At 65.1% G+C, this 56,563-nt stretch carries 47 protein-coding genes and 1 pseudogene (1 of these 48 cut by a window edge); 24 read left to right on the forward strand and 24 right to left on the reverse strand.

The genetic code is table 11. The annotated features are described in order from the left end of the window. Positions 1-170: 170 nt before the first annotated feature. From ACQGNJ_RS01370 to ACQGNJ_RS01380, 3 genes and pseudogenes are all read right to left on the reverse strand, one after another. Positions 171-461: pseudogene (locus tag ACQGNJ_RS01370) on the reverse strand (AHH domain-containing protein); the annotation flags it as partial. A gap of 24 nt (positions 462-485) precedes the next feature. After that, a complete protein-coding gene (locus tag ACQGNJ_RS01375) occupies positions 486-1,220 on the reverse strand; it encodes a transposase (protein WP_426687435.1) in 735 nt (244 codons plus the stop codon). 340 nt (positions 1,221-1,560) lie between these two features. Continuing rightward, on the reverse strand, positions 1,561-2,346 hold the full coding sequence (locus tag ACQGNJ_RS01380; protein ID WP_426687436.1) for a DUF4019 domain-containing protein: 786 nt from the start codon (positions 2,344-2,346) through the stop codon (positions 1,561-1,563). A 683-nt stretch (positions 2,347-3,029) separates the two neighbouring features. On the opposite strand from ACQGNJ_RS01380, the gene ACQGNJ_RS01385 reads away from it, so the two are divergent. The 5 genes from ACQGNJ_RS01385 to ACQGNJ_RS01405 are packed head-to-tail and all read left to right on the forward strand — an operon-like array spanning position 3,030 to position 9,929. Then, positions 3,030-5,156 (forward strand): PgaA family protein, encoded by a 2,127-nt coding sequence (locus ACQGNJ_RS01385; protein WP_426687437.1) that lies wholly within the window; start codon positions 3,030-3,032, stop codon positions 5,154-5,156. After that, positions 5,156-7,267: a poly-beta-1,6-N-acetyl-D-glucosamine N-deacetylase PgaB gene (pgaB, locus tag ACQGNJ_RS01390; RefSeq protein WP_426687438.1), complete on the forward strand. Its 2,112-nt coding sequence runs from the start codon at positions 5,156-5,158 to the stop codon at positions 7,265-7,267. The genes ACQGNJ_RS01385 and pgaB overlap by 1 nt, the downstream gene beginning before the upstream one ends. An 8-nt stretch (positions 7,268-7,275) precedes the next feature. After that, positions 7,276-8,568 (forward strand): poly-beta-1,6-N-acetyl-D-glucosamine synthase, encoded by a 1,293-nt coding sequence (pgaC, locus tag ACQGNJ_RS01395; RefSeq protein WP_426687439.1) that lies wholly within the window; start codon positions 7,276-7,278, stop codon positions 8,566-8,568. Further along, positions 8,565-9,044, forward strand: coding sequence for a poly-beta-1,6-N-acetyl-D-glucosamine biosynthesis protein PgaD (pgaD, locus tag ACQGNJ_RS01400; RefSeq protein ID WP_426687440.1), 480 nt, complete (start codon positions 8,565-8,567; stop codon positions 9,042-9,044). Before pgaC ends, pgaD begins: the two co-directional genes overlap by 4 nt. A gap of 12 nt (positions 9,045-9,056) precedes the next feature. Then, on the forward strand, positions 9,057-9,929 hold the full coding sequence (locus ACQGNJ_RS01405) for a hypothetical protein (protein WP_426687441.1): 873 nt from the start codon (positions 9,057-9,059) through the stop codon (positions 9,927-9,929). 596 nt (positions 9,930-10,525) lie between these two features. Here the strand turns inward: ACQGNJ_RS01405 and ACQGNJ_RS01410 are convergent. Next, complete coding sequence (locus ACQGNJ_RS01410; protein WP_426687442.1) at positions 10,526-11,995, reverse strand: cytochrome-c peroxidase; 1,470 nt, start codon at positions 11,993-11,995, stop codon at positions 10,526-10,528. A 129-nt stretch (positions 11,996-12,124) separates the two neighbouring features. Then, on the reverse strand, positions 12,125-13,882 hold the full coding sequence (locus ACQGNJ_RS01415) for a phospholipase C (RefSeq protein ID WP_426687443.1): 1,758 nt from the start codon (positions 13,880-13,882) through the stop codon (positions 12,125-12,127). A 198-nt stretch (positions 13,883-14,080) separates the two neighbouring features. On the opposite strand from ACQGNJ_RS01415, the gene ACQGNJ_RS01420 reads away from it, so the two are divergent. Next, complete coding sequence (locus ACQGNJ_RS01420) at positions 14,081-14,590, forward strand: transposase (protein WP_426687512.1); 510 nt, start codon at positions 14,081-14,083, stop codon at positions 14,588-14,590. A gap of 17 nt (positions 14,591-14,607) precedes the next feature. Here the strand turns inward: ACQGNJ_RS01420 and ACQGNJ_RS01425 are convergent, their stop codons facing one another. Then, positions 14,608-15,249 carry a hypothetical protein gene (locus ACQGNJ_RS01425; RefSeq protein WP_426687444.1) on the reverse strand — a complete coding sequence of 214 codons (642 nt, stop codon included), beginning with the start codon at positions 15,247-15,249 and terminating at the stop codon, positions 14,608-14,610. 457 nt (positions 15,250-15,706) lie between these two features. Between ACQGNJ_RS01425 and ACQGNJ_RS01430 the strand changes: the two genes are divergently transcribed. Beyond that, positions 15,707-17,350 (forward strand): PAS domain-containing protein, encoded by a 1,644-nt coding sequence (locus tag ACQGNJ_RS01430; protein ID WP_426687445.1) that lies wholly within the window; start codon positions 15,707-15,709, stop codon positions 17,348-17,350. 30 nt (positions 17,351-17,380) lie between these two features. Here ACQGNJ_RS01430 and ACQGNJ_RS01435 read toward each other — a convergent pair whose 3' ends face one another. After that, complete coding sequence (locus ACQGNJ_RS01435; RefSeq protein ID WP_426687446.1) at positions 17,381-17,764, reverse strand: YidH family protein; 384 nt, start codon at positions 17,762-17,764, stop codon at positions 17,381-17,383. Between the two features lie 132 nt (positions 17,765-17,896). Between ACQGNJ_RS01435 and ACQGNJ_RS01440 the strand changes: the two genes are divergently transcribed. Continuing rightward, positions 17,897-19,327 (forward strand): serine hydrolase domain-containing protein, encoded by a 1,431-nt coding sequence (locus ACQGNJ_RS01440; RefSeq protein WP_426687447.1) that lies wholly within the window; start codon positions 17,897-17,899, stop codon positions 19,325-19,327. Positions 19,328-19,575: 248 nt separating this feature from the next. On the opposite strand, the gene ACQGNJ_RS01445 is transcribed toward ACQGNJ_RS01440, so the two are convergent. After that, positions 19,576-20,523, reverse strand: a complete 948-nt coding sequence (locus ACQGNJ_RS01445; protein ID WP_426687448.1) for a LysR family transcriptional regulator — start codon at positions 20,521-20,523, stop codon at positions 19,576-19,578. 104 nt (positions 20,524-20,627) lie between these two features. On the opposite strand from ACQGNJ_RS01445, the gene ACQGNJ_RS01450 reads away from it, so the two are divergent. The 4 genes from ACQGNJ_RS01450 to ACQGNJ_RS01465 all read left to right on the forward strand — a co-directional run bounded on the left by ACQGNJ_RS01450 (position 20,628) and on the right by ACQGNJ_RS01465 (position 23,903). Further along, entirely contained in the window at positions 20,628-21,362 is a 735-nt protein-coding gene (locus tag ACQGNJ_RS01450; RefSeq protein ID WP_426687513.1) for an SDR family NAD(P)-dependent oxidoreductase, read from the forward strand. Between the two features lie 76 nt (positions 21,363-21,438). Further along, positions 21,439-22,041 (forward strand): NADPH-dependent F420 reductase, encoded by a 603-nt coding sequence (locus tag ACQGNJ_RS01455; protein ID WP_426687449.1) that lies wholly within the window; start codon positions 21,439-21,441, stop codon positions 22,039-22,041. Between the two features lie 91 nt (positions 22,042-22,132). Next, complete coding sequence (locus ACQGNJ_RS01460; RefSeq protein WP_426687450.1) at positions 22,133-22,891, forward strand: oxidoreductase; 759 nt, start codon at positions 22,133-22,135, stop codon at positions 22,889-22,891. Between the two features lie 343 nt (positions 22,892-23,234). Continuing rightward, positions 23,235-23,903 carry an NAD(P)H-binding protein gene (locus tag ACQGNJ_RS01465; RefSeq protein WP_426687451.1) on the forward strand — a complete coding sequence of 223 codons (669 nt, stop codon included), beginning with the start codon at positions 23,235-23,237 and terminating at the stop codon, positions 23,901-23,903. A gap of 41 nt (positions 23,904-23,944) precedes the next feature. Here the strand turns inward: ACQGNJ_RS01465 and ACQGNJ_RS01470 are convergent, their stop codons facing one another. Further along, positions 23,945-24,790: a CPBP family intramembrane glutamic endopeptidase gene (locus ACQGNJ_RS01470; RefSeq protein WP_426687452.1), complete on the reverse strand. Its 846-nt coding sequence runs from the start codon at positions 24,788-24,790 to the stop codon at positions 23,945-23,947. A 292-nt stretch (positions 24,791-25,082) separates the two neighbouring features. Between ACQGNJ_RS01470 and ACQGNJ_RS01475 the strand changes: the two genes are divergently transcribed. Further along, a complete protein-coding gene (locus tag ACQGNJ_RS01475; protein ID WP_426687453.1) occupies positions 25,083-25,307 on the forward strand; it encodes a hypothetical protein in 225 nt (74 codons plus the stop codon). 84 nt (positions 25,308-25,391) lie between these two features. Continuing rightward, positions 25,392-25,757 carry a DUF6164 family protein gene (locus ACQGNJ_RS01480; RefSeq protein ID WP_426687454.1) on the forward strand — a complete coding sequence of 122 codons (366 nt, stop codon included), beginning with the start codon at positions 25,392-25,394 and terminating at the stop codon, positions 25,755-25,757. A 124-nt stretch (positions 25,758-25,881) separates the two neighbouring features. Here the strand turns inward: ACQGNJ_RS01480 and ACQGNJ_RS01485 are convergent, their stop codons facing one another. From ACQGNJ_RS01485 to ACQGNJ_RS01495, 3 genes are all read right to left on the reverse strand, one after another. Continuing rightward, on the reverse strand, positions 25,882-26,946 hold the full coding sequence (locus ACQGNJ_RS01485; RefSeq protein ID WP_426687455.1) for a GGDEF domain-containing protein: 1,065 nt from the start codon (positions 26,944-26,946) through the stop codon (positions 25,882-25,884). Between the two features lie 243 nt (positions 26,947-27,189). Continuing rightward, positions 27,190-27,444 carry a YciI family protein gene (locus tag ACQGNJ_RS01490; RefSeq protein ID WP_426687456.1) on the reverse strand — a complete coding sequence of 85 codons (255 nt, stop codon included), beginning with the start codon at positions 27,442-27,444 and terminating at the stop codon, positions 27,190-27,192. 198 nt (positions 27,445-27,642) lie between these two features. Further along, positions 27,643-28,524 carry a hypothetical protein gene (locus ACQGNJ_RS01495; protein WP_426687457.1) on the reverse strand — a complete coding sequence of 294 codons (882 nt, stop codon included), beginning with the start codon at positions 28,522-28,524 and terminating at the stop codon, positions 27,643-27,645. Between the two features lie 542 nt (positions 28,525-29,066). Between ACQGNJ_RS01495 and ACQGNJ_RS01500 the strand changes: the two genes are divergently transcribed. Beyond that, the gene (locus ACQGNJ_RS01500) at positions 29,067-29,786 is read left to right on the forward strand and encodes a spermine/spermidine synthase domain-containing protein (RefSeq protein ID WP_426687458.1); all 720 of its coding nucleotides are present in this window, start codon (positions 29,067-29,069) and stop codon (positions 29,784-29,786) included. 22 nt (positions 29,787-29,808) lie between these two features. Here ACQGNJ_RS01500 and ACQGNJ_RS01505 read toward each other — a convergent pair whose 3' ends face one another. The 3 genes from ACQGNJ_RS01505 to ACQGNJ_RS01515 form a co-directional block, all read right to left on the reverse strand. Continuing rightward, a complete protein-coding gene (locus ACQGNJ_RS01505; protein ID WP_426687459.1) occupies positions 29,809-30,504 on the reverse strand; it encodes a VIT1/CCC1 transporter family protein in 696 nt (231 codons plus the stop codon). Between the two features lie 52 nt (positions 30,505-30,556). After that, positions 30,557-31,099 carry a cytochrome b gene (locus tag ACQGNJ_RS01510; RefSeq protein WP_426687460.1) on the reverse strand — a complete coding sequence of 181 codons (543 nt, stop codon included), beginning with the start codon at positions 31,097-31,099 and terminating at the stop codon, positions 30,557-30,559. 195 nt (positions 31,100-31,294) lie between these two features. Then, positions 31,295-32,050 carry a M90 family metallopeptidase gene (locus tag ACQGNJ_RS01515; protein WP_426687461.1) on the reverse strand — a complete coding sequence of 252 codons (756 nt, stop codon included), beginning with the start codon at positions 32,048-32,050 and terminating at the stop codon, positions 31,295-31,297. Between ACQGNJ_RS01515 and ACQGNJ_RS01520 the strand changes: the two genes are divergently transcribed. Continuing rightward, the gene (locus ACQGNJ_RS01520) at positions 32,010-33,188 is read left to right on the forward strand and encodes a putative bifunctional lysylphosphatidylglycerol flippase/synthetase (protein ID WP_426687462.1); all 1,179 of its coding nucleotides are present in this window, start codon (positions 32,010-32,012) and stop codon (positions 33,186-33,188) included. The two genes, ACQGNJ_RS01515 and ACQGNJ_RS01520, sit on opposite strands and share 41 nt — an antisense overlap. A gap of 1 nt (position 33,189) precedes the next feature. Here ACQGNJ_RS01520 and ACQGNJ_RS01525 read toward each other — a convergent pair whose 3' ends face one another. The 4 genes from ACQGNJ_RS01525 to olsF form a co-directional block, all read right to left on the reverse strand. Next, positions 33,190-34,284 (reverse strand): hypothetical protein, encoded by a 1,095-nt coding sequence (locus ACQGNJ_RS01525; RefSeq protein ID WP_426687463.1) that lies wholly within the window; start codon positions 34,282-34,284, stop codon positions 33,190-33,192. Next, positions 34,277-34,867 (reverse strand): DUF1989 domain-containing protein, encoded by a 591-nt coding sequence (locus tag ACQGNJ_RS01530; protein WP_426687464.1) that lies wholly within the window; start codon positions 34,865-34,867, stop codon positions 34,277-34,279. Before ACQGNJ_RS01530 ends, ACQGNJ_RS01525 begins: the two co-directional genes overlap by 8 nt. Beyond that, complete coding sequence (gene gntA / locus ACQGNJ_RS01535) at positions 34,864-35,538, reverse strand: guanitoxin biosynthesis heme-dependent pre-guanitoxin N-hydroxylase GntA (RefSeq protein ID WP_426687465.1); 675 nt, start codon at positions 35,536-35,538, stop codon at positions 34,864-34,866. Before gntA ends, ACQGNJ_RS01530 begins: the two co-directional genes overlap by 4 nt. Before the next feature lie 157 nt (positions 35,539-35,695). Further along, the gene (olsF, locus tag ACQGNJ_RS01540) at positions 35,696-37,522 is read right to left on the reverse strand and encodes a bifunctional ornithine lipid synthase OlsF (protein ID WP_426687466.1); all 1,827 of its coding nucleotides are present in this window, start codon (positions 37,520-37,522) and stop codon (positions 35,696-35,698) included. A 311-nt stretch (positions 37,523-37,833) separates the two neighbouring features. Between olsF and ACQGNJ_RS01545 the strand changes: the two genes are divergently transcribed. From ACQGNJ_RS01545 to ACQGNJ_RS01575, 7 genes are all read left to right on the forward strand, one after another. After that, positions 37,834-38,301: a helix-turn-helix transcriptional regulator gene (locus ACQGNJ_RS01545; protein ID WP_426687467.1), complete on the forward strand. Its 468-nt coding sequence runs from the start codon at positions 37,834-37,836 to the stop codon at positions 38,299-38,301. A gap of 29 nt (positions 38,302-38,330) precedes the next feature. Beyond that, positions 38,331-38,741 carry a VOC family protein gene (locus tag ACQGNJ_RS01550; RefSeq protein WP_426687468.1) on the forward strand — a complete coding sequence of 137 codons (411 nt, stop codon included), beginning with the start codon at positions 38,331-38,333 and terminating at the stop codon, positions 38,739-38,741. Between the two features lie 295 nt (positions 38,742-39,036). Further along, complete coding sequence (locus ACQGNJ_RS01555; RefSeq protein ID WP_426687469.1) at positions 39,037-41,946, forward strand: ligand-binding sensor domain-containing diguanylate cyclase; 2,910 nt, start codon at positions 39,037-39,039, stop codon at positions 41,944-41,946. A 341-nt stretch (positions 41,947-42,287) separates the two neighbouring features. Beyond that, positions 42,288-43,142, forward strand: coding sequence for an endonuclease/exonuclease/phosphatase family protein (locus ACQGNJ_RS01560; RefSeq protein ID WP_426687470.1), 855 nt, complete (start codon positions 42,288-42,290; stop codon positions 43,140-43,142). A gap of 253 nt (positions 43,143-43,395) precedes the next feature. Beyond that, the gene (locus ACQGNJ_RS01565) at positions 43,396-46,350 is read left to right on the forward strand and encodes a TonB-dependent receptor (protein ID WP_426687471.1); all 2,955 of its coding nucleotides are present in this window, start codon (positions 43,396-43,398) and stop codon (positions 46,348-46,350) included. Positions 46,351-46,502: 152 nt separating this feature from the next. Beyond that, positions 46,503-49,019, forward strand: coding sequence for a glycoside hydrolase family 3 protein (locus ACQGNJ_RS01570; RefSeq protein ID WP_426687472.1), 2,517 nt, complete (start codon positions 46,503-46,505; stop codon positions 49,017-49,019). Positions 49,020-49,073: 54 nt separating this feature from the next. Next, positions 49,074-50,627 carry a glycoside hydrolase family 30 protein gene (locus ACQGNJ_RS01575; protein ID WP_426687473.1) on the forward strand — a complete coding sequence of 518 codons (1,554 nt, stop codon included), beginning with the start codon at positions 49,074-49,076 and terminating at the stop codon, positions 50,625-50,627. Here ACQGNJ_RS01575 and ACQGNJ_RS01580 read toward each other — a convergent pair. Beyond that, positions 50,624-51,313 carry a glycosyltransferase family 2 protein gene (locus tag ACQGNJ_RS01580; protein ID WP_426687474.1) on the reverse strand — a complete coding sequence of 230 codons (690 nt, stop codon included), beginning with the start codon at positions 51,311-51,313 and terminating at the stop codon, positions 50,624-50,626. The genes ACQGNJ_RS01575 and ACQGNJ_RS01580 overlap by 4 nt on opposite strands. 317 nt (positions 51,314-51,630) lie before the next feature. Further along, positions 51,631-52,533, reverse strand: coding sequence for a LysR family transcriptional regulator (locus ACQGNJ_RS01585; RefSeq protein WP_426687475.1), 903 nt, complete (start codon positions 52,531-52,533; stop codon positions 51,631-51,633). A gap of 132 nt (positions 52,534-52,665) precedes the next feature. Between ACQGNJ_RS01585 and ACQGNJ_RS01590 the strand changes: the two genes are divergently transcribed. Then, positions 52,666-53,496, forward strand: coding sequence for a hypothetical protein (locus tag ACQGNJ_RS01590; RefSeq protein ID WP_426687476.1), 831 nt, complete (start codon positions 52,666-52,668; stop codon positions 53,494-53,496). Between the two features lie 97 nt (positions 53,497-53,593). Here ACQGNJ_RS01590 and ACQGNJ_RS01595 read toward each other — a convergent pair whose 3' ends face one another. The 3 genes in view from ACQGNJ_RS01595 to ACQGNJ_RS01605 are tightly spaced (at most 48 nt apart) and all read right to left on the reverse strand, a layout consistent with a single transcriptional unit that may run on beyond the window. Continuing rightward, positions 53,594-54,199, reverse strand: coding sequence for a hypothetical protein (locus tag ACQGNJ_RS01595; protein WP_426687477.1), 606 nt, complete (start codon positions 54,197-54,199; stop codon positions 53,594-53,596). Next, positions 54,196-55,482 (reverse strand): lipase family protein, encoded by a 1,287-nt coding sequence (locus ACQGNJ_RS01600; RefSeq protein ID WP_426687478.1) that lies wholly within the window; start codon positions 55,480-55,482, stop codon positions 54,196-54,198. Before ACQGNJ_RS01600 ends, ACQGNJ_RS01595 begins: the two co-directional genes overlap by 4 nt. A 48-nt stretch (positions 55,483-55,530) precedes the next feature. Further along, a protein-coding gene (locus tag ACQGNJ_RS01605) for a hypothetical protein (RefSeq protein ID WP_426687479.1) crosses the window boundary here: on the reverse strand, positions 55,531-56,563 show its 3' portion. 104 nt of this gene lie beyond the right edge of the window; the window shows 1,033 of its 1,137 coding nt (coding positions 105-1,137); its start codon lies beyond the right edge, outside the window; the stop codon is at positions 55,531-55,533.

A 56,563-nucleotide genomic window follows, 5' to 3' on the forward strand; every position in this document is an offset into this window, starting at 1 on the left:
GCGGCGCTTCTCCACATGAAATGCGACCCGGGGCCGGTCGAGCCATTGCTTGGGTGCGCCCGCAGCGTCGAATACGTCCTCTTCGAGGTCGTCGCGATCGATAGGCACCAACATGGCGAAGTCGTTGGGCGCCGCGCACCTCAGTTCCCAGATGGTCATCCGTTGTCCTCTCAGCGTGGGAAGGTGTCGACGAGCAGCTGTTGGCTGATGGAGCGAAGGCGCTGTCTACCTGCCGCCGGATCGTTGGCATCCACGCCGCGCAGCCTTGCGTAGACGGCGGCGTGATACACGGGAGTATGCAACTTGCTCCCGTGGTGTGGCGCTTGAGGGTGGGTGGACAACGGCCGGGACTTGTAGCGCGGCAGAAACACTCCATTGTCGGCATCGTTGATAGCAATGAGCCAGCCAAAAAGGCGCCGACGCGAGAGTGCAGCGCGATCGTCATTGAGCGCGACAATGTGGTGAAGAACAAAACGGGGTCAGGTTCACTTACGCTCGTTTGAATTGCTGTGAGGCGGGCGATGTGCGGGTCTGACACCGGCGAAGCGTCGGGCTTTTGCTTCAACCATCGCGCGGAAGTCATCGCGGCCCAAAGCCCGTTGTTGCTGGAGGTAGGTTCGGATGGCTGTCAGGTCGTCGTCGGACAGGGTTTCGTGGAGTAGCTGGCGGTACGCCTCGGCGCGCGCTTCAGGTGTATCCGCCAGCGTGGTGTATTCCGAATGCGGCGTGAGAATGGCCTCCTGGCGAATGCCACAATGGCTTGCGCAGCTCGACCACGGGAATGTCGTCGCGTCATCGGTCATGCGCGCGCGGATGGGGTTGAGTTCGATGTAGCGATGGCAGTGCAGCACATAGCTTTCACTGTCGACCAGGCTGGCCTTGTAGCGGCCTTCCCACAATGTTCCGGTGCGCCGATGGCGAGCATTGAACTGGCCGACGTAGCCGCGTCCGAGCTTTTGCATGAGGCGAGCAACGGCCCCTATCTCTGGCGGCGTGGTCAGCAGGTGGACATGATTGTCCATGAGCACGTAGGCGTGCAGTTTGCAGCCGGTGTCGAGCAACGCTTCGCGCAGTAGCGTCAGGTAACGTCGCCGATCGGCATCATCCAGAAAGCATGGCAGACGGTTATTGCCGCGCTGGACGACATGTTGAGGAATACCGGGCAAGTCGAGTCGTGGTTGTCTGGCCATTGCCTGAGGATCGCGGTGGGCGCGGCTCACCGATAGCATCGACGGTCACGGTACCTTGTCGGTTTCAGCCCCCCGCGCTTGTCGGAAGTGAACCTGACCCCGTTCGGTTCCCCAGCGAAACTCCCGTCGTTGGCGCAGTAGTCACTTCGCAAGATATCCGCGAATGCGGGTGGCCACGTCCTGGTTCGCCGGGTTGTAGACGGCCATCGCCAACTCCGGCCTGCCGTCAACCGAGAAGGCCGAAAATTCCAGTTCCAGCAGACCCAGCTTGGCGTGGTGGATGCGCTTCCAAAAAAGGTGTCAGGGACAATTTCCGACACCTTTTTTGCGTCTGGCAGAACGATCAACTCTCCCTGACATCATTGTTTGGTCAATGTTTGCAGCCCAACTGGGCTCGCACGTTGGCCATGCGTTCCGGGGGGATGGCGGCCGCTTCGGACGGGGATAGTTTTCCTTCATCCTCGCGGACCATGGCGAAACTACCGTCGGGTCGCCGGAGCCAGACTACGTAGCCGCAATAGAAGGCGGAGCTTGCGTAGTTGGCGGCATAGTCGGCGGTCGCGTACCAGCCTGGCGGTGCCTCTGGCGGGTGGTCGTACCAACTGATGCTGATGACCTCGCGGCTTTGGACGGGACCTGCGGCTGCGTTGAACGTGCGTCGCGAGTCCTGCCACCGAGAGTTGGCCATCATGTCCCGCGTCGGCTCTGCCACCATCGCCAGCGCACGCTTGAAGTCGCCTCGATCCTTGTCCTGCAGGTAGGCGAGGGTGCGCGCCCGGACGGTCTCCTGGTCGGCCGCGGTGGGTCGCCAACCTGCGTTCTGTCGGGGCCGATTCTGGTCCGTCGATTCAGAGTCGCCGCAGATGACCTGCTGGACGATGGTGACCTGCGGCTCTGCTTCGCTGCCGCCTGGGCTCACGGGCGACGACGACGAAAACGTGTAATGGCCCAGCGAGTACGACTGCTTGCCGCAGCGTTTCGCCGCCTCTGGCGCCAGTAGTCGCTGAGCAGCCTTCGCATCGGTGGTGCCAACGAATGTGGCGCTGAGCTCGTAATGGCCTGCGGACCGTAGCTGCACTCGGATGGCCTGACCGGAACTGCCAAATGCAAGTGCGGGCAACGCGAGAAGGACACTGAGGCAGAGACGGGCAAGCATTGCGAGTTCCTTTCGGGCATGCACCAATGCGCGAGCCATTGGCAGGCTAACACTTTGCCAGTTGAACAAAGGGTCAGGGTGAGCTGGCTCCGCTCCAGCCTCGGGTAATCCGGCGGGTCTCGGGTGGCTTTTTCCGGCTGACGCGAACCCGGCCGCTGCCCGCGCATGTTCTTGGCCACCGCATGGACGCGCTTCCTTGGCGCAAGCGCATTCCCGTTGCCGATGCCTGCGGACAGCGAGCCGGTCGCGAGCCTCCATCGGCAACGGCGACCATCTCCCTTGCAGCGGATCTTCACCACCATGCGACCGTATCGGTGCCGATCTGCCGATGACGCGGTTCCGGCGGGCACGATGGTGGTCAGCACTACGGAAAGCTTCACAAATCATGTGACACAGTTCACGGAATTGAAGTCCTGAAGTCTCCGTTGAACGCATCGCTGGCCAGGTCATGGCGATGGGGAGGTTCGGGCACTGCACGCTTGATCCAGCGTTTCTCGCTTCGCGTTTCCCCCACCCACAGCAAATGGCCTCGAACGGGGCCGCAAGCGCCTTCGGCGCTTGGGCGATCGTGCGCCATGACATTGGCCCGGCCAGCGGAAGCTGCCCGGCCTCCACTCCTGCCAGAAGATCACATGCGACCGAATCGATACCCTGAAAACATGCCGTCCTGCAGGAACCCGTCCGTGCGGGCGGCCGGACGCGCGACGTGGGTCGCCGGCACCATGGCGGCACTCACCGCGACCGCGGCATTGGCGGGTTCGCCGACCGGGCACTTCGTCATGCCGCCACCCGATGCTCCGGCATCGGCGTACGGCGTCGGCATGCGCAGCAGCCACGGCCACGTCAACGCCGACGACCTGGCCGGACTGGCCGAGCGCCTGCGCGAGCAGGGCAATCTCACGGCGGCACTGGAGCTGAGCCTGCGGGTGCGCGCCTTTGCGCCAGACAACGTGCAGGCGATCCAGACCGAGGTATCCACGCTGTCCAACCTGACGCAGGCCCATCGTGCTTATGCGCTGGCCATGCAGAACGCCGCGTTGTTCAAGAGCGAGGACCTGCAGCGCTTGCGTGCGGACCGAACCGCCGACGATATCCGACAGGCGCTGGCAACCCGCGATCGGCTGGAGCAGCGCTTTCTGTATGCCGATCGAAACCAGCCCCTGAAAACGGTATTGGCCCAGCTGGATGCGGATCTGGCGAGCTTCCCGCGGGGCAGCCCGGCGTACTTGCGCACGCAGGGCAATCGCGTGCAGGTGCTGCAGGCGCTGGGGCGCCATCAGGCCGCCGTGGATGCCTGGCATGACTTGCAGCTTTTCCCCGCGCCGGTGCCGCGGCACGTGTTGCGCGCTGCGGCGGGCGCGGAGAACTCGCTGCACCATCCGCTGGCGGCGGCCCGGCTCTATCGGGGCATCGTCCGCGCCGATCCGGGCAGCGACGTGGAAATTTTCATCGAGCTCTACTACGCACTGATCGATGGCGAGGATTACGCCGCCGCCGGCACGGTGTTGAACGACATCCATCGGGTGACCCCGGTGTGGATCTATCCGGCCGGAGCGCGCGCCGAGCGGCAACCCAACTGGGAGCGCATCGACGTGGACCAGACATGGGCGATGGACGCAGCGTACCGGCAGCAGCCCGCGACGGCTCAGGCCAGGGCGAAGAACCTGGCCGACCGGGCGCCATCCAACGCCGGGCTGCTGAACACCTACGCCACCATGCTGCGCTGGCGCGGTTGGCCACAGGCGTCGCGGCGCATCACCGACCGTGCGGCAGCCTACGCGCCGCTGGCGATGGAGACGCGCCTGAACGTGGCTGACAACGCCCGCGATGCCGGCGACGTAGCGCTGTGGCGCCAAACCATCGTGCCGCTGGCGGCGCTGTTTCCGGACAATGCGCAAATCGTCGAAAGCAACGCCGAGCTTGGCGATCGGGACCACGCCTCCATCAGCAGCGATTTCACCACCGGCCGCAGCCGCGGTGGCAACCAGATACAGGGCAATCGCGACCGGCAGTTGCTCACCCAGGTCAATTCGCCCTGGAGTGCGGACGGCTGGCGTGCCTTTGCCGGCCAGGACTATCGCTGGTCGGACTACCCCGAAGGCAGCGGCAGCTACAACCGCGTGGGCATCGGTGCCGAACGCCGCTGGGATCGCAAGGACCTGACGGCCCAGCTGAGCAACGACCGGCTCAGCGGCCGCCACGTCGGCTTGCAGCTGGGCTGGTCGCAGTGGCTCGGTGACCACTGGTACTACCAGGCCAAAGCCGATACCTATTCGACACAGACCCCGCTGCGTGCCGAGCGCGCCGGCCTGCGCGGGCGGCTGCTGGATACGCAGGTGACCTGGCGTGCCAGCGAATCGCGCTCGGCCTATCTGGATGCCAACGTGCTGGACATCAGCGACGGCAATCGGCGGGTGTCGCTTTCAGCCGGCTTCACCCAGCGCGTCCAGGCCAGCAGCCACCATCTCACCGATCTCTCGCTGATCCTGGACAACACCCACAACAGCCGGCCGGGCGGGGATTATTTCAATCCGTCCAGCCAGCGTTCGCAAGGTCTGCAGCTGGAACACCAGTGGATCACCTGGCGTCGCTACCAGCAGTCGCTCACCCAGAGCTTCATTGTCAGCGGCTCGTCGGACTGGGAGTCGAAACACGGCAGCCGTGCCGGCTTCGGTGTCCAGTACGGCAATAGTTGGCAACTGTCGCGCACCTGGTCGCTCAACTACGGCGTGGGCTGGGGCAGCCATGTCTACGACGGCTCGCGCGAGCACCGGGTATTCGGCACCGTCGGCTTTTCGGGGGTGTTCTGATGACACGGTTGCAGGCTTTTTTCATCCTCCTGCTGGCACTGCTGTCGCCCTTGTGCGCAGCGGCTTCGGCACCGTTGCCGGCTGGTGCAACGGCGCCGGTGCTGCAGATGCCGCACGGCGATTTCGTGACGCTCAATTTCCATGCCGTGCTCAGCGAGCAGGAGCTGGCTGCCACGCCCGATTCCTACGCCATCAGCACGAAACGGCTGGCGCAGTGGTTCGACTGGATGTACCGGAACGGCTGGCATCCGGTCTCCATGAAGCGCATCGAGCAGGCACACGACGGCGGTGCGCCGCTGCCGGCCAATGCCGTCCTGCTGACTTTCGACGATGGCCTGGAGAACATCTACACCCACGTCTACCCGCTGCTGCGCGCGAACCATTACCCGGCGCTGTTCGCGCTGGAAACCGGCTGGATCGACCGCGTGCATTCGGCCAGCACGTTGCCTGGCCAGGGTGAAGCGATTTCACCGCTGCAGCAGACCGACCAGGCGCTGGCCGTGGCCTCGCCCAATCGTCGCGAGCCGGGCAAGGTGTTCTACAACGGCCAGGAACTGGCCACCTCGGGCTTCGTGTCCTGGGCGCAGGTGCGCGAGATGCATGCTTCGGGGCTGGCCGAATTCGCCACCCATACCGATGATCTGCATCACGGCATCCCCGCCAATCCGCAAGGCAACCTGGAGCCTGCGGCGATCACCCGTCTGTACGACGCGAAAACCGGCACCTACGAAACCGATGCCATGTATCGCGCCCGCATCCGCGACGATCTGCAGCGCAGCATCGTGTCCATCCAGCGCAATGCCGGGATCCGCACCACGATCGTGGTGTGGCCCTATGGGGCGATGAATCGCGAAGCGGAAGCCATTGCGCAGTCGCTGGGCTTGGTCCATTCGTTTGGCCTGCAGGATCGGCAGCTGTCTTCGCCAACCCGGATCGACAGCCTGGGCCGGTTCCTGGTCTCCGGCGATGCCGACCCGGCGACCATCGAGGCCAGGATTGCCGAAGCGGTGGTGCCGCCGGCTGAAGCGCGTCGCGCGGTGCAGGTGGATCTGGACTATGTCTACGACCCCAGCCCGGCACAGACCGAAGTGAATCTCGGCAAGTTGCTGGATCGCATCAAGGCGATGCATGTGGGTACGGTGTACCTGCAGGCATATGCCGACCCGGACGGCGACGGCACGGCATCGGCGTTGTACTTTCCCAATGACTATCTGCCCATGCGGGCGGATCTGTTCAACCGCGTGTCCTGGCAGCTGAGAACCCGCGCCGGGGTCAGGGTGTATGCGTGGCTGCCACTGCTGGCTTTCGACCCGCCCGACAAGGCGCTGGCGCGACAGCTGGCGGTCAAGGTCATGCGGGATGGAAAGGCGCTGCCCTCGACGCATGACGATCGCCGGCTCAGCCCGTTCCTGCCCCGCAGCGTGGACCTTGTCAGCGGCATTTATCGCGATCTGGCCAGGAATGCCACCGGCATCAACGGCATCCTGATCAGCGACGACGCGTATCTTGCCGCTGACGAAGACGCAAGCAGCTGCAGCGCCGAGGCGCGCTGGCCGGGCACCGGTCAGCCGCTGAAAGACTGCCGGCTGAGCGCCAGGCAGAAGACCCAGGCGTTGATCGATTTCGGCAAGGTGGCGGTGGCGCAGGTGCGCCAATACCGCAACCAGAGCAACTCGTTCGGGATCGCGCGAAACCTGTACGCCCGCGTGGTGATGGATCCAGCAGCCGAGGATCGTTTTGCTCAGGCACTGGGGCCGTTTCTGCAGAATTACGACGAAGTGGCGTTGATGGCCATGCCGTATCTGGATGGCACCCGGACGGCGCCCGACCTGTGGTTGCGCCAGCTGGCCGGCAAGGTGGGCGCCTATCCGAACGGCCTGCAAAAGACCGTGTTCGAACTGCAGCCAAGGAACTGGAACAACGGCCAGTGGATACCGGCAGGCACGCTGGAAAGCTGGATGCACGAGCTGATCGGCGTGGGCGCGCTCAACCTGGCCTATTACCCGGACGACTTTCTGCATGACCGGCCGGCATTCGGACCCACCTTCAGCGGAATCAGCCTGGAGACCTTCCCCTATGGCAACCACCCACCCAACGGGGAACCCAAGTGATGCACACCTTGGCAACACATCTGACGGCACTCGATGCACGCAACCTGATCTTCGGCTTCGCGTTCTATTACCCGCTTTTCATGGCCTGGATATGGATCATCGGCGGGCTGTGGTTCTATTTCCGGCACGAGCGGCGCGGCCAGGGTCTGGTCGAGGAACTGCCGCCGTCGAGCGATCCACCGCCGTGCAGCCTTCTCATCCCGTTCTTCAACGAGCAGGAACACGTGCGCGATACGGTGGCCTACGCGCTTGCCTCCACCTACCCGCAGTTCGAGGTCGTGGCGATCGATGACGGCAGTGCCGATCAGACCGGCGCGATCCTCGATGAGCTGGCGCGACACGATAGCCGTCTGCGCGTGGTGCACCTGGACCAGAACCAGGGCAAGGCGGTGGCGCTGCGCACCGGTGCGGCGGCGGCACGACACGAGTTTCTGCTGTGCATCGACGGCGACGCGCTGCTGCACCCGCATGCGGCGGCGTGGGCCATGCAGCATTTTGCCGACGGGCCGCGCGTGGGCGCCGTTACCGGCAATCCGCGCATTCTCAACCGCTCCACGCTGCTGGGTCGGGTCCAGGTGGGCGAGTTCTCCTGCATCATCGGATTGATCAAGCGTGCCCAGCGCACCTATGGACGCATCTTCACCGTCTCCGGCGTGATCGTTGCCTTTCGCCGCGCCGCGCTGCAGCGCATCGGCTACTGGAACGAGGACATGATTACCGAGGACATCGACGTCTCCTGGCGCCTGCAGCTGGACCACTGGGACGTGCGCTACGAGCCGCGCGCGCTTTGCTACATCTACATGCCCGAAACGCTGAAGGGCCTGTGGACCCAGCGACTGCGCTGGGCGCAGGGCGGGGTGGAAGTGCTGATGCGTTACGGGCGCAACCTGTCCACATGGCGCAACCGGCGGTTCTGGGGGGTGGCGCTGGAGTACTTCACCAGCGTGGTCTGGGCGTACGTGATGCTGCTCATCTTCGTGCTTTTCTTTGCGGGCCTGGTGGTGGACGTGCCTGCGCCATGGCGAGTCAACACATTGCTGCCGACCTGGAACGGCCTGGTGCTCGGATGCACGTGCCTCATGCAGTTTCTGGTGAGCCTGTGGGTTGACCGGCGCTACGAGCGCAAGCGCTTCTGGGGAAATTATTTCTGGGTGATCTGGTATCCGCTGCTGTACTGGATGTTGTCCATGCTGACCGTGGTGGTGGCATTGCCCAGGACCTTGCTGAGTCGACGCGGACGCCGTGCGCGCTGGACCAGTCCCGATCGCGGTCTGCGCCCTGCAGACGGGGAACTCCCATGACATCGAACAAGAGCGCCGGCCAGCGCATCCGGCTGCCGAAGATCATCTATCGCCCTGATCTGCAGAGCGTGCGGCGCAGGCATCTTTACGCGGGCATATCCGTGGTGGCGTGGCTCGTCTGGCTGTATCTGTTCGTGCCGCTGTTGACGCTTGTTGTCTGGGCTTTCGGCGTCCACCGCTTCGACGACTATCTGCTGAAAAGCCCGGCCAACTCGGCTCATGTGTTTCTGATCTATGGCGCCATCATCGTGGCCGTCGGCATCGCCTTTCTGCTCTGGGCAACCTACAACCTGCTGCGCTTTCGCGGCAAGGATCGTCGCGCCACCCCGGATGCGGTCACCGCCAGCGAGACGGCCGCGTATTTCGGTCTGCAGGCGGATCAGATCGGTGTGCTGCGAACGTTGCAGGTGGTTCGCGTGCATCATGATGAAACCGGAGCCATCATCCGGATCGACCCGCCCTCCCCAATCGCATAAGGAAACCTCCTCATGTGCGGCTACCTGCTGGATACCCCGGACACGTCGCGAAAAGTCACCAAGCTGCAGCTCGGTCCGTCGGATGCCGATACCTGGTTGAGCCTGATCGATGGCAACCGACGTGGCCCGGTGAACGTGGCGGCGGAGAGCCTGCGGATCGTCGACATGGATTACGGCGGGGAAGCGCCCTCGGGCTATCTGTCCACCTGGGGGCAGACCGGCTGCACGGTCATCGTGGCGTTCCAGAAAACCGGTTCCACCGGGCACTGGGCGTATTTCAACCACGTCAACAGCAGCATGATCGAGCAGGGTCTCGCCCATGCCAGCGACGCCATCAGCAGGCTTGCCACGCAGGACAACATCACCTTCCTGATCATGGGAGGGCCGGGCGGAACGCAAACCTACAAGAGCCTGCTGCGACGCATCTTCGCCCAAGGTGCCGGCTGGAACTTCATCGTGTTGACCAAGCCGGAAAACGGCATGGAAGAATCCGTGCTCGACATCGGGGACTGCACGCTGGCGCTCACTACGAACATGGTAAGTCGAGCCAAACACCAGCGGCGACAGTTGGCAGGATTCCAGCCGCAGCGCGTTCCCTGCGAGGCAGCGAAGCGGACGCCGCGGATCACCGGAAACCGCGCCCTCGACGCACTCCTGGTCGGCGAATCGCAGGTGATCGTCTGGATCAATCTGAGCGTCGAATGCGACCGGCCCCCGACAGGCATGCCGGATGATTATGCGGAAGGCGTGCCCTGGTTGAACAATGCAGGCAACCTGTTTGCCCTGCTCAGGTCGCTTTCGACCCAGGAGGATTTCAGCGGATTGAACGTGTCGGAAGCTGCAGGGCTGGTGCGGACTCACCTTCTTTCGCTTCCGCGCCAATGAAACGCCCAAGTCGTGTCGGGGGTGCGTTGCGGAAAGCAGTCTGTGCGCCTGCGCTCGGTTATCCAGCTTTGGCAAATCCATCCGGCGTCGCAGCGCGTCGAAGCGCGGATCGGACCTGAGGCTGGCAAGTCGTTCGTCGGTATTGAAGTATCCGGCCAGCAGATAGGAGCGTTCGGTGAAGGCCTGTTCCTGCGCGGCGAAGGCCGCCTCCTTGTCGCCCATGTCGCCCAAGGCCGGCGTGGATCACGACGACGTTGTGGGGCGCGACATAGATGGTCGTCGACACCGCGCGCAGCTTGTCGAGCACGTCCCGCGCCATATCCCGTTCGCCGGCCATGGCGTAGGCGTAGCCCAGGCCCGACCAGGGTTCGGTATTGCCTGCCAGCGTGAAACCGACACAGGCGCACTTGCAAAGGCGGCATGCGCAGCGGCGGGTGTGCATGAATAAACCTGATTAGGGAGAACAGGGGGGGAAAGGTGTCCGGGACAATTTCTGACAGCGAAGTGGTCTCGGGGATGAGGGTGAGGCGCGGGGAAGGTGCTGCGTGATCCTGTCGGGTAGGGCTCGACTTCCGTGCTTTGATTTCGCCGTCCTTCTATGGCACCCGTTGCGTTGGCCGGGAAGCGGTCGAGGTCTTTGCTTCCGTCGCGGAGTAGCCGTCGTCCAGCGTGTGCAGGAAGGTGATGATGTCGCGGATGTCCTGGTCGGTCAGCGCCGGACTGTCGCCGACGTGGCGATCGAACGGGGCATCGGTCGTGTCCAGGTTGGCGCGGTAGGCTGCAGGCAGGTCGTCGTACAGCGCCAGCGTGCCGTCGGCGTTGCGCGGATAGACCTTCTCCGGCGCCACGGCGCGCAGGTTGTAGAAGTCCAGCACCTGCTTGAGCGTGTGGTAGACGCCGTTGTGGAAGAACACCTGGCGACGATCCACGTTGCGCAAGGTCGGCGTGATGAACATGCCGCAGTACCGGGTCTGCCTGGCCAGGTCCGTGCGGAACGGGCCGCACAGGCCAAGGTCGTGGAAGTGCGGATCGCCGTTCATCGGCAGCGCGGGATTGCGTGGTACGCCCAGTGCTTCGTACTGGGTGTCGGTGAACAGCGGCGGCAGCCGGTCGGACGCGACCGTGCTCAGGTGACAGGCGGCGCAATTGCCTTTTTGCGGATCGTTGAACACGTCCAGGCCGCGCGCTTCCGCCGCGCTCAGGCGCGCTTTGCCCTGCAGCCATGCGTCGTACTTGCTGGAGAAGGGATGGAACGACACGTCCTCCGTTTCGAAGCGGCTGATCGCGAACATTGCCTCGGCGACCAATCGGTCGGGCTGCTTGAGGATGTCCTCGCCGAACAATTGCCGGAACTGTGCGTGGTACGGGCTGGCGGCCAGTTTGTTGGCGACCTGCCCGATGCTGCTGTTGGCCATCTCGACCGGATTGAGCATCGGCATCAGCGCCTGGCGCTGGAACGATGCGGCGCGGCCGTCCCAGAACAGTCCGCCCATCGGCACCATCGGCACGCTTGCCGGCGGAGCGCCGGCCGATTTCTGCGCGCGCGCCGTCTGGCCGGCGGCGCGGGCCAGGGCGTCGAGGTTGACCGGTGCTTCGACCTCGCCCGCGTCCGGCCCGATGCTGAAAGGCTGCTGCCGGTACAGATAGGCCAGTGACAGCGGCGGGCGAAAACCCCGCTGCCCCATGTGCGCGCCGCCCGGCTGCAGCGTCTGCCCATTCGGCGGGTTGTAGCCGTGCGCGGGGTCATGGCACGAGGCGCAGGATTGCCGGCCCGATGCCGACAATGCAGGATCGAAGAACATGCGCTGCCCGAGCTTCGCTACTGCGCTCAACGGGCGATCCGGCGGCACTCGCAAGTCGACCGGGTGCGGATTGATGCCACCGGCCACCGCGCCGAACGCCGCCGGCGAGGCCTGTGCCTGGTTCAGCCATGCCAGCGCGCACCCGGAGCTGGCCATGGCAGCAAGACACGCCAACCCGCCGAACCAGCGTCTGGAGGCCGGATGGAAACGGCGGACGGCGAGCGCGCCATGCACGGCGGCGTAGCTGGTTCGGAAAAAAGCCATGCTGATCGGGTCCCTGCAACGACGGCTGCTCCGCCGGGGCCAGCCCGGCGTCGCGGTGATGAGGACAACGTTCATCAGGTCGTGCACGGGCCCGCGGGACCGCGCACGACCCGACGGATCACCGCGGACTCAGTAGCGCCACGGCCTCGGCCAGTGACCGCGGCCATGACCCTGATCATGCCCATGACCCGGATGGGAGGACGACACTTCGGTGCCGGTATCCGGATCAAGGAACAGTGGCTGGGTGGCGAAGGCGCGACCGTGGCGGAAGTCGAACATGTCCATGATGCTGCCGGCACCGGCGTCGTTCGAACCTTCGCCGATGCGTTCGCCATGCAGCCAGTTGTCCTCGATGAAGCGGACCACCGAGGACTGGGTCAGTCGGTTGCTGGCCACGTAGTTGCTGCGCGCATACGGCGACAGCAGCAGGAACGGGATGCGCGTGCCCGGTCCGCAGCGGCCGTTGACCACCTTGCCGTCGACACCCTTGCCGGGCATGGCCCGCGCGCTGGTGCAGAGGCCGGCACCGTTGAGTTGGTCGGCGCTCGGATCGGACGACGCGGTGGTCGGCGCCGCATAGCGGTGGTCGTACCAGCCATCGGAGTCGTCGTAGGTGACGATGATCGCGGTGTCCTTCCACTGCGGCTGGCTTTCGATGAAGTTCACCAATTGCACCAGGTAGGCCTGCTCGTCGAGCGGGTCCGAATTGCCTGGATGCGCGTCGCCCACGGCCGGCGACTTGATGTAGCTCACGGCGGGGAAGTTGCCGCCCTTCACCGCGTTGTAGAAATCCTCGATGTCGTAGGCGTGATTCACCGGCGCGTCGGTGTCGTCCTTCGGATCGGTCTGGCCGACGTACTCCAGCGCGGTCGGGCGTTCGTGGGTCGGGTTGGCAGTGGAGGCGTAGTACTGGAACCAGGCGTGATGCGGGATGTAGTCGGTCTTGGCACCGCCCAGCACGTCCGAATAGGTGCTGCGGGCGCAACCGGTGCTGCCGTTGTCGTTCACCGCGGCCAGGTCGAAGCCGCCCATGAAACTGCCCCAGCTGATGTGGCGCGCATTGAGCAGATCGCCGATGTTCCTGGAGGTCATCTCCACCGATTTGCCCGCATTGGAGCAGACGTCGTAGGCCGGGTCGGGATCGCCGGTGACGGCATAGCCGCCCTGACCGTCGGGCGTCACGCCACTGGGTTTCACGCCGTCCGGAATGATTGCGCCGGCGATGGTGCCGGAAACGACGTGCAGCGCGCCTGGCGTCGACGGACCAAAGGTGTCGGTGTAGGCGTTGTCGTTCATCGCGAAGCGCTGCGCGTAATTCCACAGCGCGGTGACGGTGTTGCCGTCGTAGTAACCCATCACCAGTCCGTGGGTACCGAAGGTGCCGGTGCTGCTGACGGTGTTGTTGCCGGTATACAGCGGGAAAAGGTCGGCCTTGCCGTTGTCGTAGGCCTGCTGTTCCGCCGTGTAGCCGTGATTCTGGCCTTCGGTATTGGCCTGGGTGCGATCCAGGCGGAACGGATTGACCGCGTTCACGCCATTGGCCGGGTTGAGCCTGTTGGGGTTTGCATGGAGCAGGCGGGCGTCCAGGCCCTCGACCTGCGGCGTGAACGGCTTGGCGTGGAACGCCGGCTCGCCGTCCGGGTTGGCCGCATGCGGATAGGTGGCGAAGTAATGATCGAACGAGCGGTTCTCGTCGAAGATCACCACCAGGTGCTTGATCGGCGTGGCTGTCCGTGGATCGCCATGCGGCCAGCCCGAGCGGGGCGAAGAGGTCGGGTTGCCGTCGTCGGCGGACGCGTTGACGTGAGCCGAGGCGGCAAAGGCGAAGCTCATGACGGCAATGGATGCCGGCAGCAGCGCCTTGCGGAACATCGAAAGACTGAGCATGAAAAACTCCTGGTAGAGAAGTGACGATGCCGGCCATGAAGGACCCGAAGGTCCGTGGATTCCCCAAGCGGTGTCGGCGATGCGATCGGGCGCGTCCCCGCAGACCGCACGATTCAATCACCTGGACATGAACGTTCCGGGACAAACAGCCAAAAAGGTGTCAGGGACAATTTCTGACAGGAGCTGCCGCAGCACGTGGTGCAGCGGGGCAACAATCGCCCACCGTGCTTTCTTGACGACGAGGATCGGCAGCGTCACCTGCAGTGCCTGCGACCGGCATTGCTGCGGTTCGGTTGCAGGCTGCATGCCTGCGTGTTGACGAGTAACCACGTGCACTTGCTGCTGACGCTCGATGAGACGGGCGGGGTGTCGCGGATGATGCCCACGTTTGCGCGCAACCACGCGGGATCGTTCAATGGTCGGCACGGTCGCGGAGGGGCGCTTTGGGAAGGTCGCTTCAAGGCTTGCCTGGTGGATTCCGGGCGCAATTTTCCCAGCTGCAGTCGTTGCATCGAACTCAATCCGGTTCGTGCCCGGATGGTGGCGCAGCCCGGAGCGTATCCGTGGTCAAGTCATGGTGCGAACGCTCAGGGTCGGAGGCACTCGTTGCTTGCGCCGCATCGAGAGTTCCTCGGCGTTGGTACCGACCCGGCGCATCGCGCGCGACGCAGCAGTGAATCGGATGGATCGGGCTCTGACCCGCCTTAGTTGCCCAGGATGTCGCTCTATGCAAGCGCCTTTCTGAGCAACATGTCATAGAGCTGAAGCCTCAGTCTGACGCTGATCTGCGTCACGCTCAGCCAGTAGCCAAAAGCCAGAACAACGATCAGAAGGATCTCCACCCAGCCGGGATGTGGCGGCCAGTGCGTGTCCTTGAATTGCAGGTAGAGGGCAATGACGATGGGCAGGGCACCGAACTTTTCGATGCTGCCGGTGAGCATGGGAAGCTTCTCCTTCATCCGCTCATGGCGATGGCTGACGAATTCGCTCAACATTTGGCGTTGATCGAGCGGGAAGCTTCGTAGCCACTCGACCAGTGCCAGGTGGTGAGGCAAGTCAAAATCCAGCATCTCGGCCGATTCACGACGCTCATTGGCAAATGTCGGCCACTTCTTCGGTATCTGGGAGATGGCAGCTACGACAATACCCGCGATTTCTACAGCCAGGCCGATAGAGGCGAGAACAACGGTGTAGATCTCGTGGCTTGGGAGCAGTTTGCCGGACAGCAGACAAAACAGCGCGCCGACAGCTGCGACGGACCACCCCCATCGTGCTTTCGTCGGAAAGGCAGGTGCATTCGAGGGGTATTCCGGCAACGCCTCGATCCTCGCATCCAGCGCCGCAAACGTGAGCTTCGGAGATTCCATGCCTTGCTGCTCCCTGTGGATTCACTGTGTCTTTCGGATGCCCCAAGGGGTGAGGACTTTATCAAAAAGGAAAATGAAAGTTTTCGCGGAACGGCCCTGATCTACCTTGATGCATCCAGGCTCATTCCTCACAAACTCAACGGTGTTGGCCGAGGTACCAGTGGCACATTCCGCGTTCTTGGGTCAACGGGCTGAACAATGACAGCAAGCGCATCGCAGCCTCGGTAGTGCGGTACGAAATATTGAACGGATTGCGGCATAACGGTCCGTACCGGAATAAAGGGGACGCGGCTGATTGAACCTCGTCCCTCGCGCCGGCCAGCCTTGGCCGTTCCCTTTTGCGGCGGGCGTTGAAGCCGCCAACATGGCGGCGCCCGATGAACTGCATCATCCTGGCCCGGGCATCACGCGCAAGGGCTGGACTGGGTGATGGCGCTTCGGTGAACATGGATGACAAATGTCTGCCCATTCCACGCTGTCCGCACAACTGCTCCAGCTGCTGCCCGAGGCGGTGGTGCAAACGGACGCACGGTGGATCATCACCTATCTGAATCCCGCCTGGCACAAGCTCACGGGCCATTCGGTGGATGGGTCGCTCGGCCAGTCCCTGCTTGATTTTGTGCATCCCGACGACACCGGAACCTTGCGATCGGGCATGCCGGTGTTCCGGCTGCGCCTGGCGAATTCGGATTATCGCTGGATGCGTTTGCAGCTCCAGCCGGCGTCTGATGCAGCGAATCGCGTGATCAGTCGCCAGGGCGTCCTGATCGAGGTCACCGAACTCACCGAACAGGTATTGATGGAGGTCCGCCAGCGCTTCCTGCGGCTGCTGGAAACCATCGACGGCGTCGTTTGGGAAGCGGAGCTCGGTGTGGGCAATACGTTCCTGAGCCCGCAGGTCGAGCGCCTTTTTGGCTACACGGTGGAAGAGTGGCGATCCGACCCGCGCTTCTGGCGGTTGCATGTGCACCCCGATGACTTGCCGGCAGCAGTGGCCATTGACGACGCCGCGTACAACGCGAAGCACAGTTATGCCTACGAGATGAGTTACCGGTTGATCGCCAAATCCGGCAAGGTCGTATGGGTGCGCGACCTGTGTCGCGTGGTGGTCGACAAGGGCCGCCCGAATCGCATGATCGGCCTGATGATTGACGTGACCCGGCAGAAAAGTACCGAACTCGAGCTGCTGCAATCCGACAACCGCTATGCACTCGCCACCCGCGGTTCCAATGACGGCATCTGGGACTGGAACCTGCAAACGGACGTCTTGCATGTGTCCCGGCGCTTCCATGAGATTGTCGGGCTGAGCGACACCGCCAACCTGCATCAGAACGGCTGGCAGTTTCTGCAAAAGCTCATCGATCCCGATGACCATGAGCGCGTGCAGACGGCGTACCGCAGGCACCTGTCGGGCAGCCTCCCGAACTTTTCCGTGGATTTTCGCGCTCGTCATGCCTCGGGGCGATCGGTGTGGGTCAATTGGCGCGGGGTCGCTCAATTCGAAGACGGCGTGGCCGTGCGGATGGCTGGGTCACTGAGCGATCTGGCCGAACGCGGCAGCTCTTACGACGCCTTGACCAATCTGCCCGGCCGGCCGTTGTTCCACGATCGCCTCGAGCACGCCATTGCGCTGCATCACGACCGTGCTTCGAAAGCTGACGACGCGCTGACGCAGGGCCACGCCACGATGTTCGCCGTACTGCTGCTGGACCTCAATCAGTTCAAGGCAGTCAACGACACCCTGGGACACCATGTGGGTGACCAGCTGTTGCAGCAGGTGGCACGCCGGCTTGAATCCTGCGTACGGGCGGTTGATCTGGTCGCCCGCATGGGTGGCGACGAGTTCATCGTGCTGCTTGAGTCTGTCGATCAGGCGGGTGCAACCGAGCGGGCCCGGCAGATTGCCGCTGCCCTCGCGGTTCCCTACCAGATCGGCACGCACGCCGTGACCAGCGGTGCAAGCATTGGCGTGGTCAGCAGCCAAGCCGGCCTGGCGACAACCGACGACTATTTGCGCACCGCAGACGCCGCCATGTATCAGGCCAAGAGCCATTCCTTGGGCGTGTGCGTTCTTTCGAACAAAGGGGGCGTGGCCAATTGAATGCCGTCCCTCGCGCCTGCCGCGACTGGCTCAACTCAGTGCGATCACCTGCTGTGCCACGTAGATCACCAGAAAGATCGCCATGGCGATGAGCAGCCAGGAAAGCACCTGTTCCAGCCGGGTGTTGCCGTGGGGCAGGCTGGCATTGTCATCGATGGCCTTGCGATTCTTCTGAAAGCGCATCGAACCCAGCAGCACGATGGCCGCGCCGAAAAGCAGCAGGAGCAGGCCCAGCCATTCCGAGGCGCGCACGTGCAGGTGGGGCAGTGGGCCGCCGCTGGCGCGACTGGCATAGGCGATGAGGATGTCGAAACGCTCAAGCAGGAAACCGAACGCCATCACGGTGATCGCCGTGCGCACCCAGGCCAGGTAGGTGCGCTCGTTCGCGGCGTGGTCGGTGAAACGGGGGATCATGGACGGCGCTCCGGGAGGATTCAGTCCGTCCATCTAAGCAGAGTGCGCGCCCGACTTCATCCATCGCGCCGGCTGCAACCGTTGCCGCGGCAGCGGTATCTCCTTGCGCACATCCATCTGCGAGTTGCTGCCATGAGCCGACGCCTTGTCCTGCTGTTGTCCTGCTGCATTCCTCTGTCGACCCTGGCGCAGGTCGCGCCTGCGCCGGATGCCGGGACCGCTCCCGGCCGCCAGCTGGTTGCACCGCAGGCCGCTTCCGCACGGCAGGCGCTGGACGCGTGGCTGGTCGCTTTCAACAGCAACCAGCGCAAGCAGCTCGAAGCCTTCCGCGACCGCTACCAGCCGACGATGGATGTCGACGGCATGCTCGATTTCCACCGCCGGACTGGCGGGTTCCGGCTGCTGCGGCGCGAGCCGGCATTGCCGGGTTCGGCGCAGATGCTGGTGCAGGAGCACGACTCCGACACGGTGGCGAGGGTGAAAACAACGCTGCAGGCGGGCAAGCCGCTGGTGCTGGATATCGAAAGGATCGAGCGCCCCGCGGACCTGCGCATCCCGCGCCTGGACCAGGCCGCGGCGGTCGATGCCCTGGCTGCACAGGCTGACGCTGCGGCGAAACAGGACGCTTTCGCCGGCGTGCTGCTGGTGGCGCGTGGCGGCAAGGTGCTGCTGCAGCGCGCCTGGGGCCCGGCCGATCGTGCAGCCGGCACGCCGGCGACGCCGGACACCAGGTTCCGGCTCGGCTCGATGAACAAGATGTTTACCGCCGTGGCCACGCTGCAACTGGTGCAGGCCGGCAAGCTGTCGCTCGATGGCAGCGTGGGCCAGTACCTGCCCGACTACCCGAACCGCGATATCGCGAAGGTGACGATCCGCCAGCTGCTCACGCATGCGGGCGGCACCGGTGACATCTTCGGGCCGGAGTTCGACCAGCGCCGGCTGTCGTTGAAGACCCACGATGACTATGTCCGCCTGTATGGCGCACGCGGCCCGGACCATCCGCCCGGCAAGGGATTCAGCTACAGCAACTACGGCTTCGTGCTGCTGGGCGACATCATCGAACACGTCAGCGGGCAGTCGTACTACGACTATGTGGACCAGCACGTGTTCGCGCCGGCCGGCATGCGCGACAGCGGTTCGCTGCCCGAGGACGTGGACGTGCCGGGGCGCGCACCGGCCTATACCCGCAAGGACGGCGACGCGGCGTGGACCAGTGCGGCCGACACCCTGCCGTATCGTGGCACCGCGGCCGGCGGCGGTTACAGCACCGCGGGTGATTTGTTGAAGTTCGCGCACGCGCTGCAAGCCGGCAAGTTGCTGCCGCCTGCACTGCTGGCGGAAGCCACCCGCAAGCAGACGCCCATGTACGGCTACGGTTTCAATGTCGCCGATGAGCAGGGCGTGCCGGTCTACGGCCATGGCGGCGGCGCGCCGGGCATGAACGGCGAACTGCGGATCTTCCCGACGCTCGATGAAGTCGTCGTCGCCCTGGCCAACGTCGACCCGCAAGCTGCCACACGCCTGGTCGAGTACTACCAACTGCGGATGCCGCTGTCGAAGTAGTGGCGATTCGATTTCCCGGCGCGGTCCGCTGATGGCCGCGCCGCCGCGCCGGGGATCCAGGCCAGCGAGCTATGCTGGTCAGGCTCGCAGGCAGATTCTGGTCTGGAGGCAGCGCATCGCAGCCGTGGTGGTGCGCTACGCGGCATGACGGTCTGAAAACCGCGAGCGAGCAAGCTGGCGCCATCTCGACAGGCTCCTTCTCACCCCCTGGGCACCAAGCAGTGCGGGCTGTGGTTTGCACGGGGCCTTCAGGCTTTGGCGCGTTTGGCTGAGACGGCGCGCCGCCGCGCCTGCTTCGGGACGCGCTGAGGTTTGCCAAGCAGCTCGACCAGCCGTGATTCGCAGGGGGAGAGGTCATGACCCCGCCGTTGCGATACCACGAACGTGAGCGGACCGAGGTGCCAGGCGCGGCGCTGGAGTTCGACCAGCTCGCCGCGTTCCAGGTCCTCGTCGACGAGGTGTCGCGGCATGTGTCCCCAGCCGAGACCGGCCTTGAGCAGATCACGCTTGGCGCCGAGATCATTGACCAGCCACAGGCGCTTGCCGGCAACTCCCTGCTGGGTCTTTTCCGATTGCGGCTGGTTGTCGGTGACGACGATCTGGACATGTCGACCGAACTCGTCCAGCGGGATCGGTTTCGCTGCCGCAGCGAGCGGATGGGATGACCCGCATACCGTCACCATCTCCGCCTCGCTCAGCCAGTGGCGTTCGATCGCATCCGGGTTCACCGCCGGCACGTTCTCGACGGTGACGGCCAGCGCACACACCTTTTCGAGCACCAGTCTCTCGCCGCCCTGCATGGTGGTGATGCGCAGGTTGATCGCTGCGGTGGGGAATTCCGCTTGCAGCGTCCGCAATCCGTCGATCAGCAGGGCGCGCGGGAAATAGACATCGATCGCCACCGAAAGCTGGGGCGCCCCGGCCCTGGCGATCGAGCCGGCGCGGGTTTTCATTTCTTCCGTGCGCGAGATGACCGCCCGCGCGTCCGGCAACAGGTTGCGCCCCGCCGCGGTGAGCTGTGCCTTGCGCGTGTTGCGATCGAACAGCTCCACATCGAAGGCGCTTTCCAGCGCCTTGATCGCATGGCTGATGGCCGACTGGGCGCGACCGAGCTTCCGCGCCGCCCCGGAGAAGCTTCCCTGATCGCATACCGCCACGAATGAACGCAGCTGGTTGATGGTGACGTTGTCGAGCATGCACATCCAAAAAATAGATCGTATTAAGCAATATTTCGTCAATTGTATTGATGTGTCAACGGGTCCATCTTGCTTTCAACTTTCGACAAACACGGATGCATGAGATGAACAGATTGAATGGGAAAACCGCCGTGATCACCGGTGGCGCTACCGGCATCGGCCTCGCCGCGGCAAGGCGCTTCATCGAGGAGGGTGCTTTTGTCTTTCTCTTCGGCCGTCGGCAGGAAGCGCTCGACGCCGCCGTGGCCGAGCTCGGGCCCCGTGCCCGTGCGGTGCGGGGCTCGGTCTGCGATCTGGCCGACCTCGACCGGCTCTATGCCGCAGTGAAGGCCGAGCGCGGAACCCTCGACATCGTTCTCGCCAATGCCGGCGCGGGAAGCCTGCTTGCGCTCGGCACGATCACCGCCGCGCATATCGACGAAACCTTCGACACCAATGTGAAGGGCACGATCTTCACGGTGCAGAAGGCGCTGCCGCTGATGGGCGAGGGCGGTTCGATCATCCTGACCGGGTCGAGCGCCGGCAGCACCGGCGCCCCGGCATTCAGCGTCTACAGCGCGAGCAAGGCGGCGGTACGCAACCTCGCGCGGAGCTGGGCGCAGGACCTGAAGGGCAGCGGCATCCGGGTCAACGTGCTGTCGCCCGGGCCGACGGCGACCGAACTGGCCAAGGCCGCGGTGGGCGAGGAGGGCATGAAGGTGTTCGCCTCGATGAACCCGCTGCAGCGCATGGCCGATCCGGTGGAGATCGGAGCGGCGGCTGCCTTTCTCGCCTCTTCGGACAGCAGTTTCATGACCGCCAGCGAGCTCGCCGTCGACGGCGGCCTGGCGCAAATATGACTCGCCATGCCCGGCCAGGCGCTCCATTGAAAGTTCGGAGCGTCGTTGGGCATGGCACCAAACCCAAGGAAAAATCATGAGCTACGCAATTATCGGTTTCGGCAAGATCGGCCAGGCCCTGGCCAGGGCGTTTGCCCGCAGCGGCATCGACGTATCCGTTGCAACCACGCGCGACCCGGCCAGCTTTGCCGCCGATGCGGCCGCGATCGGACCCGGGATCACTCCCACAACACTGGCCGAAGCGGTCAAGGCGGACATCGTCTTTCTGGCCGTCCGTTTCGAGTCGCATCCGCAGGTCGCCAAGGCGCTGCCGAGCTGGAAGGGCAAGACGATTGTCGACGCGATGAACACCTTTGCCGATCCGGCCGTAGAGCTCGCCGGTCTGCCGTCCTCTGCCTTCGTGGCCAAGGCATTCCCCGAGGCCAGGCTCGTCAAGGGATTCAATCACCTCGCCGCAGGCACCCTGGCCACCGATCCGAGGGTCAACGGCGATCGCCGGGCGGTGTTCCTGTCGAGCGACGACGAAGGCGCGACAGAGACGGTGGCGGCACTCGCCGGACAACTCGGTTTCGCGCCGGTCAATCTCGGAAAACTCGGCGAAGGCGGCGCGCTGGTCCAGGCGCGGGGCAAGAACTGGGGGCCGCTGATCTTCCAGGATCTGTTCAAGAAAGAGTCGTGAGTAACGCACCGCGATCACGGTCGGACCGTGATCGCCATGCGGCTTGAATCACGGCCGCGGAAACATCAACCCATCTGCGAGTAAACATCTCATGTCCAACAAACTCGATCTTTCGAATGAACTCATCGGCCGCCGTGCCCTGGTCACCGGAGCCACGCGTGGCATCGGCGCGGCCATCGCGCAGCGTCTGCTCGATGCCGGCGCCAAGGTCGTCATCGCGGCACGCACGCCGGGCGACGATATGCCCAAGGGGGCGACGTTCGTGGCCGGCGACGTGGGTGGCAGCGAAGGCGTGCAGGCAATCGCGACGAAAGCGCTCGCCGCGCTCGGCGGCCTCGACATCCTGGTGAACAATGCGGGCGGTGGCAGCGCGTTTCTGGAAGGGTCGTGGACGATCCCGGACAAGGATTGGCAGGACAGCATCGCGCTCAACCTCTTCGCCGCGATCCGCCTGACCAATGCCGTCCTGCCGGCGCTGCGGGCATCGAAGGCCGCCGCCATCGTGAACATCTCTTCGGCGGCCGCGACGATGCCGTTTGGTCCCTTTGCACACTATGGCGCCGCAAAGGCGGCGCTCAACTACTACTCGCGCACGCTCGCGATGGAACTCGCGCCGAATGGCATCCGCGTGAACGTCGTCTCGCCCGGCGTCATCGCGACGCCAGGCTCCGAGGAATTTGCCAGGGCGACGCCGGGATTTTCCGCGGACGATTGGCTGCGGAATATTCCGCTGGGTCGCATCGGCGCCGCCGAAGACATCGCCGAGGTCGTCGCACTGCTCGTGTCGGACCGCGGCAAGTTCCTCACCGGCGCGAATTACCCTGTCGATGGCGGCATGACAGCGCGCTGACCAAGGTGCGCTTTCGGAAGAGAGGGGCGTGGCTGATCAAGTCTTGTCCCTGGCCAGCGAGCACGACAGTGTTCCGATGGCACGCAGCGAATCGCGCCGGCTGCACGCGTAGAAGCATTTGCGTCCGCGCCAATATTAGTCATCCGCCTGCACGTCGGCGGTGGCTAATCGCGGCACCGGGGAGAGCGATGGCGTTGAATCCAACCGATTGCCTCCGTCCTCTTCAGGCGCAGCGCCGGCCGTTCAAGCGGTCGTCGTGCGAAGTTGCGTGCGGCTCCGGCTGCTTCATGCGAGCAGGGCGCACAATGGCGTCTCTGCCACCATCGCGCCTCGCGTCGTCACCATGAAGAAAGCACTCCTGTTCGGCGCCACCGGGTTCATCGGGTCGCAACTGCTGCCAATGCTGCTGGCCAGTGCCGACTACGACCGCGTCACGATCGTCGTGCGGCGCGAGCCGGGCCTCGCGCACGCCAAGCTGGTGACCCTCGTCGGGGACCTCGACTCGCTGCCTGCGCTGGCCGAACGGATCGACGCCGATGACGTCTTCATTGCCCTGGGCACGACCAAGGCCAGGGAACCCGACGAAGCCGCCTACTACCGTGTCGATCACGACTACCCGGTGCGGGCCGCCGCGGTCGCGCAGGAGCGCGGCGCGACAGGTGTATTCCTGGTCTCGGCGGTCGGCGCCAACATCGATTCGTCGGTGTTCTACCTGCGCACGAAGGGCGAGACGGAGCGGGATGTCATCGCGCTGGGCATCGCGCGTACGCATATCTTCCGGCCGTCGCAGCTGCTCGGGCAGCGCGAGGAGAATCGGCCGCTCGAGCGTTTCATCATCGCGGCGTGGCCGTTGTTCGACTGGCTCCTGGTGGGCGGCGCGCGCAAGTACCGCGGCATCACGGGTGCGGATGTCGCGCGTGCCATGCAGGGCGCGGCAAGGGGCGGCGTGGCGGGCACGCGTATCCACGAGTGGGACGACATGAAGGCGTTGGCTCGCACCGGGTCGACGTAGAAAGTGCACACTGACACCGCCCTTGGGGAAGCCGCCTAGCTTCAGGTCCTCGCCACACCCTTCCAGCGCCACAGCATCAGCACAGCTGAAGCGTCGACAACTACCGCAAAGATGCTCGCCTCCGGTCCGAAGCTGCCGCCGGTCAGCCACTGCGGCTTGTCGAGGAGATGAGGTAATAGCCACCCGGTCTGATCCAGGCCGCTCACGTCGAAGCCCAGCCAGGATCCCTGGACCCAGTTCCACCCGAAGTGGATACCGATCGGCAGCGCCAGGCTGCCGGTGCGCAGGCGGGCAAGCCCAAGCAGGATCCCGCCCAGCACGGTGTCGATACTTGCCCAGAATTCCGTGCTCCCTTCCATGCCGGGATTGCCCCAATGTGCGATGGCGAACAGCACGCCCATCAGCAGCAGGGCGGCGGGTGCGCCGATGCCGTCGACAAGGCGCTGGAACACGAAACCCCGGAACAGGATTTCCTCGAGCAGGGCAACCCATGCGAACAGCCACGCGCCGCATGCCAGCGCAGCGAAACCATGCGCCGGTTCGAGCGAGAAGCTGACGCCGCCGGCGGCCAGGATCAGCGCGGTCACCGCGAGCATCAGGGCGCTTCCAAGGCCGATGCCGGCCAACACCTGAGCCAGCCACTTCATATCGAGCCGCAGGCCGATGGCGGAGAGCGGCTGACGACGCAGACGCATGCAGACCCAGGTCACCAGCAGCAGAAACATCACCGGCAGCGGCGACAACCAGGCGCGGCCGACGCCGAGTTGCTGCAACCCCCGGGAGACAGGGTGGTAGGCCAACTGGCTGGCCAGGAACACCGCGATGAAGACCAGGATCCACCAGCCGTTCCGCAACTGGTTCTGATCATTGTGCAGCAGATTTCTCAAGTGCATTCCCTGCGTGACGTTGGCGTGTCCCGCAGGTTGGAGGACGACCACCGAGAGGTAAATAGGCCGAAAGTGGCGGTGTCTATCGTCATGCCAAAAGGAGTGCTGGCGGCTGGCCCGGCCAGAATCCTTTACTCGGGTCCGTGTTGATTTCCTGGCGTTGATGGGCGTTGAGCCGCGTTGGGTGCTGCGCGGTCCGTGCCCCGTTCCACCCTGGCAGAACGGCGCGCGTCGTCGTGTCTTTCGTGCGGAAGGAACGACCCGCCATACTTGCTCCGATACAGGAGCAAGTATGGAAACGATCCACGTAGTGCAGCCCTTCGACCGGGTTGGGAATGGCTTGAAACCAGGCCAGGTCCTGCAGTTCAAGACGGCTGCCGAGGCAACGCGCCGGGCGGGGCTGCTGGCCGGCAAGCATGCGGGCGTCGTTGCCTACAGCATGGACATCGATGAAGAGGGTGGCGATTACGGCACGCCGCGCGTGCTGTACGAGTCGGGGGACGTGCCGGAGCTTTGATCGGCCGAAAGGCCCGCGTGAGTCCGCTCGATTGCGCGCAGAGGCCATGCAGTTGGAGTTACGCCGTGCGGCTATCATGGTGTCATGTCCAAACTGCTCATGAATTTGCGCAACGTGCCCGAGGATGAGGCCGACGATGTGCGCGCGATGCTCGACGCGCAGCAGATCGCGTTCTACGAAACCCGACCCAGTCTGTGGGGCGTTTCGGCAGGGGGAATCTGGGTCACCGACGATGCAGCGTTCGCGGACGCCAGGCGCGCGATGGACGACTACCAGCAGCAGCGCGCGAGCCGGGCCCGTGCCGAATACGCCGCGGCGAGGCGCGCCGGCACGGCAGATACCTTCTTCACGTTGCTTCGCGCCGACCCGGCGCGCGTCGTGATGAGCGTGTTGGGCATCCTCTTCGCCCTGGCTCTGGTGACGCTGCCATTCTTCCTGTTGCGCGGGTAGGGTCGCAAGCGGGTCGAGCCGGCCGGAAACCGGATAGGGGAACCAGGAGAATCACATCGAATGGATGGACTCCGGCGCCGGGGTCCCGGCCTTCCTCGCGTCCCCGGGGACCTGACATCTCTTGTCACCAGGCCACCACGTTGCCGCCCAACTGCTTCGCCCGGTAGAGCGCCTGGTCCACGCGCTGCAGCAGGTCGGACATCTCGTCACCGTCCTGGATCAGCGTGACGCCGACCGAGGCGCTTGTCTGCGGCCCCTGCTCGACGGACAGCTCGGCGATGGATTTTCGCAACCGTTCCGCCAGCGCCTGCAGGGAGGCGCGATCGACCTCCGGTACCGCGACCAGGAATTCCTCGCCGCCCCAGCGGGCCAGGCATTCATTCTTGCGCAGCAGGTGCTGGCAGCCCTGCGCCACTTGCTGCAGCACGCGATCGCCGGCGGGATGGCCATGGGTATCGTTGATCGCCTTGAAGCGGTCCATGTCGAACATGATCACGCCGGCGGGGATCCGTCGCGCGAGCAGGTCTTGCAGCACCAGTTCGCCGAAACGCCGGTTGTAGATGCCGGTCAGCACATCGCGGTTGGCCATCGCTTCCATCCGCGCCTGTTCGGAGACCAGGCGCCGGATCTTGCTGTTCAATCCGCGTTGCACCGGTATCAGCACCACGAACAGGACGAACACCGGCCCGTAGGTCATCAGCAGGTCGGCGCCGCGCGGCGTGCGCATTTCCCCGGGGTGGGTGAACAGGTAGGCCAGCACCGGCAGCGCGACCAGCAGCCAGCCCAGCAGGACCACGGTCACACCTTGCCGGGTCGGCAGGTAGATCATCGCCATCACCATCAGTACCAGCAGCAGTGCCGCGACCGGCGGGTAGGTATCGACCAGCTGCAGGCCGGGCGTCAGGACGGCCTGCCACGGGTAGAACCAGGCCGGCGCGACCAGGGCCGCAAGCCCGGTCAGCAAGGCGGTACGCATGATGCTGCCGACCCGTTGCGGCCAGCGGATCAGCATGATCAGCAGGCCGAGAAAGACCACGCAGACGACCGGCGGAATCACCAGGTCCAGCGGCCGGTGCACCGGCGAAAACCACGCGATCAGCGCGGCGGCGCCGGCGGCAAACGACGTCAACGACAGGGTGATCATGCTCGCGCTCTGGATGAAGCGCTCGCGGGAGAGAGTCAATGGCATCGCGCGGAAATTCCGGGGCAACGGAAAAAGTGTAGCCCATAAGCGCTTGTGCCCGGGCTGGAGAGAGACCCGGACAGTCCGGCGAAGTCCGTTTCCTGATTGCCGTTTGCTGCTTGATGCCGGCTTGGGGCATCCGCTCACACGAACACCACACAGGGGTAGTGACGTTTCCCGTCGGAGCATGACGGTGATGGGCCACATGGAGTCGATCTTCCCGATGGCCCCATCACCTCAGGCACGCTGCTATTCCGTTGGCATGGCGATGAACTCGCGCACTTCGACCGGTGCGCGGCAGACGACGATGGCCTTGCGTCCCCACGCCATGGCTTCATCCATGGTGGCCGCGTCGGGTATCCAGAAGCCGCCGATGTGTTTCCTGGTCTCGAGATGGGCTCCATCGGTGATGAAGGCCTCTGCTCCGGGCCGCTTGCGCAGTGATTTCGCGCGGGACACCGATTGCAGGCCTCCGGCGCAGAACCAGGCCCCGGCAGCTGCCATCTCTCATCGAGCGCCTGGACGTCGCGGACCATCGCGTCGTCTTCAAGCGACGTGTCGCAGTTGTCGGGATGGCGGATCGCCACCCGATACTGCGACATGTCTTCTCTCCCTGATTTGCAGGCCGGCTGCTCGCTGGCCTTCACTGCAACGAGGAAACAGCGCGGAGCGATTTCGACCGCAGCGCGTGGTTGACCGGTCTCAGTGCGAGCCCGTGCTGGCGGCGGCCGCGGGCGTCGACGACTGCGCGGCGGCGCGCCTGGGCGTATCGAGCGGGCACCATGTCTTCAGGCGCTTGCCCGCACGAAACAGTTCGATGCATTCGCGCATCTCGGCCTGGAAGGCCAGCTCGGGCGTGTTTACCGGGCAGCCGTAGGACAGCGGCTTGTCGGCCTTGTACTCCGCGATGCAGGTCGCCAGCGGCAGCGACGGCGCCGGATGCGGATCGTCGGCCAGCGGAGGCGGCGGCAGGTTGAGACGCTCGTCGCGGTCCTTCGGCGAAGGCGGCAGGGGCGGCGCGCCGCACAGCAAGTTGGAAGCCGTGCTGGGTTTCTTCGGATCGCACACGCTCTTGGCGATCTCCTTCAGCGCATCGCCGACATGGCGACCCACGGCACCGCCAGCGGTCTCGTTCGGTGGCGGGAAATATTTTTCGAAGCGGGTCGCCTTGTAGTGCATCCGGTTGCTGTCGTGCTGCATGATCCGGCGATCGTCCGCGGGCCTGGCCTCAGCGCTGGCCGTTGCCATGCCGCCCGTCGTGCCGGGAGGTAGCCGCACCGAGCCATCTTTGGCGAACAGGCTGATGGCGGACGGCGCCGGTGTCGCCTGATGATCCTGCACCACCATCGCGTCACGGCGGGGCTTTTCATGTATCACTGGGCGAACACGAGGGGGCCGCACCCGCTGCGGAGATGTCGGCGGCGGCAGTGCGGGTGGCTGCACGGCGCGCGGCGTGTCGGAATGATCGATCAGGCGCACGGTCAGCGCCTGATCGGTATCGATGTGCGCCACCGCCAGCTGCGCCGGCTTGGGCTGCATCTCGTACCACAGCATCAGCGCGAACAGCGCGTGCAGTACCAACACCAAGGCCAGCGCGAGCGCCAGCGCCGGGCGGGTCAGCCGCGGTTGTTGCCAGCGTCGGTAACCCAGGATTGCGCGTGTTTCATCGTCCAGTAGTACCAGGCCGCGCGCACGGTCCGCCTGCCGCTGATGTTGGACCTGCCCGGAACGTTCGATGGCACTGCCTCATTCATACCCGTTGTCTCTGCGAAACCTGCGCATGTCGTCCGCGCGTGTTGCGACCAATCCGGGTAGACAGGTTGTTGCGCTCAGGGTTCCCGAAACCGGAACACACACCGCCGCCTCCGGCCGCCACGACGATGATTCCGATCAAGGCGGTGTCGACCGCAGCAGCGCCAGGCCGCAGCCGATCAATGGCAGCACTTCACCTTGCCTGCAGGGCATGCAGGTGTCGCGAGCGCGAACCGGTAGCTCGCGCTCTGACGCAGCAATCCCCTGCAGCTGGCCATGGCTTCGCGGATTGACCTATGCTCGGGTGCTTGCGTTGCCGCGGGTGCACGCCGCATGGCACCGACCCACCTTGCATCCATGGATCCGCCCCGCTTATGCATGTGCTGTTCGAGGAAATCGACTATTGCCCGACGCCGATCGGAGCGGTAAGCCTCCGTCGCCGCTTCGAGCTGACCATGAAGCGCGAGGTCTACGAGATCAAGCTGGACGACGAGTTTCTGATGTCCAGCCTGTTCACCGCCTCGGAGGAGGCTTTGGCGCGGCTGGGACTGGCCGCTGTCGAAGGCGAGCAACTTGACGTGGTGGTCGGTGGGCTGGGCCTGGGCTACACCGCGCGCGCCGTGCTGGAACACGCCAAGGTGGCCACGCTGGCCGTGGTAGAGATGCTGTCGCCGGTGATCCAGTGGCACCGCAAGAGCATGCTGCCGCTGGGTCCGCAGCTGATGGGCGATCGTCGCTGCCGTTTGGTGCAGGGTGACTTCTTCGCGCTCGCCGCCTCGCCGCAAGGCTTTGATCCGGAGTCATCCGGGCGCCGCTTCGACGCCATCCTGCTCGACATCGACCACTCGCCCGAAGCGCTGCTCGACGAGCGCAGCACCAGCTTCTACCAGCCCGACGGCCTGCGAGCGCTGGCCGTCCACCTCAAGCCGGGCGGCATCTTCGGGCTGTGGTCCAACGACCGTCCCGACCCCGCCTTCACCGCGCGGCTTGCCGGCGTCTTCGCCGAGGCCTGGGCCGAACCGGTCACCTTCGACAATCCACTGCAGGGCCGACCCTTCACGCAGTCGGTCTACCTGGCCCGGCGCGCTCGATAGCGAGGTACGGCGGAAGACGCTGTCAGCCGCTGACGCCGAACAAGGTACCGACGCCAGCGGTGATCGCCATCGCCAGGGCTCCCCAGAAGGTGATGCGCAGGGCTCCGACGCCGATGTTGGCGCCGCCGACGCGTGCCGCCAGGCCGCCGAGCACGGCCAGAAACACCAGCGAGGTGACGAACACCAGCGGCAGCAGCAGGGTGGCCGGTGTCATCGCCACCACCAGCAGCGGCAAGGCGGAACCCACTGCGAAGCTCAGTGCGGAGGCTCCGGCAGCCTGCAGCGGTCGCGCCTTGAACGTTTCGGTGATGCCGAGCTCGTCGCGCGCGTGGGCATCGAGCGCATCGTGTGCCATCAGCTGACTGGCCACCTGCGTGGCCAGTGCAGGGTCGAGTCCGCGGCCCACGTAGATGGCCGCCAGTTCCTTGTGTTCCGCGTGCACATCGGTCTGCAGCTCGTGCTGTTCGCGTTCCAGTTCGGCGCGTTCGCTGTCGGCCTGTGAATGCACCGACACGTACTCGCCGGCCGCCATCGACATCGAGCCAGCCACCAGCCCGGCGACGCCCGCAATCAGGATGTTCTGCCCGCTGGCGTGCGCGGCCGCCACGCCCAGCACCAGGCTGGCGGTGGAGACGATGCCGTCGTTGGCGCCGAGCACGGCGGCGCGCAACCAGGCCATGCGACCGGTTCGGTGTCTTTCGTAGTGGCGTCGGTGCATGTGGAACTCCCTGGCAGCAGTCAAGGCATCGAGATGGCGCGGGAGGGGGTGTTCAGAGCATCCGTTTCAGCGTGTTGTCGCGCCGACCGAAATGGTGCCAGAAGGCCGCCAGGATATGCAGTCCGATCACATAGTAGAAGATCGTGCCGATGGTGCCGTGGATGTCTTCAAACTGATGCGACAACACGCGGTCCGGCAGGCTGACGAACGATGGCAGCAAGGTCACGCCGAACAGGGTGACCGGCTTGCCGCCGATCTGCAGCGTAATGATGCCGAGGATCGGCTGGATCAGCAGGAACAGGTACAGCGCCACGTGCGTGATATTGCCCAGCAACTCGATCCAGCGTGGCGGCGCCGGTGCTATCGGCGGACGTCCGTTGCGCAGGCGCAGCAGCAGGCGCGGCAGCACCAGCAGCAGTACTGCCAGCCCGGCGGTGTAATGCGCGGCCAGCACATTGGCGCGGATGCTGCTGCCCTTGGCGAACTGCTCGAACAGGTTGATGCAGACGTATGCCAGCAGGACCAGTGCAAAGATCGTCCAATGCATCCAGCGCGAGGAAGCCGCGTAGCGCGACGATGGTTCGAACGATGCCATGAATCATCTCCTGCAGGGGACAACAAAGGATGGGACGGCGGCTGGCGGCCGGCGGGTTGCCAGGACGATACGCAAAACATTGTCCACGCCTTGGCCGACGAAGGGCGGAATGCTTCTCGTCCTGTATCGCTGGGAGAACGTGCCGGAGGAGACCGCCGCCGGCGAAATCGCTTCAGCGGTTCTGGCGCCAGCCACTCAGAGCGGGTGCTGCCGATAGAAAAGCTCAAGCTGCCGGTAGACCTCCGGCAAGTGCTGGCGCAAGGTTGCCGGGCTCTCGAAGAATTGCTCGCTGGCCACCGCAAAGAACTCCGCCGGGCTTTCAAGCGCATACGGATCAAGCGGCAAGTCGGCGCCGTTGCGTTGCTCGTCCCTCAGGTGATCCCACGCACTGGAGAACACCTGCGACCACACGCGTCGATCCATGCGCCGGTGCAATGGCGGAAAGCCGTTGGCGTCGCCGTTGAGCATGTCGAGCTTGTGCGCCATTTCGTGGATGACCACGTTGTGCCCGGGTTTCCTGTCGACATTCAGCACATTGGCCAACGAAAGGATCACCGGCCCACGCCCCCACGCCTCGCCGGCCAGCATGGTGCTGGTCTGGTGCACCACGCCCGCGGCATCCGTTTGCGGGCGACGCGGGATGAATGCATCCGGGTAGACGATGATGCTGCGCCAACCGTCGTACCAATCCATGCCCAGCTTCAGGATGGGTACGCAGGCATGCGCCGCGATCAGGACCCGGTCGGCATCCTCAAGCTGCAGGTCCCTGGTTGGTTCCAGCGACTTGCGCTCCAGGAACGCCGTGGCCAGCATGCGCAGCGTGGCCTGGTCGGAGGCACCCAGCCGACGTGCCGAGGTGCAGCGTTGCAGCGCGCCTAGCCACAGTGATTCGTCGATCGGATGTCGAGCGATGCTGCGACGCAGGCGCCAGTTTCTGATTTTTTCGAACATGGCCACATGCTGGAGTGAGGCGTCAGCTCAAGAGCATCTGGGCCAACCTGCACTTTCTCAAGGAAGGACGCCCGAATCAGGGTGTGCGCCATGCGGCGGCAGCTTGGGCTGGCGAGACTGGCCGCAAGTCGCAAGGCCGTATTTCACCCCGTCGCGCAACTCTGCGCCTGACCTCGTTCGATGTATCGGTGACACGCCGCAAGCGATTTTCGCTAACCTCCGGAGCATGCTCAAACGCCTGAAGCTCTCATGGATCACCGCCCTGGTCGCCCTGGCCATCGTGGTGTGGATGGTGAGGGGCTCCCTGCTGGCCATCGACTGGCACGGTGTCGCCAGGGCGTGGTCATCGCTTCCGTCAGGCCGCATCGCGGCCTCCGCGGCCGGCAGCCTGGTCAGCTTTTGCATGCTGGCGGCACTGGAGGTGATCGCCTCGCGATTGACCGCGCCGCAACGCGTGTCCGCCAGGCTGGCGGCGTTTGCCGGTGCGGTTTCGCAAGCCTTTTCAAATACGCTGGGGTTTCCGGCGGTCACCGGCGGCATGGTTCGCCATCGCATCTATGCCACTGCCGGCCTGGGCAAAGGCGACCTTGCAAGGATTGTCGCGCTGGCCGGCTTTGGCGTGGCGATGGGCTTTGCGGTGGTGACCATGCTGGCGCTGCTGTCGCAACCGACGGCTGAGCATGGCTGGGGGCGACCTTTCGGGGTCGGCAGCCTGCTTTTGCTGCTCGCATTCCTGGTCTGGTTGAGGAGGGCGCCGCGATCACTGCGCATCGTGCGCTGGACGCTGGACCTTCCCGATGCCACTTCGGCCGCCTCACAAATGGTCATCGGTGGCATCGAGATGACCGCTGCCATCGGCGCGCTGTACGTGCTGCTGCCGGTGGGCAGCGCGCCGCCCTTCATCGAATTTCTGCCGATCTATGTGGGTGCCGTGATCGCCGGGTTGATAAGCCATGTGCCGGGCGGACTGGGCGTTTTTGAAGTCATCGTGCTGGCGGCTTTTCCGCCCCATGCGCGCGCCGGCGTTCTTGCGGCCATGCTGTGCTATCGCCTGACCTACAGCCTGGTGCCGTTCACGCTGGCGGCCGCGGCATTCGTCGCTTTCGAGGCGCGGCGACTGCGCAGGGTGACGGCTTGAGTCAATTGGATTTCGGGTAGTGCCTGATCAATCGCTGTTGATGCAGGTGATGGCGGGCCAGTGCGAGCATGCCGACGGGGCGGTGGCCTTGCGCGCGGTTGGCCGCCGCAATCGAAAACAGCAGGCGCTGCTTGGCGAAGACAATCCGGTAGACCTCGGCAATGGAGTACTTCGGATCCCAGGCGTGCACGGCCTCGGAGCCGGCACCGTTGACTTCCATGATGGTGAATCGTCCGCCGCGCAGATCCTGCAGCGTGCGGTAGCGAACATCGAAGCGGCCGACGTGAAATCGCGGCATGTCTTGCGCAATGGCCTCGATGGCTGCAGTCAATGCGGGCGTGGCGCAGTCCGAGCGATCTTCGTAGCGGCCACCCACGCGGGTGGATGCAATCAGCGAAAGCCGCACGATTTCGGCCATGGCGGGCACGCGATCGCCGCGATAGTCGCACTCGTGTGCCGGGTTGCCGGTGGTGCGCCGCAGCCGCGGGTCCGCGCCGACCAATTGCGCCACCGTGCTCACACCATCGCCGATGACTTGCGGATAGTGGCGCAGCAGGATGGCCAGCAGGCGCCCGCAAGGCTGTTGCGGATGACGCACATAGAAAATGCCGGCCTCGCCTGGCTCGTCCAGATAGGCCTGCAGCATCAACGAGGCAGCGGGCGGAAAAGCCCCGAGATAGGCCTGCAGCGCCCGGGCATCGTCGATGCGGCGCACGCCGTAGCCGCACCAGCCCAGGTCCGGCTTGGCCACGACGGGAAAATCCAGGCCCTCGCGACGCAGCGCGGCCAAGGCGGCCGGCAATGACGAGTGACCGTGCGGATGCAGCGTGACGAACGGTGCCACGCGGGCGCGCGCCAACGGGCCCATGCACGCGAAGTACTCGGACTTGGTGTCGCCGACCAGGCCGCCCGCCGTGATGTGCGGATTGGCGCTGGAGGGCAGGGTGAGGCTGCCGTGCCGCAGGCCCAGCCACGCCCATTGCAGCAGCATCGGCACGAGGTTCAGCCACTTCGGCAGGCGCTCGAAAGCGCCGACTCTTGCCGCTGGCGCTGCTGCCGGATCGGCCGTGGCACCCGTCATCCGGGAGTCAGTCATCGCGAATCACTTCGTAATGGATCGGCTTGCAGGAGAAGTTGTTGGACTGGCCGGCGGAGCACGCGGTCAGTCCGATCACCAGATCCGTCTGCGCCTCGAAGATGATGGAATCCCCCGCCCGGCTGAGTGGTGGCTGCACGCTGATGACACCACTGTGGCCATCCACCTGCACATTCATGAAGACGTTGAAGGCGGTGGGGATGTCGTCGGCAGCAATGCCGAACGGCTGCAGCGCGTCGGCGAGGTTGCCGAAGCAGCCACGATGCGGATGCTCGTCACGGTAGATGACGCGGAACATCTCGGCCGAACATGGCGACAGCAGGAAATCGTGTCGCCCGACGGTGTCTGCGACGATATCCAGCAGCACGTTGCTGCGGTTGGAGTAAAGCCGATCGCCCACCCCGAGGAACAGCTTGCTGGCGTAGTCGATGCTGCGCCCGGAGGACAGGGCATCCCGCGTGTCCGCACGATTGAACGCGACCAGATCCGCCACCTGTTCTCCCTGCGGATCAATGACTTTCAGGCGCTCGCCGCGCCTGAGTTCGAAGGCGACACCGCTGCGCGGCGCGATCACCTGGATCATTCGGGAAGCTCCTCTGCGGTCCGTACAAACGGGCATGCCCAGTCATCCTCCACTTGTCGGCCGCTGTACTGGCGCGCCTCGGAGTGCTGCCCATGCACCGCCAGCATGGGATTGCTCGAGCCGGCCAGCATCACGTCACGCGCGATGATGGCCGCGCGCAGTTTTCCGTAGCGACCATCGGCGCGCAGATGCTCGAACTGACTGTGCAGGTTGAACACCATGACCGGACACTGAAAACGACGCGCCGGCCGGCTCGCGCGCGGATGCATGCCGACGACAAAGAAGCCGCGGCCGCCGATGCTCATGCTGAAGCGCGGTGATTGCGGATCGTCGCTCACGCTGCCGTCCCAGCCATGTTGTTCGCGGTCAATCAGGTGAATCGCGCGCAAACGCTCCCACAACGCGGCCTCGAACTCGATCTCGGACAGCGCGGGGGAGCGCGGGAAAAGGATCGCCTTGCTGACGAACATGTCATCGGCGTCGGTGCTCGCGGCGAACGCCTGCAATTCGCCGGCAAGGCATCGGTCCTGGCGGGCACTGCGGATGTCACCGGCGCAAACGCACTCCAGCGCCTGCCGCTTCAAGGCGGCCTTCGCGCCCAGGCAGGGAAACGACCTGCGCTCCACGAGGGCCTCGAAGGCGCGCACAAGTCCGGCGTTGCCCGACGGCATGGCGGCACGGCGCGGAACGACGTTTCGATCAGGGATCATCGCCGTGTTTCCAGCGTGCTGGCTGTGCGGGTGACAGGAAATGTCCACCAGGTCTTCGCGGCGTGGCCGCCTGGCCATGCCGCCAGACACACGCTGCTACGGTGCGCGCACGAGTTCATCATGACGTGGTGACCGCGCACTGCACCGGTTCCGCGGCACCCGCGTAGTCGCTGCCGGCTTGCATGCTCTTCGCTTCGTCCGGCGATCGTCCACGCCTGCCGACAGGCGATTCGAGCGCCCGGTTGCCCAGGTAGCGCGCCCGCTTCGCCGGCTTGAGCATGGCCAGGTCCAGCCAGACCAGTCCGTCAACACAACCGGAAAATGCCGGGTCATTGCCGAAGGCGAGGAACTGCACGCCACCGGGTTCGACCAGGTCGACGTATTGCCGATACAGCATGGGCAGGCTGACACCGAGCGCGTCCAGATGCTGTTTCAACTTGCCCAGGCCTGCTGACGAATCCAGTCCCGCGCAGGCCTGCTGCACACGTCGGACGACTTGCGGCGAGATGACAAACGGCCGCCTTGCGCTGGCCAGGCCTGGCGTGCCGAAATACTCCAGATGTGCGGTGGCAATCCACTCACGCGCTTCTCGTGGCAGCGTGATCGGCATGCTCACCGGACCGAACAGGTATCGAAGCTGCGGATTCCGTTGCAGGTACAGGCCAATGCCCTGCCACAGCTGGTTGAGCGCGCGCGAGTTCCAGTAGGCGGGGGCGACGAAGCTGCGTCCGAGTTCCAGCCCGTGCGCGAGCTGCGGTTGCAAGTCGGTGGAGAATTCGAACAGGGTCGAGGTGTACAGCCCGGCGATGCCGCGCTGGTCGATCAGTCGACCGGCATGGCCAAGGCGGTACGAACCGGCGATGCGTTGTGCCGCGGCATCCCACAGCAGCAGATGCTCGTAGCGCGAATCGTAGGTGTCCAGGTCGCGGCAGGCACCGGTGCCTTCGCCAACAAGGCGGAAGGTCATTTCGCGCAGACGACCGATCTCGCGCATGAGCGGACTGTCGATGCTGCCGGTGTACAGGTAGAGCTGCTTGCCATCGATCAGTTCGGCCAGTTTCTCGGCCTTGGCGAGCTCTGCCGCCATTTCGTCCAGGCCTTCGGCGCATGCCAACGGCACCTCGCCGAACGCCGCACGCTGATCGCCTCGCCCGATCCGGTATACATGCTGGCGCACCAGATCGGCGGCGCGGCGGGAGGATCCCCCGCTGCGGTATTCCAGTTCGTCGGCGCCGATCAACCCACCTGTGCAAAGGCCGATCTGGCGACGGCCCCGGGCGGTGCCCTCCCGTGGCAACAGCGCCGTGCTCAGCGGCCTGGACAGCATCGATACGGCGTAGAACATCGCCGAGTTGCGCGCATCGATGTGCACCGGCAACACGGCTGCGCGGCTGCGAAATGCCAGTCTGGCGAAGCCGTCGGACCAGCGGCCGTCACGCACGGCGCCTGCGTTCCAGCGCGAAACCTCGCCAGCGGGGAAAATGATCAACGCTTCGTTGTTTGCCAGGGCGCGGTAGATGGCGCGCGCGCGTGATCCGGCGCCCTGGCCGAAGACATCCACGGGCAGCAAAAGGTCGCCGAGCGCCGGAACAGTCGCCAGCCAGTCATTGCCGAGCACCCGCACATCTCGACGCACGGTGCCCAGCCACTGCAACAGGCTCAACGCGTCCTGCATGCCCAGCGGGTGATTTGCGACCACCAGCAATGGCCCTTGTGCCGGGACGTGGGCGAGCTGCGCCGGGTCGTTCTGGCAGCGGGTGCCCAACAGCTCGAGCATGCGGTCGACGAACGCAAACCCCCGCGCATCGCCTGCCTGCCGCAGCAGGTCATTGAAGCGGTCTTCGTTGGACACGCCTTTCAGGGGCGAGGTCAGCGCACCGGAGATCACTGGATAGCGGGTCAACCACGGCGCGCGTGCAAGCAGGCTGCTTTCAATGCTGAGCATCGCTCGCTCCTGCCGTTGGCCGAAACCTTGTTCGCGAATCATCGGTCCACGTCGTATCCATCGCCGGCCCGGCGGTGGTCGTGCGGTGCATGGCTTGCGTCACGATCAATGCTGGAACCCTGGCGTTTGTGAACCGGCGTGGTTCGACTTCGCAGCCATGGTCATCACTGCCGCACGAAGGGTATGTGAAGCCCCACCGCCCTGGAGCGCCGGGAGGGCGGAAGCGGGAAGCGCTGGCGCCTGGCTGCGGCGCATCCCGCAGCTTCCCGGCACGCTTGAGCGCTCCACGGCCACATGGGACGATCATGCCGATGAACAACAGCCGCTCCGCCTCCGCCCAGCATCTGCGTGACCTCGCGCGGCTGCGCCGCGTGCGCGACCGGATCGATCGGGAGTACGCGCAGCCGCTCAACGTCGAGGCGCTCGCCGACGGCGTGCACATGTCGGCGGGGCATCTCAGCCGGCAATTCAGGCTCGCCTTCGGCGAGTCGCCGTACAGCTACCTGATGACGCGACGCATCGAGCGCGCGATGGCGATGCTGCGGCGTGGCGAGCTCAGCGTCACCGAGATCTGCTTCGCGGTCGGCTGCGCATCGCTGGGCAGCTTCAGCACGCGTTTCAACGAACTGGCCGGGGTGCCGCCCAGTGTCTATCGGCGTGAAGCGGCGCGCACGACGGCAGGCATGCCGTCCTGCGTGGCGCGACAGGTGACGCGACCGGTCAGGACGCAACCGATCAGGAATGGAGAAGCGCCGGCGCCGGCACCGGACCTAGCATGACGACTCCTTCCACACCGAGCAGGACGTTCATGGACATCAGCATTCACGCAAGCTTTCTTCCACAACTGGACCCGGACGCCTCGCTGGCGTTCTATCGCGACACCCTCGGCTTCGAGGTGCGCAACGACGTCGGCTACAACGGCATGCGCTGGATCACGGTCGGGCCGCCCGACCAGCCCGGCACGTCCATCGTGCTGTTTCCGCCCGCTGCCAGCCCGGGAGTCACTGATGAGGAGCGCAACACCATCGCCGGGATGATGGCCAAGGGCACCTACGCCATCCTGCTGCTGGCCACCCGGGATCTCGACGCCGCCTTCGAGCGGATCCAGGCCAGCGGGGCCGAGATCGTCGAGGAACCGACCCGGCAGCCGTACGGCGTGCGCGACTGCGCGGTGCGTGATCCCGCCGGCAACCTGCTGCGCGTGCAGGAGCGGGGCTGAGGCAACTTCGGGGCACCATCGAGACGGTCAGGGAGCCATTCGTGTGGTGACAGTTTTTGAGTGCCCGATGGCGTGACCAGGCTTCCCTGAAGCCTGGTCACGCTTGCTGGCGGTTCACGCCGCAAATTCGAATCGTGCGGGCGGGACCGGTTGCCGCCAGCGCGGTGGCGCCCCCTTGATCCGACCGGGATATGCGATAGTTGTTGCATCGGCCTCTCAGACAGATGGCTGACGGGTACGCCACTGGAAGGCAGATGCAATGGAGGCCGGATCGCAGAGGGCAGTCGGATCGCGCATGAATCGTGTCGGGGGGTGGCATTCGCTTGTCATGGTGTTGTGCGGTCTGCTGGCCCTTTCGCCGGCACACGCGCTCGACCCCGATCGCGCGATCGGGCAACTGACCCACGTCTGGTACGAGAACCAGCTGCCGCAGGGCACGGTGCTGTCCATTGCGCAGAGCAGGGACGGCTCGATCTGGCTGGCGACCTACGGCGGACTGGTTCACCACAGCGGTGCGGAATTCGACAATATCGGCCCGCGCGTGGCGCCGGCGCTGAAGAGCACCGCGATCACCGCGGTGTGTGTCGATCGGGATGGCACGCTGTGGGTCGGCACGCTGAACGACGGGCTCTATCGCCTCCGGGCGCGTGAACTGGAGCCCGTGACACTGCCGGCGAACATCAAGAGTGTGCTGGGCATCGTGCAGAGCAAGAGCGGCGCGCTGTGGCTGACCACCGATGTCGGTGTCGTGCGGATGGATAGACAAGGCGCCCGCCTGCTTGGCGAGGACAGCGGGTTTCCGCCGCGCGGGTTCTATCGTGCGATCGTGGCCGATGCGGTGGACGGGGTGTGGATCGCTGTCGATGGTGTCGGCGTGGTGCGCTGGCACGAGGGTCACGCCCAGACGTTCGACACCCGCAGCGGGTTGCCGACCAACGCGGTCTACAGCCTCGCGATCGATCATGCCGGCACGGTGTGGGCGGGCACCCAGGCCGGTCCCGTGCGTTATCGCGATGGGCGCTTCGAACGCGATCCGCGGGTCGCCGCGCTGGACGCGAAGCGCATCTATTCGCTGTACGGCGACCGCGACGGCAGCATGTGGTTTGCGCCGCTGGGCATGGGGCTGTGCCGACTGACCGCCACGCGCTTCGATTGCGACAACACGCTGGGCGGCCTGGTCGGCGAGACCGTCCGATCGATGTTCGAGGATCGCGAAGGCAACCTCTGGATGGGCACCACCTCCAGCGGCATCCATCGCTTCAGCGATTCGAAGCTGGTCACCGTTACCGGAAAATTGGATTCCAATGCGGTGCGCGCGGTATACCAGGATCGGGCGGGTACGCTTTGGGTCGGCACTGACGGCGCGGGTCTGGCACGTTACGAGAATCTGGTGCTGGTGCCGGCGAAGACGATCAACGCGAAGCTGCCGAGCCTGTTGCTGCGCGCGATCGTGTCCGATGCCGCCGGCAATCTGTGGGTGGGATCGACCGAAGGAGTCAGCCGGATTGCGCCCGACGGCACGGTGCGCAACTTCGGCATCGGTGACGGCTTGCCCGGCACGATCGTATTCGCGTTCGCCCCCAGCCGCGATGGCGGCATGTGGGTGGCGACGTTGCAGGGCGTGGCCAAGATCCATGGCGACAAGGTAAGCCCGCTGCAGGGCACGCACGGCGACGACGCGCGCGCGTTGCATGAGGATCCGGACGGACGCCTGTGGATCGGCGAGCGCAACGGCTTGCGTTGCCAGCACGATGGCGTGGTCGACCGCTGCGGTACCGATGGCCTGCCGGGTATCAGCGTGTTCGCGTTTCATCCGGAATCGCATGGCGACCTGTGGCTTGGCACCAGCCAGGGCCTGATGCGCATCCGCGGCCAGAAGACACAGGGCTTCACCGAGCGGGCGGGGTTCTACGGCGACGCGGTGTTCGCCATGCTCGACGACGCCGCCGGTCATTTCTGGGTGAGTTCGAACCGTGGCATCGCACGGATCGCCTGGACAGACATCGATGCGCTCGATCGCGGCGCGGCGAAACAGATCGAACCCCGCTGGTACGGCAAGAACGACGGCATGCTGTCGCAGCAGGCCAACGGTGCCTCGCAGACGCCGGCGTGGCGCACGCGCGACGGGCGGATGTGGTTTGGCACGGCCAATGGCGTGGTCATCGTCGATCCGAAGCACGAGCGGATCAACCAGATGCGTCCGCCGGTGGCCATCGAGCGCGTGCTGGTGGATGGCAAGGAGGTTGCCCCGGACCACATCGGCCGGATCGGCCCCGACGTCGAACGCATCGAGCTGCACTATGCCGCGATGAGCTACGTGGCGCCGGCTGCGGTGAAGTACCGCTATCGCATCGAAGGCTTCGACCGTGGCTGGATCGATGCCGGCAACAGCCGCGTTGCCTATTACACGAATCTTCCGCCGGGGGACTACGTATTCCGCGCGATTGCCAGCAACAACGACGGCGCGTGGAACAACGAGGGCGCCAGCGTGGCCTTCACGATCGTGCCGCGCTGGTACGCCACCTGGTGGTTCCGCACCCTCGTCACGCTGGTTGTCATTGGCCTGCTTGCCGCGGTTTACCGCTTGCGTGTATGGCGTTTGCACGAGCGCCAGCGCGAACTGACCCGCGAAGTGGCGCAGCGCACCGAGGCGCTGCGCAACGCGAATGCCGAATTGCAGCGACTCGCCGCACTCGACGGCCTCACCCACATTGCCAATCGCGGTGCTTTCAACCAGCGGCTGGGCGAGGCCCTGGAAGAGCATGCCGCCAGCGGTGCGTCGTTGGCGGTGCTGATGTGCGACGTCGATGCGTTCAAGGCCTACAACGATACGTACGGCCATCTCGCCGGCGATGTCGCGCTGACCGCTGTTGCCGGGGCGCTGACCAATGTGCTGCGCTCGAATTCGGCGGATCTCGCCGCACGCTATGGCGGCGAAGAGTTTGCCGTGCTGCTGGTCGACTGCGATGCCAGCGAAGCCGCGGCGGTCGCGCAACGCATGCTCAATGCCGTGCGCGCGCTGGCGATCGAACATCGCAGCTCCGACACCGCACCGTACGTGACGATCAGCATCGGCTTCGTTGTCGTGGTGCCCACCGGCGTGGAATCGCCGGAGCAATGGCTGTGCTGCGCGGATGAAGCGCTGTATCGCGCCAAGGCGCAGGGGCGCAACCGGACGGCAGGCGCTCCCGTGATCGAGCCATGATCGCGGCATTCCACACGGGTATGGCCGTCATTCGCCTGCGGGTAGCGACGCGCGGATGAAACCGTCGATTCGCTGAGGCTGCTTTGCGCGTCCCGCTGTCCGGGGCGGGAATCAGAGGGGAGGGCGTGCAATCGGGTTCGATACCCGACGAATGATTGGCCTCCCATTCTGGCGATGGCCGGTGGATGCAAACGCGCGGATCAAGAGTAGTCTGGGCAGGGTTCCGTGGCCGCGGGGTTTGCCCACGGTGAGCGAGCGCCTGGGTTGTCATCCTGGCGGAAACCCGTAGCCACCCCGCAAGCCCGGAATGCCTGACCTCGTCGTCTGCCTGGAGGATTGAAATGAACCTGCGTCACTGGTTGTCGGTATTTGCCTGCGTGTGGATGTCGGGTGTGGCGTGTCCGGCACTGGCAGCCCAGGCGCCGCTGCGAATCATGACGTTCAATGTGCGGGTGCCGGTGGATACCGGCCTGAATGCCTGGGAAAATCGGCGTGATCTGATGGTGCAGGTGATCAAGGCCCAGCACCCAGACCTGCTTGGCACCCAGGAGCTGACCCAGGAGCAGGGCGAGTACATCGCCGCGCACCTTCCCGGTTACGCGTGGTTCGGACAAGGGCGCGAAGGCGGTACCAGGGGCGAACACATGGGCGTGTTCTATCGCACGGACCGCCTGACGGTGCTGCGCTCGGGCGACTTCTGGCTGTCCGACACGCCCGACGTACCCGGCAGCCGGACCTGGGGCCAGCCGCTTCCACGCATGGTGACCTGGGCACACTTCCGCCTGCGCGATGGCGGCGGCGACTTCGACTACTTCAACACGCATTTCCCGTACCGCGAAGAGGATGTCCGCGCACGCATGCTCAGTGCGGACGAAATCCTGCAGCGGATCGGGCAGCTGCCGTCCGCGGCGCGGGTGATCCTGGCCGGCGACTTCAATTGCGCGCCCGAGTCGCCCGTTCACGCCAAGCTGACCCGCAACTTGCGCGATGCCTGGTTGGCGGCGGTGGCGCACTCGGGTCCGGCGAAGACGTTCCACAACTTCACCGGCAATCCCGACCAGCGCATCGACTGGATACTGAGTCGCGGCTTCAAGGCAATGGCCGTCCAGACGCTCACCACGCACGAGGGCGCGCGCTATCCGTCCGATCACTTCCCGGTGATTGCCGAGCTGGCCTGGCCAGATCGCCGCAAATAGCCGCACCTGATCCTCGCCCCCTGCCTGCTGCCTCGCCTGCTCCTTTGGCGCAATTTCTTGCACGCCCTGCGGGGCTTGCGCCGATCTGACGCGTGAAGTCGTGACCGCGTTCTGAGCGCAGAGGCAAACGGAGTAGGCTCAGCGCCGGCGGCTCGGAAAGTGACCCCGTTGCCATTCCGCCGTGTGTGCTCAGCGCAAGATAGGCGCCAAGCTGCAAGAAAAATTTCCCATCGGGGGCAAAAGGGAGGCCTTCATGAATCATCGTTGTGCGTTTCGTGGCGCTGTCGCGCCTGTCCATCTTCCGCTCCGTCCGCTGGCCGCGGCGTGCGCGCTGGCGTTGTTCGTCATCGCGAGTGTCGGGCCCGCCTTCGCGCAGGAGGCGGCAACCACTCAGCAGACGGCCCCCGTGGCCGGCTCGGCGGTACCGCAAGACACCGGCAAGACCAAGGCCGGCGACAAGGCCAGGGGTGACAAGGCGCACGACGACAAGAACAAGCCAGGCGCACCGGTGACGGATCTGAGTGGCGTGGTGGTGAACGGAATCAGCAGCAGTATCGCCAGTTCGATGAAGAGCAAGGAGGACGCCAGCAACATCGTCGAGGCGATCTCGGCCGAAGACATCGGCAAGCTGCCGGATGTCAGCATCGCCGACAGCCTGTCGCGCGTCTCCGGCCTGGCAACGCAGCGTGCCGATGGCAATGCCAATGCCATTTCCATCCGTGGTCTGTCCCCGGACTTCGCCGGCACCACCCTCGATGGACGCGAGCAGGCGACGGTGGGTGAGAACCGTGGCGTGGAATACGACCAGTATCCGGCCGAACTGATCAACGGCGTGACCATCTACAAGACCCCCGATGCTGCCCTCGTCGGTCAGGGGCTGTCGGGCACCGTCGATCTGCACACCATCAATCCGCTGGATCTGTCGAAGCGCACCTTGGTGTTCAACCTGCGCGGCGAGCACAACAGCAATGGCTTGCTGAATCCCGGCACCGGTACCGACACCAGCGGTCATCGTGCCAGTTTTTCCTATGTCGACCAGTTCCTCGACCACACGCTGGGCGTCGCCGTGGGTCTGGCGGTGGTCGATCAGCCGGTCCAGGAAAAGCAGTACCAGGCGTGGTGGTGGAGCGCCGACAACGGCAGCGCCGGCATCGACCAGAACTGGGGTGGTCCGCATACGGCGGGCATGCCGGACAACGTGATCTCGCAGGAGGGCATGCAACTGCGGGCGCAGTCGCAGAACCAGAAGCGCAATGGCCTGATGACCGTGCTCGAGTGGGCGCCGAACGACGTCTATTACTCGAAGCTGGACATGTACTACTCGACCTTCAGCAAGCGCAAGTTCACCAATGGCGCGCAATGGTCGAGCAGTCCGTACGACAACGTCTCCTACGACAACGTGCAGACCTCGCCCGGCCAGCCGCTGCCGATCGTCACGGCCGGCACGATCCTCGGCGTCGCGCCGATCCTGCAGAACGAGTACACCAAGGAGCACGACAAGCTCTATTCCATCGGCTGGAACAACAAGCTGTACCTGGGCGACTGGACGCTGATGGCGGACCTGTCCTCATCCAGTGCGCGGGTGAAGCTGCACGACGCCTACCTGTTCAGCGGATTGGCGAATGGCGCCCTGACCAACGTCGCCTTCAACACGCCGAGCGGTTTTGGCTACCCCGATTTCAGGCCGGCAGTCGACCTGAGTGATCCCGCCACGGTGCAATTCACCGATCCGGACAACTACGGCTACGACGGGCGCGAGGAATTTGATCGACAGAACGACACCATCCACGCAATGCGCCTGCAGGCCAGTCATGCGGTCGGCTGGATCTTCAGCAATGTGGATTTCGGCGTGGCTTATTCGGACCGCACCAAGACCAAGCACGCCGACGTGCTCTTCGCCTATCTCAACGGCAACGGATCGACCCAGGACACGTACCAGAACCACCTCAGCGCACCGATCAATCCGGCGCTGCTGCATGGGCCGACGTCGCTGGGTTACGGCGGCATTCCGGGCATCCTCAACTACGACGTGCTGGGCGCGCTTTACGGCAACCAGTTCTACCTGGTGCCGAAGAACGGGCAGGGCGACTGGAGCCGCAATTACACGGTCGAGGAAAAGGTGCCGCTGGCGTACGTCAAGTTCAACATCGACACGCGGCTGGGGGACATTCCGTTGCTTGGCAACGTTGGCGTGCAGTTCGTGCATACCAACCAGTCGTCGCAGGCGCTGCAAACCCATGGCGATACGCTGGTCGGCAGGATCAGCGATGGGTCGTCGTACAACAACGTGCTGCCCAGCCTGAATCTGAAAGCGGAGATCGGCGAGCGGCAGTACCTGCGCTTCGGCCTGGCCAAGACCATGGCACGCGGCCGCATCGATGACGAGAAGGTGGCCACCTCCGCCAGCGTGTCGAAAGTCACCGATGGTCCCGGCGCGGGTCAGGTGTTGTGGTCGGGCAGCGGCGGCAATCCGCAACTGCGCCCGTACGTGGCCGTCGGTGCCGACCTGTCCTGGGAAAAGTATTTCGGCACGGCCAGCTATGTGGCCGCGGCGGTGTTCCACAAGAACCTGCTCAACTACATCTACAACCAGACCGTGCTGGACTACGATTTTTCGCACTACACCAACGACACACCCACCCTGGTGCCGACCAGCAATACCGGCTCGTTCACCACCCCGGAAAATGGCACCGGCGGCAAGATGGAAGGTCTGGAACTGTCCGGTGCACTGGAGGGCGGCCTGCTGACTCCGGCGCTGGAAGGGTTTGGCGCACAGGCCAACTTCTCGCTGACCAACAGCTCGATTCCGCTCAGTTCCATCTCGTCCGTTCCCGGCGGCCCGAAGACCTTGCCGGGCCTGTCACGCAAGGTGGCGAACCTGGCGCTGTTCTACGAACGCTACGGCTTCTCGGTACGCGTGGCCGAACGCTACCGCTCGTCGTTTACCGGTGAAGCGGTGGCCCTGTTCGATCAGCTGGGCTACACGAAGATCCTGGCCAACCGGCAAACCGATTTGCAACTCGGCTATGCGTTCACCGGTGGCCGCCTGGATGGGCTGTCGCTGCTGTTGCAGGTGAACAACCTCACCAACTCCTCCGATTCGACGGTGCAGGTGGCCACCTTGCCCAACAACGTGCCCATGACCCGGCCGCTGGAATACGACACCTGGGGGCGGACCATCCTGTTCGGTGTCAACTACAAGCTGTAGGCTGGATCGCGTGCGTGCGCACGGCGTTCGCGCCGTGCGCGCAAGTTTGCTGGTTCGAGTGAGAGTTTTCGATGATGGGTACCCGGTGTGCAATCCTGGCCTGTGCCAGCCTGTGGATGTTGGCTGCAAGCCACGCTGTGACGGCAGCCGACGTGGCCCGGGCGCAAGCGCCTGCCGTGGTGGCCGGGCAGACGCTCGCGCCAACGCATTACACCGACTGGCCACGGATCAAACCCCGCGCATCGGTGTCCTCCCGGCTGGATGCGCGCGTGCAGGACATCGTCGCGCAGATGAGCCTGGCGCAGAAGATCGGCCAGATGACGCAGGCGGAGATCAAGTCGATCACGCCCGATCAGGTCCGCCAGTTTTACATCGGCTCGGTGCTCAATGGCGGTGGCTCCTGGCCGCAGGGCAACAAGCACGCCAGCGTGGCCGACTGGCTGGCCCTGGCGGATCGCTACTACGACGCGTCGATGGCGGTCGATGCGCCGGTGAAGCTGCCGATCATCTGGGGCACGGACGCGGTGCACGGCCACAGCAACGTGTTCGGCGCCACGCTGTTTCCGCACAATATCGGCCTGGGCGCCGCCCATGACCCGCAGCTGATCCGGCAGATCGGCGCCGCCACCGCGCGCGCCGTGCGCGCCACCGGTATCGACTGGGCGTTCGCCCCGACGCTGGCGGTGGCACAGGATGCGCGCTGGGGGCGTACCTACGAAAGCTTCTCCGACGACGGACCGCTGGTGCGCGCTTATGCGCGCGCCTACGTCAGCGGCCTGCAGGGAGATTTCGGCGACGCCAACGTGATGGCCACCGCCAAGCACTTCATCGGCGACGGTGCGACTGCCCACGGCACCGACCAGGGAGATGCGAAGGCGAGCCGGCGGGACATGATCAACGTGCACGGTGCGGGTTACTACGGCGCGCTGGAAGCGGGCGTGCTCAGCGTGATGGCGTCCTACAACAGTTGGGACGATGCGGTCGACGGGGTCAACTACGGCAAGATGAGCGGCGCCCGCGCGCTGCTCACCGGTGCGCTGAAAGACAGGATGGGTTTCCCCGGTTTCATCGTGTCGGACTGGAACGCGATCGGCCAGTTGCCCGGCTGCAGCAACGCCAGTTGCCCGCAGGCGATCAACGCCGGCATCGACATGGTGATGGTGCCCGACGACTGGCGTGCCTTCATTGCCAACACCACGCGCCAGGTGGGGGATGGCGAGATCCCGATGACGCGGATCGATGATGCGGTGCGCCGCATCGTGCGCGCGAAACTGGTGCTGGGTGGGTTCGGCAAGCGTCCATCGCAGCGTGCCGGGGCAGGCGATTCGCGCTCGCTGCAGGACCGTGCGCTGGCCCGTCGTGCGGTGCGCGAATCGCTGGTGTTGCTGAAGAACAATCGCGACGTGCTGCCGCTCAAGCGTGGCAGCAAGGTGCTGGTGGTCGGCAAGAGCGCCGACACAATCGCGAACCAGGTCGGCGGCTGGTCGCTGACCTGGCAGGGTACCGACAACAGCAACGCGGATTTCCCGAACGCCACCAGCGTGCTTGCCGGCATCCGCGAGGTGGCCGGCGCGGGCCAGGTGACCTACCGAGCGACGACAGCGGGTGTGGACCTCAAGTCGTTCGACGCCATCATTGCGGTGATCGGCGAAACCCCGTATGCCGAGACCATGGGCGACATCATTTCGTCGGCGACGTTGCGCCACAGCGACCGCCATCCCGAAGACCTCGCGCTGCTGGAAGCGGCCGCTGCGACAGGCAGGCCGGTGATAACGGTATTCCTGTCCGGCCGTCCGCTGTTCGTCAACGACCTGCTCAACCAGTCCGACGCTTTCGTTGCGGCCTGGTTGCCCGGGAGCGAGGGTGGCGGCATCGCCGACCTGCTGTTTGCCGCCAAGGCCGGCACGCCGGCGTTCAACTTCTCCGGCACCCTGGCCATGCCCTGGCCGGGCGTGCCGTGCCCCGATGTCGGCGGCGATCGCAAGGCGGCGAACTGGTTGTTCGCGCGTGGCCATGGCCTGCGCTACCCGAGTCATCACGAGTTGCCGGCGCTGCCGCTGCATGCCGATGTCGCCACTTGTGCCCAGGCGTCGACGCTGCCGATCTTCCATACGCTGGCGCAGTCGCCGTTCGCGTTGTACCTGGCGGCGGGTGGCAGTGGCCACGATGCTCACGCCGTGGGCGCGGACCTCAATGCGGTGATCGCATGGCCTGCGAGTCATCCGGTGATCAGCCTGCGCACGGTGCAGGTCAACACGCAGCAGGATGCCAAATCCGTCACCTGGCACGCAGCCGGCCGGTTCTTCGCGCAAAGCCCGCAGCCGACAGATCTGATGCCGTTGGTGGCCACTCATGCCGCCCTGCAGTTCGACGTGGTGATCGGCACGCCGGCCCGCGGCGCGGTCAAGATCTACATGGGCTGCGGCGGGGATTGCCGCCGGACGGTCGACGTCACCCGCATGTTCGCCGCTTACGAGCCGGGCAAACGGCATGCGGTGTCCATCCCGTTGCAGTGCTTCATCCAGCCCGGCGCAGATCTGGCGCATGTCGACGTGCCGTTCGGGGTGCTCGCCGCGCAGCCGTTCTCCGCCGCCTTTGCGAATGTGCGGATCGCTGCCGGGACGCAGCCTGCTGCGGCGGCAGCCTGCCCCGAGACTGCGGCTCGATGATGGTGGGGACAGCGTGGCGCGGGACCACGGCAGTGGATGGCAAGTGTGCCCGCCATGGATGAAAGTCAGGGGGTTGGTCGCCGGACGGCGGTGCTGTCGGTGGTGCTGTTGTCGCTGTTGGCGTTGTGGAGTCTGCACTGGCCGCGTACGCCACTGTTCATGGGGACGATTGGCAAGGTGCTTTCGCCCAGCGGGCCCCGGGTCCAGCTGTGGGTGAGCACGGCTGATCGCCGCCTGCGGCTTGCGCAACAGCCCGATGTGATCGCTGACATGCACGATGCGGGCACGCGCCCGGCTGATGTGGTCGTTGACCTCGGCGGAAAATATCAGACCATGGCCGGCTTCGGTGCGGCGCTTACCGATGCCTCGGCATGGCTGATCCGGAACAAGCTGAGCGCATCGCAGCGCGCCGCGTTGCTGCAGGAGTTGTTCGGTCCGTCGCCTGGGCTCAATTTCAACATGCTGCGCATCACCCTCGGTGCGTCGGATTTCTCGCTGCAGCATTACACCCTGGACGACATGCCCGCCGGCCAGGTCGATCCGGAACTGCAGCACTTCAACGTCGCCGTGGACCAGCGCGATGTCATGCCGGTGTTGCATGACATCCTGGCCATTCAACCTGGCGTGCTGATCATTGCCTCGCCGTGGAGTGCGCCGGCGTGGATGAAAACCAGTGCCAATGTGATCAGCGGATCCCTGCTCGAGCCCTACGAAGCCGTCTACGCGGACTACCTGGTGCGTTCGGTCGATGCATTCCGCAATGACGGCATCCCGATCTTTGCGCTGACCGTGCAGAACGAACCGGCCTTCGAGCCGCTGACCTATCCGGGCATGAATCTGCCTGCCGACGCGCGCGCCCGCCTCATTGGCAAGTACCTTGGCCCCGCGCTGGCCGGGCGCAAACCCCGAACCGTCATCCTGGGCTGGGATCACAATTGGGACATGCCCGATCAACCGTTGAGCGTGCTGGCCGACCCGGATGCGCGAAGCTATATCGCCGGCATTGCATGGCACTGCTATCGCGGTGATCCCAGTGTGCAGAGCACGGTCCATCGCGCATTTCCGCAGAAGGACGTCTATCTCACCGAATGCGCCGGCGGTGACTGGCCGTCTGCGCAGAAGGGCGAATTGCTGCTGTTCGCGCGCAATATCGTGATGGCCAGCATCAAGAACTGGGCGCGTGGCGTCGTCTACTGGAATCTGCTGCTGGACGAAAACCACGGCCCGCACCTCGGTGGCTGCGATGAGTGCAAGGGCATCGTCACGATCGACTCTGGCACCGGCGCGATCAGCCGCAACGACGAGTACTACGCGTTCGCCCATTTCAGCCGGTTCGTGCTGCCCGGTGCCAGGCGGGTGAAGTCCGGCAATACCAACGCCGGTGTTCACCAGGTGGCCTTCCAGAATCCGGACGATGGATCGCTGGTGCTGGTGGCGGTCAACGGCAACCCGCGGCCCAACCGGCTGTCGGTCAGGCAAGGTTCCCTGCGCTTCCAGTACGACATGCCGGCGGGCAGCGTGGCCACGTTTGTGTGGTCACCCGATGCCGGCAGTGCGCCTGCATTGGCGGCAAGCACTGGCCGGCAGCATCAATCCGGCACCCGCTAGCGGCTGCCTGCCTGGCTTCTCTCCCGCGGCCTGGATGCTCCTGACGCCAGCTCATGTGCCGACAGATGATTGGCCGTGATGCTGTCGACATGGTTGCGGTGGTAGACATAGGAGCGATGGCGTAGCCACTGCGTGCGAACGCCGGCAGCCAGCAGTCGCGCCATCAGTGCGGAATCTTCGGCGTAGCTGAGGTCGGGGAATCCGCCTGCCTGCAGGATCGCCTCGCGCCGGATGGTCAGCATGCCCACCCCCATGCAGCGATCCACATGGATCAGTTGGCCGGGGTGAATGCAGCACGGAACCAGCGGATTGCCGACGATGCGCATCGGCGAAATCCAGACATCCGTGGCAGGCAGGGCGGCGATGGCCTGACGACGCAGCACGAGGTGGTCGGGCAGAAGTTCGTCATCGCTGTCGAGAAACACCACCCAGTCGCCCCGCGCGTGCATGAGCAGTTCGTTGCGGCTTGCTGCCTGGCCACGATTGGCATGCCTCCAGCAGCGCAGGCGATCGTCGCGGCGCTTCCAGTCGCACAGTGATGCCCAGGTGCCGTCGGTCGAGCCGTCATCGGCAATCAGGAGTTCCCACGAGGACTCCCGCTGCGCCAGCACCGACTCCAGTGCACGGTCGAGCAATCGAACGCGGTTGTAGGTGGGCACAATGATGGAAAAGAGCGGTGCTGGCACAAGGCTTCGCCAATCCTGTGGAAGAGGGCGCATGCGATTCCGACCGCCACCCTCGGTGGCCGGTCTTTTCGACGCGACTGTGTGTACGCAAATGACGCGTCATTGGATGAGGTGAAGCGGGAAAGGGTGCCGCGCCGACAGACGCACCTCGTTCCGGGCAGCGGGTTCAGGGCGCGGCGCGGACCTTCCCGGGGTTGCGCCTGAGGCAGTCAGGCGTGCTGCCGCATCAGTCCCTGGCATTTTCTGCCGCGACACGCCATGCGGACGCCCACGGAGCTCGACCGGAGGTCGGCATGTCATGGCTGGCCTGAAGGGGATCAGGCGTCGTTTGGCCGGGTCAGCAGTCCGGCCGCGAAATCGGCAAAGGCCCGTACCTTCGACGGCATCTGTCGCCTGCCGTTGGCGATCAGCATGATCGGCGGTCCGGCTACCGAGAAGTCCGCCAGCACGCGCTGCAATTGACCGCTGGCCAGCAGTGGACGAGCGGCCAGCTCATCGACCTGGAGCATGCCGGCGCCCGCGACGGCGGCGTCCAGCAGCGGATCCAGCGAATCCATCAGCACCTTGCCGCGGATGGCGATGCCTGTGGCGCGGCCGCCGATGAGAAACTGCCACGGTGCCGCGGTGCGCTCGCCGACCGGCATGAAGCCGAGGCAGTTGTGGCGCACCAGGTCTTGCGGGGTCTCCGGCGTGCGGGCGCGTTCGAGGTAGGCCGGCGCGGCGCAGGTGATCCAGTGCACGATACCCAGCTGACGCGCGACCAGCGAGGAGTCCTTCAGCTCGCCGATGCGGATGGCGCAATCCCAGTCGCGCCCGATCAGATCGTTGGAGCGGTTCTCCATGGTCAGTTGCACGGTGAGTTGCGGGTACCGGCGCAGGAAAACCGGCAACTGCGGCGCGATGATCCTTCGCCCCAGCACCATCGGCACGTCCACCCGCAATTCGCCGCGAAGCGCCTTGCCGCGCGAGGTCAGCAGGGCGTCCATGTGGCGAATGTCGTCGAGCACCTGCCGGCAGTGTTCGAGGTAGATCGCACCGTCCTCGGTCAGCTTCAGCGAGCGCGTGTTGCGATCGAGCAGGCGCACGCCCAGCACCTGCTCCAGTCGACGCACATGGGTGGTCGCCGTGGCGGGCGACACGCCCAGCTCGGCGGCGGCGCGGCTGAAGCCTTTCAGCGCCACCACCCGCACGAAGCACAGCATGCTCTGCAGACGGTCCATGGATTCTTCAGTGAAACCAAACAGTGATTTCGATGACGCCAGAGTAGGCGCGCAGCTGCCGCGGATAAAGTGTCATGGCGCCTTGTCCATTCCGCCCACCCCGCTGCAACCATCACCAGGGATACCCTCCTCATGCGACGACTCATCATGGCTCTGGTCGCGCTGCTGTCGATCGGCACGGCCGCGCAGGCCGCGCAGCCGCAGGCCACATTCAAGCTGGAAAGCTATCGCAAGACGATAGCCTTGCACGCCACCGTGCACGGTCACGACGGCCTGTTCCTGCTGGACACCGCCGGCGGGCTCAGCTTGATTTCGCCTTCCTTCGCCGGCACGATCGGTTGCAAGCCGTGGGGCAGGCTGAGCGGCTTCCGGATGATGGGCGAGCGGCTGGACGCGCCACGCTGCGATCACGTCGACTTCGATCTGGACGGCCAGAAGTTCCATGCGCCGGTGACCCTGGTATTCGATGTGGCGCCGCTGCTGGCCAAGGATGCCAGCCCGGTGGCCGGCTCCATCGCACTGGATCTGTTCGCGGGCAAGACGATCACCGTGGACATCCCCGGCCGACGCCTGATCGTGGAGTCGCCGGCCAGCCTGCAAGAGCGCATCGCCAGCGCCCGGGAACTGCCGGTGCTGTTGTCACGCGAAGTGCAGGGGCATGCGCTGGCGGCCTCGCTGGGCGTGTCCACCCGCCGCGGCACGCTCTGGTTCGAGCTGGATACGGGCAATGGCGGAACCCTTCTGGTATCGCGGACTTACGCAGCTCTGTTTGGTCTCGATCCGAAAGTCGCGGGGCCGCAGCAGGCCGATTTCCCTGTGGCAGCGGGCTTGCGTGCCAAAGGCACGGCCTTCACGGCGGACATGATCCTGGACGGCAATCTGGGCATGCCCTTCCTGCGCGACAAGGTGATCACCCTGGATCTGCGCTCCGGGCGGCTGTGGATATCCCGGGGCAACCCCTGATCGTGCTGCAAGCTGGTGCAGTCAGACGACCCGCTGCGTCGCCGTGCGTCCGCCGGCACTCAAGCGTGTCTCGGCCATTCGGCGATGAGGGCCCGCATCATGCGTCTTCATCGAGGCGGCTGACCTCGAACACCAGTGCCTCGCATTGCGGGTCCTCGGTGCGGAAGAACGCCAGCCAGCGCGCCAGTCCGTGGCCATCCATTGGTGCCGTCAGCGGCGGCAGGTCGGCTGGCAATTGCGCCAGCGCGGCGACCAGCGCCGCCACGTCGGCGCGGCCGAAGGCGGCCTCGACGCGCGGCGCCGGCAGCGGTTTCGCGTAGGCGCGAAGCAGAAAGGCATCGAGGTCGAGTGGGCCATCAGGCAGCTCGTCCAGACTGGCCATGGCTTCGTTTGCCGCGGCGTCCTCGTCGCGCGATTGCTGTTCGAGGCGGTCGATCTCCTCGTCGGACATCACCGGTGCGGCGAAGTTGAAGACGGTGAGCGCCGCCAGTTCCGGATCGGCCTCGATGCGGTCGGCCAGCTCGTTCAGCGCGATGCGCGACTGCTCTTCGCGCTGCGCCTCGGTGAGCCCGTCATCGGCCGGCGGTTCGGCATGCGCCAGGTCGTCGCGGATCTCGGCCATGACCTGTTGCATCGCCAGCATCGGCAACGCATTGGCATGCAACAGCAGCCAGGAGAATCCGTCGCGGTCCAGCGTCGTCACAGCGCCGAGGCCGAGATCAGCAGGCTGCCGGCGATCAGCAGCGGCACCGGCTGCAGCATGGCGGCGGCCCGCTGCAGTGCGGCGACGCCGACCTGGTTGATGCGGGTAGTCATGGCCTGCAGGATCGCGCGGATCACCGCATCGGTGAGCGCGGCATCGTTGGCGACCTGGATGCAGGCCCAGCGCGCGGCCAGGCGCAACAGGTACTTCAGTCGCTCGCCCACCTCACCCATCAGCTTCACGCCATCGCAGATGACCGCCGCGATCACGTCGACACCGGTGACCGCATCGTAGAAGCCGCGTGCCGCGGCGCGCAGCACGTCCTCGAACAGGGTCAGCAACGCGGCCAGCGTGCTGAGCGTCATCTTCTTGAACCAGCTCATGCTGGCATCGCCCATCAGCGCCTGCGCCAGCTTGCTGTTGGAGTGGTCGCAGGCGGCGGCCAGGCCGCGCACTGCGCTCCAGTTGTCGGCGAGGCGCAGGCTTCTTGCATACGCCTCCATGTCGTGGTTGTCCATCGAGATGCTGGAGTTCGGCGAGTTCAGCGTGAAGTTGTTCGGATCGGTATAAGGCGCCAGCACATGCTTGTAGGGGTAGGTGGCGATCATCGTGATCGGATCGCGGTTGTGCGCGGTGCGGAAGATGTTTTCCTTGCCGATGCGCCGCTCGAACGCCTGGTGCGCGTCGCGATAGCCCACGCGTGGACTGCCAAACGTGTACAGCCGCACGGGACGGTTCAGCGCGGCATAGTGACCGGCGACAAGGGTCGCAATGGCGCCGCCGAGGCTGTGGCCGATGCAATGGATGACGTCGGCCGCCAGGATCGCGCCCTGTTCTCGCTGCAACTGCGGCAGGATGCTGCCGAACGCGTTGGCAAAGCCCTTGTGCACCCGGCCGAAATCACCAAAGCCGGTATGCGCGAAGCGGAAATCGGTGCCGATGTCATACCAGCCCAGTTCGGGTCGCGTGCCGCGAACGGCGATGACCGCGTGGCGTTGCCCGCCACGCTCGAAATGCAGTACATAGCCGAAACCCGAGGCCGTGTTCCAGCCGGTGGTGCCGCTGAAGATCTGGCCCAGTTGCGCGCCGGGGAAACTCTTGCCGACCGAGCTGTTGGTCTTGAAGACACCCTTGGTGTCACCCGAGCCGAGTACCAGGTCCTGCACCTTGCCCCGTGATTCCACGCCGGCCGTCGGTTGCTTCAGCGACCAGTCCTTCAGCGCGAAATAAGCATTGAGGGCAATGTTGGCCGCCTCTTTCGGTGCCAGTGCGAAATCCGCCATGTTCCCCCTCCTTGAGTCTGGTGATTCGTTGCGTGGAAAGTGGTGCGATCAGAGCACGGAGGAAAGATCCAGTGACCAGACCATGCCATCCGGTTGCTTGTCGTTGCGCCGATCGTAGGTGTGCAGCCACAGGATCTTGTCGATGACGATCCAGTCGACCACATTGCCATCGTCGAGGCCGAGCTTGAGTACTTCCAGGCCTTGCGGATGGCGCGGCGAGAACACGAGGATGTGATCGTATTTGCGCACGTAGACCTCGGCGCGCAGGCGCAGCTGATCCGTGCAGTAGAGCAGCAGCGCATGGTTCGGCCCGACATCGCGGGTAGCCAGCAGGTTGTCGACGGTGCCGGACAAACCGTCATAGGTGGCGTCGGAAACTTTGCGGGCCTGATGGGTTTGCCGGTCGTAGACGACGATCGATTGGAGCGCGCGGCCTTTGGAGTCCGCATAGGCCAGCCCCAGTGCCAGCAGCGGGCCGGGCAGACAGCCCACATTGATCGCGCTGGCGGCGATCCAGCTGCCCTGCGCAGGATCGAGCTGGACGGGAATGTTGCGCACAAAGGTCGGCGTGGCGTCGGAGGCCAGTTCCCAGAACTGGGGCAGCCGCACTTCGCTCGCGCCATTGACGATGGCCAGCGCCGGCAAGCCCGGCCGGCTCGCGACGCGGAACGCGTCATGGACCGAACCGGTGAAATCGGGGGGCACGAAACGCGCATCCGGCGGCGTGCCGTCCACGCGCGCCTCGGTGCAGCCGTTGTCGGCAGCTGCGGCCTGCTGCGGGAAGCTTGTCTCGCGCTTGAGCTGCGCGTGCAGCTCGGGCGCCACCGTCGAGGTAAGCGCCTCGGCTTTCTTCTTGAACAGTCCGAACATTCCTGTACTCCCGCCGTCGCCGGCCATGTCGGGTTGGCAGCCTGTGACCAGCAGGCAGATGATCAGCACCTTGCCCAGGGTTCGCCAGCTGCGCCCGGGCATTGTCCGTGCCGACGCAAACGGCGACGTCATCGCAAGCGGGCGATGGGTGGAGTCGATCTTCGAAGGATCAGGCCGTGGACGCATCTCGCCTCCCTGCGGTGGGTACTGG

Origin of the sequence: Rhodanobacter ginsengiterrae, from assembly GCF_050026815.1 — a bacterium.
Taxonomy (GTDB): domain Bacteria; phylum Pseudomonadota; class Gammaproteobacteria; order Xanthomonadales; family Rhodanobacteraceae; genus Rhodanobacter; species Rhodanobacter ginsengiterrae.

What these genes read in the sequence shown, in the direction of transcription:
- ACQGNJ_RS01565 (WP_426687471.1), top strand. Translation starts at nt 43,396, where the DNA reads ATGAATCATCGTTGTGCGTTTCGTGGCGCTGTCGCGCCTGTCCATCTT.
- ACQGNJ_RS01545 (WP_426687467.1), top strand. Translation starts at nt 37,834, where the DNA reads ATGAACAACAGCCGCTCCGCCTCCGCCCAGCATCTGCGTGACCTCGCG.
- ACQGNJ_RS01415 (WP_426687443.1), bottom strand. Translation starts at nt 13,882, where the DNA reads ATGCTCAGTCTTTCGATGTTCCGCAAGGCGCTGCTGCCGGCATCCATT.
- ACQGNJ_RS01455 (WP_426687449.1), top strand. Translation starts at nt 21,439, where the DNA reads ATGAGCTACGCAATTATCGGTTTCGGCAAGATCGGCCAGGCCCTGGCC.
- ACQGNJ_RS01525 (WP_426687463.1), bottom strand. Translation starts at nt 34,284, where the DNA reads ATGACTGACTCCCGGATGACGGGTGCCACGGCCGATCCGGCAGCAGCG.
- ACQGNJ_RS01480 (WP_426687454.1), top strand. Translation starts at nt 25,392, where the DNA reads ATGTCCAAACTGCTCATGAATTTGCGCAACGTGCCCGAGGATGAGGCC.
- ACQGNJ_RS01500 (WP_426687458.1), top strand. Translation starts at nt 29,067, where the DNA reads ATGCATGTGCTGTTCGAGGAAATCGACTATTGCCCGACGCCGATCGGA.
- ACQGNJ_RS01410 (WP_426687442.1), bottom strand. Translation starts at nt 11,995, where the DNA reads ATGGCTTTTTTCCGAACCAGCTACGCCGCCGTGCATGGCGCGCTCGCC.
- ACQGNJ_RS01435 (WP_426687446.1), bottom strand. Translation starts at nt 17,764, where the DNA reads ATGATCCCCCGTTTCACCGACCACGCCGCGAACGAGCGCACCTACCTG.
- ACQGNJ_RS01585 (WP_426687475.1), bottom strand. Translation starts at nt 52,533, where the DNA reads ATGGACCGTCTGCAGAGCATGCTGTGCTTCGTGCGGGTGGTGGCGCTG.
- ACQGNJ_RS01515 (WP_426687461.1), bottom strand. Translation starts at nt 32,050, where the DNA reads ATGTTCGAAAAAATCAGAAACTGGCGCCTGCGTCGCAGCATCGCTCGA.
- ACQGNJ_RS01380 (WP_426687436.1), bottom strand. Translation starts at nt 2,346, where the DNA reads ATGCTTGCCCGTCTCTGCCTCAGTGTCCTTCTCGCGTTGCCCGCACTT.
- ACQGNJ_RS01430 (WP_426687445.1), top strand. Translation starts at nt 15,707, where the DNA reads ATGTCTGCCCATTCCACGCTGTCCGCACAACTGCTCCAGCTGCTGCCC.
- ACQGNJ_RS01490 (WP_426687456.1), bottom strand. Translation starts at nt 27,444, where the DNA reads ATGGCAGCTGCCGGGGCCTGGTTCTGCGCCGGAGGCCTGCAATCGGTG.
- ACQGNJ_RS01560 (WP_426687470.1), top strand. Translation starts at nt 42,288, where the DNA reads ATGAACCTGCGTCACTGGTTGTCGGTATTTGCCTGCGTGTGGATGTCG.
- ACQGNJ_RS01425 (WP_426687444.1), bottom strand. Translation starts at nt 15,249, where the DNA reads ATGGAATCTCCGAAGCTCACGTTTGCGGCGCTGGATGCGAGGATCGAG.
- ACQGNJ_RS01505 (WP_426687459.1), bottom strand. Translation starts at nt 30,504, where the DNA reads ATGCACCGACGCCACTACGAAAGACACCGAACCGGTCGCATGGCCTGG.
- ACQGNJ_RS01520 (WP_426687462.1), top strand. Translation starts at nt 32,010, where the DNA reads ATGCTGCGACGCAGGCGCCAGTTTCTGATTTTTTCGAACATGGCCACA.
- ACQGNJ_RS01445 (WP_426687448.1), bottom strand. Translation starts at nt 20,523, where the DNA reads ATGCTCGACAACGTCACCATCAACCAGCTGCGTTCATTCGTGGCGGTA.
- ACQGNJ_RS01450 (WP_426687513.1), top strand. Translation starts at nt 20,628, where the DNA reads ATGAACAGATTGAATGGGAAAACCGCCGTGATCACCGGTGGCGCTACC.
- ACQGNJ_RS01575 (WP_426687473.1), top strand. Translation starts at nt 49,074, where the DNA reads ATGGATGAAAGTCAGGGGGTTGGTCGCCGGACGGCGGTGCTGTCGGTG.
- ACQGNJ_RS01440 (WP_426687447.1), top strand. Translation starts at nt 17,897, where the DNA reads ATGAGCCGACGCCTTGTCCTGCTGTTGTCCTGCTGCATTCCTCTGTCG.
- ACQGNJ_RS01405 (WP_426687441.1), top strand. Translation starts at nt 9,057, where the DNA reads ATGTGCGGCTACCTGCTGGATACCCCGGACACGTCGCGAAAAGTCACC.
- gntA (WP_426687465.1), bottom strand. Translation starts at nt 35,538, where the DNA reads ATGCCGTCGGGCAACGCCGGACTTGTGCGCGCCTTCGAGGCCCTCGTG.
- ACQGNJ_RS01460 (WP_426687450.1), top strand. Translation starts at nt 22,133, where the DNA reads ATGTCCAACAAACTCGATCTTTCGAATGAACTCATCGGCCGCCGTGCC.
- ACQGNJ_RS01510 (WP_426687460.1), bottom strand. Translation starts at nt 31,099, where the DNA reads ATGGCATCGTTCGAACCATCGTCGCGCTACGCGGCTTCCTCGCGCTGG.
- ACQGNJ_RS01600 (WP_426687478.1), bottom strand. Translation starts at nt 55,482, where the DNA reads ATGGCGGATTTCGCACTGGCACCGAAAGAGGCGGCCAACATTGCCCTC.
- olsF (WP_426687466.1), bottom strand. Translation starts at nt 37,522, where the DNA reads ATGCTCAGCATTGAAAGCAGCCTGCTTGCACGCGCGCCGTGGTTGACC.
- ACQGNJ_RS01465 (WP_426687451.1), top strand. Translation starts at nt 23,235, where the DNA reads ATGAAGAAAGCACTCCTGTTCGGCGCCACCGGGTTCATCGGGTCGCAA.
- ACQGNJ_RS01485 (WP_426687455.1), bottom strand. Translation starts at nt 26,946, where the DNA reads ATGCCATTGACTCTCTCCCGCGAGCGCTTCATCCAGAGCGCGAGCATG.
- ACQGNJ_RS01590 (WP_426687476.1), top strand. Translation starts at nt 52,666, where the DNA reads ATGCGACGACTCATCATGGCTCTGGTCGCGCTGCTGTCGATCGGCACG.
- ACQGNJ_RS01555 (WP_426687469.1), top strand. Translation starts at nt 39,037, where the DNA reads ATGAATCGTGTCGGGGGGTGGCATTCGCTTGTCATGGTGTTGTGCGGT.
- ACQGNJ_RS01475 (WP_426687453.1), top strand. Translation starts at nt 25,083, where the DNA reads ATGGAAACGATCCACGTAGTGCAGCCCTTCGACCGGGTTGGGAATGGC.
- pgaB (WP_426687438.1), top strand. Translation starts at nt 5,156, where the DNA reads ATGACACGGTTGCAGGCTTTTTTCATCCTCCTGCTGGCACTGCTGTCG.
- pgaD (WP_426687440.1), top strand. Translation starts at nt 8,565, where the DNA reads ATGACATCGAACAAGAGCGCCGGCCAGCGCATCCGGCTGCCGAAGATC.
- ACQGNJ_RS01530 (WP_426687464.1), bottom strand. Translation starts at nt 34,867, where the DNA reads ATGATCCAGGTGATCGCGCCGCGCAGCGGTGTCGCCTTCGAACTCAGG.
- ACQGNJ_RS01550 (WP_426687468.1), top strand. Translation starts at nt 38,331, where the DNA reads ATGGACATCAGCATTCACGCAAGCTTTCTTCCACAACTGGACCCGGAC.